54 protein-coding genes and 3 pseudogenes (1 of these 57 running past the window's edge) are annotated in these 57,671 nt (G+C 38.8%); 38 read left to right on the forward strand and 19 right to left on the reverse strand.

Features of this window, described 5'->3' with window-relative positions; translation table 11 throughout:
• On the reverse strand, positions 1-143 hold a 143-nt coding region (locus tag C509_RS25680), incomplete at its 3' end, for a helix-turn-helix domain-containing protein (RefSeq protein ID WP_342664526.1).
• Positions 144-294: 151 nt separating this feature from the next.
• Here C509_RS25680 and C509_RS24140 point away from each other — a divergent pair.
• From C509_RS24140 to C509_RS0116750, 5 genes and pseudogenes are all read left to right on the forward strand, one after another.
• Positions 295-570 (forward strand): annotated as a pseudogene (locus tag C509_RS24140) (IS110 family transposase); the annotation flags it as partial.
• A gap of 68 nt (positions 571-638) precedes the next feature.
• Entirely contained in the window at positions 639-1,676 is a 1,038-nt protein-coding gene (locus C509_RS0116735) for a DUF1835 domain-containing protein (protein ID WP_018708086.1), read from the forward strand.
• 640 nt (positions 1,677-2,316) lie between these two features.
• On the forward strand, positions 2,317-2,634 hold the full coding sequence (locus C509_RS0116740) for a hypothetical protein (RefSeq protein WP_018708087.1): 318 nt from the start codon (positions 2,317-2,319) through the stop codon (positions 2,632-2,634).
• A gap of 629 nt (positions 2,635-3,263) precedes the next feature.
• Positions 3,264-3,431 (forward strand): hypothetical protein, encoded by a 168-nt coding sequence (locus tag C509_RS26210; protein WP_018708088.1) that lies wholly within the window; start codon positions 3,264-3,266, stop codon positions 3,429-3,431.
• A gap of 202 nt (positions 3,432-3,633) precedes the next feature.
• Positions 3,634-3,936 carry a metal-sensing transcriptional repressor gene (locus C509_RS0116750; protein WP_010096262.1) on the forward strand — a complete coding sequence of 101 codons (303 nt, stop codon included), beginning with the start codon at positions 3,634-3,636 and terminating at the stop codon, positions 3,934-3,936.
• A 150-nt stretch (positions 3,937-4,086) separates the two neighbouring features.
• Here the strand turns inward: C509_RS0116750 and C509_RS0116755 are convergent, their stop codons facing one another.
• A complete protein-coding gene (locus C509_RS0116755) occupies positions 4,087-5,433 on the reverse strand; it encodes an APC family permease (protein WP_018708090.1) in 1,347 nt (448 codons plus the stop codon).
• A gap of 34 nt (positions 5,434-5,467) precedes the next feature.
• Positions 5,468-5,857, reverse strand: a complete 390-nt coding sequence (locus tag C509_RS26565; protein ID WP_211214286.1) for a hypothetical protein — start codon at positions 5,855-5,857, stop codon at positions 5,468-5,470.
• On the opposite strand from C509_RS26565, the gene C509_RS0116760 reads away from it, so the two are divergent.
• The 12 genes and pseudogenes from C509_RS0116760 to wrbA all read left to right on the forward strand — a co-directional run bounded on the left by C509_RS0116760 (position 5,829) and on the right by wrbA (position 16,563).
• Positions 5,829-6,125 carry a UbiD family decarboxylase domain-containing protein gene (locus C509_RS0116760; RefSeq protein WP_018708091.1) on the forward strand — a complete coding sequence of 99 codons (297 nt, stop codon included), beginning with the start codon at positions 5,829-5,831 and terminating at the stop codon, positions 6,123-6,125. The genes C509_RS26565 and C509_RS0116760 overlap by 29 nt on opposite strands.
• A 131-nt stretch (positions 6,126-6,256) precedes the next feature.
• On the forward strand, positions 6,257-6,523 hold the full coding sequence (locus tag C509_RS0116765; protein ID WP_018708092.1) for a hypothetical protein: 267 nt from the start codon (positions 6,257-6,259) through the stop codon (positions 6,521-6,523).
• 53 nt (positions 6,524-6,576) lie between these two features.
• Positions 6,577-7,146 carry a UbiX family flavin prenyltransferase gene (locus tag C509_RS0116770; RefSeq protein WP_018708093.1) on the forward strand — a complete coding sequence of 190 codons (570 nt, stop codon included), beginning with the start codon at positions 6,577-6,579 and terminating at the stop codon, positions 7,144-7,146.
• A gap of 253 nt (positions 7,147-7,399) precedes the next feature.
• On the forward strand, positions 7,400-8,707 hold the full coding sequence (locus C509_RS0116775; protein ID WP_018708094.1) for an acetamidase/formamidase family protein: 1,308 nt from the start codon (positions 7,400-7,402) through the stop codon (positions 8,705-8,707).
• A gap of 796 nt (positions 8,708-9,503) precedes the next feature.
• The gene (locus C509_RS0116780; RefSeq protein WP_018708095.1) at positions 9,504-9,950 is read left to right on the forward strand and encodes a MarR family winged helix-turn-helix transcriptional regulator; all 447 of its coding nucleotides are present in this window, start codon (positions 9,504-9,506) and stop codon (positions 9,948-9,950) included.
• Between the two features lie 391 nt (positions 9,951-10,341).
• A pseudogene (locus C509_RS24875) lies at positions 10,342-11,409 on the forward strand (NAD(P)-dependent alcohol dehydrogenase).
• Between the two features lie 75 nt (positions 11,410-11,484).
• Entirely contained in the window at positions 11,485-12,039 is a 555-nt protein-coding gene (locus C509_RS0116790; protein WP_018708096.1) for an NADPH-dependent FMN reductase, read from the forward strand.
• Positions 12,040-12,322: 283 nt separating this feature from the next.
• Positions 12,323-13,261: a ring-cleaving dioxygenase gene (locus C509_RS0116795; protein ID WP_018708097.1), complete on the forward strand. Its 939-nt coding sequence runs from the start codon at positions 12,323-12,325 to the stop codon at positions 13,259-13,261.
• A gap of 152 nt (positions 13,262-13,413) precedes the next feature.
• The gene (locus C509_RS0116805; protein ID WP_018708099.1) at positions 13,414-14,358 is read left to right on the forward strand and encodes a VOC family protein; all 945 of its coding nucleotides are present in this window, start codon (positions 13,414-13,416) and stop codon (positions 14,356-14,358) included.
• Positions 14,358-14,960, forward strand: a complete 603-nt coding sequence (locus C509_RS0116810; protein ID WP_018708100.1) for an alpha/beta hydrolase — start codon at positions 14,358-14,360, stop codon at positions 14,958-14,960. The genes C509_RS0116805 and C509_RS0116810 overlap by 1 nt, the downstream gene beginning before the upstream one ends.
• A 379-nt stretch (positions 14,961-15,339) precedes the next feature.
• Positions 15,340-15,732: a DoxX family protein gene (locus C509_RS0116815; RefSeq protein ID WP_026319927.1), complete on the forward strand. Its 393-nt coding sequence runs from the start codon at positions 15,340-15,342 to the stop codon at positions 15,730-15,732.
• A 223-nt stretch (positions 15,733-15,955) separates the two neighbouring features.
• Positions 15,956-16,563, forward strand: a pseudogene (wrbA, locus tag C509_RS24880) (NAD(P)H:quinone oxidoreductase).
• A gap of 249 nt (positions 16,564-16,812) precedes the next feature.
• On the opposite strand, the gene C509_RS0116825 reads toward wrbA, so the two are convergent.
• The 5 genes from C509_RS0116825 to C509_RS0116845 form a co-directional block, all read right to left on the reverse strand.
• Positions 16,813-17,148 carry a 2Fe-2S iron-sulfur cluster-binding protein gene (locus tag C509_RS0116825; protein WP_018708103.1) on the reverse strand — a complete coding sequence of 112 codons (336 nt, stop codon included), beginning with the start codon at positions 17,146-17,148 and terminating at the stop codon, positions 16,813-16,815.
• Between the two features lie 376 nt (positions 17,149-17,524).
• Positions 17,525-17,611 (reverse strand): putative holin-like toxin, encoded by an 87-nt coding sequence (locus tag C509_RS27540; protein ID WP_144521866.1) that lies wholly within the window; start codon positions 17,609-17,611, stop codon positions 17,525-17,527.
• Positions 17,612-17,831: 220 nt separating this feature from the next.
• The gene (locus C509_RS0116835; RefSeq protein ID WP_018708104.1) at positions 17,832-18,533 is read right to left on the reverse strand and encodes a DUF421 domain-containing protein; all 702 of its coding nucleotides are present in this window, start codon (positions 18,531-18,533) and stop codon (positions 17,832-17,834) included.
• A 326-nt stretch (positions 18,534-18,859) separates the two neighbouring features.
• Positions 18,860-20,056: a chromate efflux transporter gene (chrA, locus tag C509_RS0116840; RefSeq protein WP_018708105.1), complete on the reverse strand. Its 1,197-nt coding sequence runs from the start codon at positions 20,054-20,056 to the stop codon at positions 18,860-18,862.
• A gap of 381 nt (positions 20,057-20,437) precedes the next feature.
• A complete protein-coding gene (locus C509_RS0116845; protein WP_018708106.1) occupies positions 20,438-21,928 on the reverse strand; it encodes a peptide MFS transporter in 1,491 nt (496 codons plus the stop codon).
• Positions 21,929-23,178: 1,250 nt separating this feature from the next.
• Between C509_RS0116845 and secY the strand changes: the two genes are divergently transcribed.
• The 4 genes from secY (at position 23,179) to nhaC (ending at position 28,803) form a co-directional block, all read left to right on the forward strand.
• Positions 23,179-24,471, forward strand: coding sequence for a preprotein translocase subunit SecY (gene secY, locus C509_RS0116865; RefSeq protein WP_018708110.1), 1,293 nt, complete (start codon positions 23,179-23,181; stop codon positions 24,469-24,471).
• A gap of 509 nt (positions 24,472-24,980) precedes the next feature.
• Complete coding sequence (locus tag C509_RS0116870) at positions 24,981-25,667, forward strand: GntR family transcriptional regulator (protein ID WP_018708111.1); 687 nt, start codon at positions 24,981-24,983, stop codon at positions 25,665-25,667.
• A 77-nt stretch (positions 25,668-25,744) separates the two neighbouring features.
• Positions 25,745-27,313 carry a gamma-glutamyltransferase family protein gene (locus tag C509_RS0116875; RefSeq protein ID WP_051088722.1) on the forward strand — a complete coding sequence of 523 codons (1,569 nt, stop codon included), beginning with the start codon at positions 25,745-25,747 and terminating at the stop codon, positions 27,311-27,313.
• Positions 27,314-27,396: 83 nt separating this feature from the next.
• Entirely contained in the window at positions 27,397-28,803 is a 1,407-nt protein-coding gene (gene nhaC / locus C509_RS0116880) for a Na+/H+ antiporter NhaC (RefSeq protein WP_018708113.1), read from the forward strand.
• Between the two features lie 368 nt (positions 28,804-29,171).
• On the opposite strand, the gene C509_RS0116885 is transcribed toward nhaC, so the two are convergent.
• The 3 genes from C509_RS0116885 to C509_RS0116895 form a co-directional block, all read right to left on the reverse strand.
• Positions 29,172-30,392, reverse strand: coding sequence for an amidohydrolase (locus C509_RS0116885; protein ID WP_026319928.1), 1,221 nt, complete (start codon positions 30,390-30,392; stop codon positions 29,172-29,174).
• A gap of 176 nt (positions 30,393-30,568) precedes the next feature.
• Positions 30,569-31,054, reverse strand: coding sequence for a nucleoside deaminase (locus tag C509_RS0116890; protein WP_018708115.1), 486 nt, complete (start codon positions 31,052-31,054; stop codon positions 30,569-30,571).
• A gap of 255 nt (positions 31,055-31,309) precedes the next feature.
• Positions 31,310-32,017, reverse strand: a complete 708-nt coding sequence (locus C509_RS0116895; protein ID WP_018708116.1) for an ankyrin repeat domain-containing protein — start codon at positions 32,015-32,017, stop codon at positions 31,310-31,312.
• 122 nt (positions 32,018-32,139) lie between these two features.
• On the opposite strand from C509_RS0116895, the gene C509_RS0116900 reads away from it, so the two are divergent.
• The 4 genes from C509_RS0116900 to hutH all read left to right on the forward strand — a co-directional run bounded on the left by C509_RS0116900 (position 32,140) and on the right by hutH (position 35,650).
• Entirely contained in the window at positions 32,140-33,024 is an 885-nt protein-coding gene (locus C509_RS0116900; protein WP_018708117.1) for a LysR family transcriptional regulator, read from the forward strand.
• Positions 33,025-33,292: 268 nt separating this feature from the next.
• A complete protein-coding gene (locus C509_RS26215) occupies positions 33,293-33,433 on the forward strand; it encodes a hypothetical protein (RefSeq protein WP_018708118.1) in 141 nt (46 codons plus the stop codon).
• A 128-nt stretch (positions 33,434-33,561) separates the two neighbouring features.
• On the forward strand, positions 33,562-34,005 hold the full coding sequence (gene hutP / locus C509_RS0116910; RefSeq protein WP_018708119.1) for a histidine utilization transcription antiterminator HutP: 444 nt from the start codon (positions 33,562-33,564) through the stop codon (positions 34,003-34,005).
• A 124-nt stretch (positions 34,006-34,129) separates the two neighbouring features.
• Complete coding sequence (gene hutH / locus C509_RS0116915) at positions 34,130-35,650, forward strand: histidine ammonia-lyase (RefSeq protein ID WP_018708120.1); 1,521 nt, start codon at positions 34,130-34,132, stop codon at positions 35,648-35,650.
• Positions 35,651-36,089: 439 nt separating this feature from the next.
• On the opposite strand, the gene C509_RS0116920 is transcribed toward hutH, so the two are convergent.
• Positions 36,090-36,377, reverse strand: coding sequence for a hypothetical protein (locus C509_RS0116920; protein WP_018708121.1), 288 nt, complete (start codon positions 36,375-36,377; stop codon positions 36,090-36,092).
• An 840-nt stretch (positions 36,378-37,217) separates the two neighbouring features.
• Between C509_RS0116920 and C509_RS0116925 the strand changes: the two genes are divergently transcribed.
• From C509_RS0116925 to C509_RS0116935, 3 genes are all read left to right on the forward strand, one after another.
• The gene (locus tag C509_RS0116925; protein WP_018708122.1) at positions 37,218-37,682 is read left to right on the forward strand and encodes a GNAT family N-acetyltransferase; all 465 of its coding nucleotides are present in this window, start codon (positions 37,218-37,220) and stop codon (positions 37,680-37,682) included.
• 93 nt (positions 37,683-37,775) lie between these two features.
• Entirely contained in the window at positions 37,776-38,228 is a 453-nt protein-coding gene (locus C509_RS0116930) for a DinB family protein (RefSeq protein WP_018708123.1), read from the forward strand.
• A 786-nt stretch (positions 38,229-39,014) separates the two neighbouring features.
• Positions 39,015-41,201 (forward strand): type IA DNA topoisomerase, encoded by a 2,187-nt coding sequence (locus C509_RS0116935; protein ID WP_018708124.1) that lies wholly within the window; start codon positions 39,015-39,017, stop codon positions 41,199-41,201.
• Between the two features lie 302 nt (positions 41,202-41,503).
• Here C509_RS0116935 and C509_RS0116940 read toward each other — a convergent pair whose 3' ends face one another.
• The 4 genes from C509_RS0116940 to C509_RS0116955 form a co-directional block, all read right to left on the reverse strand.
• The gene (locus C509_RS0116940) at positions 41,504-42,190 is read right to left on the reverse strand and encodes a response regulator transcription factor (RefSeq protein ID WP_018708125.1); all 687 of its coding nucleotides are present in this window, start codon (positions 42,188-42,190) and stop codon (positions 41,504-41,506) included.
• 1 nt (position 42,191) lies between these two features.
• Positions 42,192-43,277 (reverse strand): sensor histidine kinase, encoded by a 1,086-nt coding sequence (locus tag C509_RS0116945; protein ID WP_018708126.1) that lies wholly within the window; start codon positions 43,275-43,277, stop codon positions 42,192-42,194.
• A 455-nt stretch (positions 43,278-43,732) separates the two neighbouring features.
• Complete coding sequence (locus C509_RS0116950) at positions 43,733-44,263, reverse strand: hypothetical protein (RefSeq protein ID WP_018708127.1); 531 nt, start codon at positions 44,261-44,263, stop codon at positions 43,733-43,735.
• A gap of 94 nt (positions 44,264-44,357) precedes the next feature.
• Positions 44,358-44,759: a hypothetical protein gene (locus C509_RS0116955; RefSeq protein ID WP_018708128.1), complete on the reverse strand. Its 402-nt coding sequence runs from the start codon at positions 44,757-44,759 to the stop codon at positions 44,358-44,360.
• A gap of 622 nt (positions 44,760-45,381) precedes the next feature.
• On the opposite strand from C509_RS0116955, the gene cypC reads away from it, so the two are divergent.
• The 3 genes from cypC to C509_RS0116970 all read left to right on the forward strand — a co-directional run bounded on the left by cypC (position 45,382) and on the right by C509_RS0116970 (position 48,399).
• Positions 45,382-46,641, forward strand: a complete 1,260-nt coding sequence (cypC, locus tag C509_RS0116960) for a CYP152 family fatty-acid peroxygenase CypC (RefSeq protein WP_018708129.1) — start codon at positions 45,382-45,384, stop codon at positions 46,639-46,641.
• 436 nt (positions 46,642-47,077) lie between these two features.
• Positions 47,078-47,254 carry a hypothetical protein gene (locus C509_RS26575; protein WP_169509234.1) on the forward strand — a complete coding sequence of 59 codons (177 nt, stop codon included), beginning with the start codon at positions 47,078-47,080 and terminating at the stop codon, positions 47,252-47,254.
• A gap of 266 nt (positions 47,255-47,520) precedes the next feature.
• Entirely contained in the window at positions 47,521-48,399 is an 879-nt protein-coding gene (locus tag C509_RS0116970; protein ID WP_018708131.1) for a DUF6612 family protein, read from the forward strand.
• A 78-nt stretch (positions 48,400-48,477) separates the two neighbouring features.
• Here the strand turns inward: C509_RS0116970 and C509_RS0116975 are convergent, their stop codons facing one another.
• The 3 genes from C509_RS0116975 to C509_RS0116985 form a co-directional block, all read right to left on the reverse strand.
• Complete coding sequence (locus C509_RS0116975; RefSeq protein WP_018708132.1) at positions 48,478-49,467, reverse strand: S8 family peptidase; 990 nt, start codon at positions 49,465-49,467, stop codon at positions 48,478-48,480.
• Positions 49,468-49,591: 124 nt separating this feature from the next.
• A complete protein-coding gene (locus C509_RS0116980) occupies positions 49,592-49,852 on the reverse strand; it encodes a hypothetical protein (RefSeq protein ID WP_018708133.1) in 261 nt (86 codons plus the stop codon).
• Positions 49,853-50,422: 570 nt separating this feature from the next.
• On the reverse strand, positions 50,423-51,598 hold the full coding sequence (locus tag C509_RS0116985) for an MFS transporter (protein ID WP_018708134.1): 1,176 nt from the start codon (positions 51,596-51,598) through the stop codon (positions 50,423-50,425).
• Between the two features lie 203 nt (positions 51,599-51,801).
• On the opposite strand from C509_RS0116985, the gene C509_RS0116990 reads away from it, so the two are divergent.
• From C509_RS0116990 to C509_RS0117020, 7 genes are all read left to right on the forward strand, one after another.
• Positions 51,802-52,314, forward strand: coding sequence for a type 1 glutamine amidotransferase domain-containing protein (locus C509_RS0116990; RefSeq protein ID WP_018708135.1), 513 nt, complete (start codon positions 51,802-51,804; stop codon positions 52,312-52,314).
• A gap of 99 nt (positions 52,315-52,413) precedes the next feature.
• The gene (locus C509_RS0116995) at positions 52,414-52,869 is read left to right on the forward strand and encodes a MarR family winged helix-turn-helix transcriptional regulator (RefSeq protein ID WP_018708136.1); all 456 of its coding nucleotides are present in this window, start codon (positions 52,414-52,416) and stop codon (positions 52,867-52,869) included.
• A gap of 10 nt (positions 52,870-52,879) precedes the next feature.
• Positions 52,880-53,698: a glutamate racemase gene (gene racE / locus C509_RS0117000; protein WP_018708137.1), complete on the forward strand. Its 819-nt coding sequence runs from the start codon at positions 52,880-52,882 to the stop codon at positions 53,696-53,698.
• Positions 53,699-53,943: 245 nt separating this feature from the next.
• Positions 53,944-55,017: a GerMN domain-containing protein gene (locus tag C509_RS0117005; protein ID WP_018708138.1), complete on the forward strand. Its 1,074-nt coding sequence runs from the start codon at positions 53,944-53,946 to the stop codon at positions 55,015-55,017.
• Between the two features lie 90 nt (positions 55,018-55,107).
• Positions 55,108-55,878, forward strand: a complete 771-nt coding sequence (gene rph, locus C509_RS0117010; protein ID WP_018708139.1) for a ribonuclease PH — start codon at positions 55,108-55,110, stop codon at positions 55,876-55,878.
• Positions 55,875-56,474, forward strand: a complete 600-nt coding sequence (locus tag C509_RS0117015; RefSeq protein WP_018708140.1) for an XTP/dITP diphosphatase — start codon at positions 55,875-55,877, stop codon at positions 56,472-56,474. Before rph ends, C509_RS0117015 begins: the two co-directional genes overlap by 4 nt.
• Positions 56,475-56,542: 68 nt before the next feature.
• Positions 56,543-57,671 carry the 5' portion of an MDR family MFS transporter gene (locus C509_RS0117020; RefSeq protein ID WP_169509235.1) on the forward strand. The gene runs 338 nt beyond the window's last position, so the window shows 1,129 of its 1,467 coding nt (coding positions 1-1,129); the start codon lies at positions 56,543-56,545; the stop codon falls past the right edge of the window.

The following is a 57,671-nucleotide window of genomic DNA, read 5'->3' on the forward strand; positions in this document are numbered from 1 at the left end:
TGAAGAGAATCAACCCATTCCGCCATCTCCGAAGGAGATCTCTTTAAGTGCCTGTAAACAGTTGTTCGAGAAACCCCTAACTTTTCAGCTATCTTTGTCTGACTAAATCCTTGCTTTAATAATTGCTTTATCTCCATGTACATTTCCCACTTATCCACCTTCGCTAACCTCCACTGCAAGTATGAACTATGATCATTTTACAGTGATAGGTTGATATTTTTTGCTGGTATATTTGGGTAAATAAGCGTTTCATCTTATCAAGCAAAAACTGTACACTTTATTCTAGCAGTCACAGCACGTCGAGTACTTTATCAGATGTCTATGATGATGTTAGCAAATGGGAAACGAAGACCTACTGTCTTTAAAGCTTACTACGATCGTAAAGTGGAAGAAGGAATGATAAAGAAAAAGGCGATTGGTCACCTCTGTGGTAAAATTGCAAATTTAATCTATACAATTTTAAAAAGTGGCCAAAAATACGACCCTAAAATACATGCGGCAGCTTGTGGTATAGAGTGGGATGAAGTATATGAGTTAGAAGAAAAAACAGAGCCCGTGTTATTGAGATAACGGGCGGTTTGGTTGAATATCGACTTGTATTTCTATGTTAGCATTTTATCTAAAGGCGGAGAACTATATTGATTAATGAATTAAAAGAGCTGGTTAAAAATTCAAGTGAAGATGAGGTGAAATCATTATTATTTCAAATTCTACTTAGAATTAATATGGTTAAAGAAACGAAATATTCAGAGGGGAAGTTTACCAATGACCTGAAAAAGATATATACAGATTTTCTAAATTATAAATCCGCGAAAACAATTAATGAGAATGAAAAAGACTATGAGGTTGTCCATATTATATTCGGTGATTCACCCTCGGGTAGTTTAAAAATGGTACTAAGAGATATGGAATTACAAAACAAGGAAAAGGTTATCTCCTTTTCGGATTTGTTTTCTATTGGTCCAGTTTGGAGATTACATGAAGAGATAGGTCTTACCAAAAGGTATGAATGGTTAAAAAATCATATTAATTTTGATGAAGAATTTATGGACAAATACCAAGTTGATTTTAATAATACAACCATAAACATTAACGCTATTCCTCAAAATGTACCAATTATCATTTGGGTAGGCAATAACTCTCATGAACAAACTGCTTTAAGGTATGTTTTATATTTATTGAGAGCAAAAATAAACAATATTATTTTAATAAATACAACTACAAATTATAAAAATCAATTTCATATACCAGAGATTGAATACTTCCCTTTACACACAGGAGAAATTACACCTGAGAAATTAAGATTGATCTATGAAAAAAATAGGACGGCTCAACCTTTGTCTAAAGAGGAACGGAAAAAGTTCGAGGAAGATTGGGAAGCGTTATCTACTAAACAAGAAGTTCTTAGAATATGGGAAAATAAGGAACTATATAGTGTTAATGAAGACTATTACGATGACTACATCATAAATACTACTCGAAACTTACATAATGAGCAAAAGAGTAAAGGATTTATGAAATCGGCACGAGTTATTGGTCAAGTCGTTGGACATTTAAATCAATATATTGGTGACCTATATGTTGAATATAGGGTTAGACATTTAATAATGGATGGAGTTTTTGAAATACAAGGTATTCCAAAAGCAATGAGATTTTACAGCGTGCAACTACGTTAATATTTTTGTACAAACGAAGCTTTTTCTTGAATAAATAACAATGTTTATTCATTTCCCTAAGTTCATTAAAATGCCAATAACCCCTGTTTCTTAATCAAAGTCAGGGGTTATTTCTATTTTTAATGAGTATAGTTTACTTTGAAAACACTACACTACATTTAAAAAGCACACGTTATCGATTAAATTAGTGTGGGCTTCGAAAATCCTTAATAAAAAAGTGAAACAAGACAGAAAAAAGGGTATTGGCTTACATCTAAATTTCTTTGGTATTGGCGTGTTTTGTATTTTATTTGCCTATGATCATGGCAAAAGGGTTTTTAGAAAAACTTTTTAAGAATATAGGGATTCGGAAGTAAACGAATTTGTTGTATCACATCAAACATATCAGAGAAGCTCTGGATCTCCTATAATAAGGTGTTCCGATGGATTATTGTGTGGAATAGTAAGAGGATGTTTAGCACCGCCAGAAATGCTTTCAATTGGAAATATACCTATTGGAAGTGATTCAAATATTACCTAAGCGGTTAACGCATCTATAATATAAACCTGATGATTTTATTGGAGAATTACCTTCGGACTGAAGTCTTACGTAACTACTTTAGAAAATCGTGGTTTTACATATGAGCAAATAGGGGGCCAAATGTCGAATAATCCTTCTTTTGGTTTAGTGGCAAAAGGAGGAAACAAATGGAATGAGGATTTGTTTTCAAAAATAATGGACGAGTTAAGAATAATATTATGTACCGAAGACAGTAAGTATATTGAACTTAGAAATAAACTATCAGACGAAGGTAATATTTCAGCAAAAGCAATAACAGCCGTGATATCAGGGTGGGTTGGAAATATTATAGGTGTAGCAGCAGCTATTTGCGTTCCTTTTGTAATACTTGTAATAGCTTCAATTTTAAACGTAGGGTTATCGGAGTTTTGTGGTGTGGGAAACATCAATCCAGATTAACCACTAATGGGCTCAGTCGGTTTTATTGTAAGAGGCAAGGGAGAAAAAACAAATATTCTTGATATTGGATCGGGCGCGTTGATCTAAGAAGAACAAATAGTTTTAAAAAAATAAGTTGAACTTAATGAACGTTTTGTGAACTTTATTCATATAGTCATAACAACTATCGTTGATACAATATTAGTGTAGGTAGCCCATTCCACACTCTCTAAACTTTGAGGACTTCTTAACAGGAGTCCTTTTTTCTTTATTTCAAAATAGGAAAGGCTGTGGTCTATTATGGAACATTCTATAATTATTGAACAGGTTATATCCTTAAGAGCTCTGCAATTTTGAGAATGAATCAGTTGAAGACTGGGAATGAGGGTGACCAATATGAAATGAGTAAGAGTAACAAAGCGATCCGGTTTGGCAATGGATCAATGTGATGACTTACAAGTGTCGTTTAAATTGCAAAATCAAACGTTGATGGCCGCAGAACAAAGTGTTCCTTTTTCTTCGATTGAAAAGAACATTACTAATGAATTGAAAATCAGTAATGGTGCTCGGTGAAAGGCGAAAGTAAGAACAAAGCCGAAAGATGATGAACAGGATATACAAAGATAATTAGTAAGTGAGGAGAGGTTTTTATGAGGATCACAGTTGAACAAAATGGTCATCAAATGGATGCAGTATTAGGGTTGGTAAAGGAAATACGCGGGGAAACGGCTGTTTTTTTGATTATTGGTGAAGAAGTTGCGGTCAATGCGGCTGGTTCTACTATTAACAACCTAAGAAAAATAATAGAAGAGAAATGAATCAGCTCTCATACCCATCCACTTGAAACAAAGAGTATCCTACTAGAGGCAAAAGTACCGGAAATCCTTTTGGATGAATTGGCAGGAGCCGTTGATGAAAATCAGATTCAAATGTTGGAGGATAGAAAATGAACAAGTTTTCATTGATAAATATACTATATGGGGGTATATTATAAATATAAGAGAAAAGGAAGTGATCCATTTGGATAAATTCTTACATGACCACCCCAGTAAACCAAGAACACAGGATGAAAAGCAAAAAGTCATTAACCGTTTAAAACGTATAGAAGGTCAAGTACGTGGAATACAGAAAATGGTAGAAGAAGATCGATATTGTGTAGATATTTTAGTACAAATTAGTGCAATTCAATCCGCTTTAAAAAATGTAGGTTTCGCTGTCACTGAACGACATATCAACCATTGTGTCAGTGATGCGATTAGACAAGGTGAAGGTAAAGAAACGATTGAGGAATTAATGGAGGTTTTAAAACAATTTTCCAAGTAATGAGGGAGTGTTTATGAACAAAATAAATTATAAAGCAGGTAAAAAAATTGAGTTTCTTTACCTGCATTTTTATACTGTTTCATCTGTATAACTGATAAATAAACATGATTAGAATAGTAACGTGATGCAACTTATACGAATAAGCAAATCCTATGCTGTTTCGTCAGCTTCGGTTCCCAATTTAAGTTCCGGAGGACGCTGTTTAAAACCTTTCGTCAAGAAAAGCAGGTAGACGAGACCAAGGGCAAACCATATACTTCCCAATACTTTTGAGTGGATGTCCAGATTGAGGAGCAGCCAAAAATCGAGTAACGCTCCAATGCCCGGCAGGATTAAGTATAGTATTGTACCTTTGATAGACCGCTGTTTCTGTCGGATGAAATAATAGAAAATTACAGCAATATTCACGCTAATAAAGGCAATAAATGCTCCAAAGTTAATAAATGAAGCGAGAAGCGTTAAGCTCAAAACGAGTGCAAGAAGAGATATCGTACCGATTATTAGGATATTATTGACCGGTGTTTGGAACTTATGATGTAATCTACCAAAAAATTTCGGAAGCTGCCCGTCACGCCCCATGGCAAACAAGACACGAGATGCGCTCGCTTGGGATGACATTGCCGAACCAAAAGCGGTTATGGCGTATACGGCTAAAAACAGTGAAGAAAAAAGTTTTCCGCCGACAAAAGTAATAATCTCATGTGAAGCAGAATCCGGATCAGTAAATGTTGTATAGTCTGGCCATACATTGTGCGCGAAATAAGAAACCGACATAAAAATCGCTCCACCCACAAGCGTAATGATAAAAACAGCCCTTGGAATTGTCTTTTCCGGGTTGATGGTTTCTTCTGCGAAAGCTGTAGCTGAATCAAAACCAAGGAAAGAGAAACATAAAAGAGCGGCGCCGGCTACTAAATACGAAAAGGACTCTTCGGGATTATAAAAAGGCTCAAAGTTAAATATTGTACCTGTACCTGCTCCGCCAGTAATTTCTTTTGCTGATAAACAAATAAAAATGAATATGAACACAAGGGAGAAAATACTAATAAAAGCATTGGCCAATGTAGCTAATCTGATACCTAATACGTTAACGGTTGTGACAACTAGAAGCATTGCCAATATCCAAACATAGCTTGGAACAGAAGGAAAGGCTGCCGAAAAGAAGATTCCAAACAGCAAATAGTTGACCATTGGAATGAATAAATAATCCATTAACACAGCCCACCCAACCATGAATCCAACATAGGGGTTAATTGATTTTTGAGTGTATGCGTAAGCTGATCCCGCAGATGGAACGACTTTTGCCATTTGACCATAACTATATGCGGTAAAAAGCATAACAATCAGGGCCAGTAAATAAGACCCTGAAACCATTCCATGTGATAATTCAGCAGCAATGCCATATGTGCTGAATACGGTTGCAAGGGCCATAAAAGAAAAGCCGAAAAGGACCACAGGAATAAGAGTAAGTGAACGGTTCAATTGGTTTTGTTGCATGTATATCCTCCTTTTTATAGCTAAAAATGTTTGCTTAAACTGTAAACGTTTTCTTTTTGGGAAGCGAGAAGTCCCGCCCTGGCGAAGGTTTCTGCATGTTATTTCTGTTAAACTGTTTTGGTTGTTTTTTCATAGACGATTTGTCCTTCAGCGATGGTAAGTTCGGCTTTTTTTCCAACATTTCTTTTTCTGGTATGTTGAACAAATTTGTGTAGGCAATTTTGCCTTTTTCAATCGTGCCAAATTTATATTTGTGGAAGACGGTATAGGTTGAACCGTAAGTGCAAGCTAGTGCCAGTGGGACATTCTCCTGTTCATGCCACGGATCTATTAAGCATTGAGTTCGCAGCCGATCATTTGAGACTTCCGCCGAAGGACAGGCACGCCATGCTTTAATGGCTCTTTTTGGTCTCGATTCATACATCAAGCTCGCAATAGCCGTAGATGAAGACGTAAATGTTTATAGCGAAGAAGAAGTTCTTTGGGCCATGGCGACGAGATTTCAGGCGGATACGGATTCCTTCATTGTTCCTAAGGTGTTTTGCAATCGTCTTGACCCTTCAGCAGTGGACGGGATGTCGGCTAAATTAGGCATTGATGCCACCGCACCATTAGATTGGGACGTACAGCGAACATCACTCCCAGGAAAAGTAATAGAGGAAGTGAATAGGTTGTTACAAAATAGGATATAGAGAATATTCTTAATTCGTTTAAATTGCTGATGGAGAATACCTGATTATATTCTTCGGCACGCTCGGAAGCTATCGATGAGTTATTTAACATTTGACCGTGAATTGAGGGAAAGCAAGGGGAATGATTGTAAATGGAACATAGGGACCATGTATTTTTATTAAGCTTACCTGATAAAAAAATTGGTATGACTTTTTGTAAATCTAAAGGGTTCGATAAGATGAAGGCACGTAAAGAAACCGAACACGTATTGGATAATGTGAAAGGTTTTGATTCCTATGAATTAAATTATTTAGGGGTTCTGAATTACAAAGATATGGACTTGGGCATAAAGGATCAATTGCATCATTTCGAAAAATATGATCCTGTTTGGCTGCTAGTATACGGGTTAAAAGGCTAAATCCGGGAAATCTGTGCACCTCCCTAGAAGCTGCAATTTAGGAGGGACTAATCGTGAGAATTATCGTTGGAATAACGGGGGCGTCCGGTGCAATATACGGCATTCGAATGTTGGAAGCTCTAAATGATGCAGGTTTTGAGGTACATTTGATTTTAAGTAGTTGGGCTGAGAAAACAATTGCTATCGAAACAGATTATAAAATTGAGGAGATTAGAAGCTTGGCTACACGGGTTTACAGCGCTTCTAACCAAGCTGCTATTATTTCTAGTGGATCATTTAACACAGACGGAATGATTATTGCGCCCTGTAGCATGAAATCATTAGCAGCCATTAGTCAAGGTTATGCAGACAATTTAATATCAAGAGCAGCAGATGTCGTTCTAAAGGAACGCCGTAAACTCGTTCTAATCCCACGCGAAACACCGCTTAACGCTATACATTTGGAGAACATGCTAAGGTTGAGTCAATTAGGTGCAACCATTTTGCCGCCCATTCCCGCTTTTTATAATCATCCCAAGACCGTCACTGATATCGTAAATCATACAGTTTCAAGGACGTTGGATCAGTTCGGGATAGATAATTCGCTAACTAAACGCTGGCTACAAAGGGAAACAGGTGGCTGATACAGATGAAGCATAGGGTGAACAATGTCAAATTGACGTTGTAGTAGAGTAGAAAACTGGAATTAGATATTGCCTTCTTGTCTTCGGGGTTTAGGGTACTCCACCTTACTAGGCCGACAAGGAGGCAAGTCCTTTTATTGCTACTACTCTACTTAAAAATTCCATGAGAGCAGATTCACAAGATGTAAAATTACTCCTGTTTCATAGGTTACCTATAATTGAATTATGGGGAAAATTTTGAGGGGGTTATGTTATGACAGCAAAACAGACTATTTTTGTTAATGAATTTACCAATGGAATTTTGGATCCCGAGCAGGAAATGCTTGGGCCAGTGCAGGACGGCGGCCATATTATCGCCATTACAACTCCTGGTTGCTGGGGGCCGATGATAACGCCTTGTATCCGGGGAGGCCATGAGGTGACAAAACCGGTATATATCGAAGGGGCCGAAGTAGGCGACGCCATTGTCATCCTCATCAAATCTATCCAGGTTACATCCATTGCAACTTCTTCCGGGAATGATAAACCCGTTGACGGTCGGTTCGTCGGGGATCCGTTTGTTTCCGTTAAATGTCCCGGGTGCGGCGAGCTGTATCCGGAAACGAAAATAGAAGGAACTGGTCCCGAATCAATACGTTGTACAAACTGTGGAACGGATGTGTCACCGTTTGTTTTTACCAATGGGTATACAATCGCATTTGACTCAAAAAGAAGTGTTGGAGTTACATTGCCCAAAGAAGCTGCGGAAAAAATCGCGCGAGACGGCCATACTTACATGAAAACTCCTGAAAACTCTGTACAAAACCCCATCGTTACATTTGCACCCCATGATCTCGTTGGCACCGTGGCGCGGTTGAGGCCATTCTTGGGCCAGCTTGGTACAACACCGAGACGCCCAATGCCAGACTCGCATAATGCTGGAGATTTCGGTCAATTCCTGGTTGAGGCTCCCCACGAATACGGAATAACGAAGGAACAGCTCGAAGACCGAACGGATGGACACATGGATATCAACCGTGTACGGGAAGGTGCCGTGTTGATTTGTCCGGTCAAAGTTCCCGGCGGCGGAGTCTATCTTGGAGACATGCACGCCATGCAAGGTGACGGGGAAATAGCTGGGCATACCACGGATGTCGCCGGCCTCGTTACTCTTCAAACGAAAGTCATTAAAGGTTTGTCGATTGACGGCCCTATGCTGCTTCCTGTACCAGAAGACCTTCCCCATTTGGCATTGCCGCCGACAAGACAGGAAAGAGAAGCTGCGAGTGCACTGGCCAAGCAGTGGGGTGTCAAAAGCCTTGAAGAATCCCTTCCGGTTTCATTCATTGGAACAGGATCATCGTTAAATGAAGCCACCGAAAACGGGTTGGAAAGAGCTGCCGGCACGTTTGGTGTATCCATTCCCGAGATCATGAACAGGGCAACGATTACTGGTTCAATTGAAATCGGCCGCTATCCTGGTGTCGTCACCGTGACATTTTTGGCCCCCTTACCATACCTTGATAAGCTCGGTTTGACGGAAATCGTCCGAGATCAATACAGTCCAATATTGAATAACTAACACACATAAAAAGGGGGTGTACAGAAAGTCAGCAAAAACTGATTTTTTGTGACAGCCGCTTATATTTTTAATATTTGATACCTTAATGGATAGATTCCAGTGTTGCGCTTGAATTTCACTAACTAAAATATTAAGCCCCAGGCTATGCCTGGATGATCAAAATAGGAAGTGCCGTGAGGGATGATGCAAAAAGTCTTCCTTTGCTATACTGAGAATTGATTATAAAATCGCCAAATATCCATCGGTGACTACTCCATAGTATGTACAAGCGCTTCATAATCCCAAATGAAGTCAACGATTTGCATTTGATCCATTTCATACCAACAAGCTTAGTGGTTTGATAGTCAATTGCTCCTTCAATGACGATATCCACGAACCGCGTCCAAAGGGTTGAATCTTCGCATGCGGCCTTGGCTAGTCAATTGGTCCATTTAATCTTCTCCAGCGTTCTCAAGCTATCGTTGAATTTGCGCATGGGAAAACTAAAGTTATAATAACAAAACCGGTTTCCGTAAGGGGGCTGGTTTTGTTGTTTATTCCGGCTGGTGGTAATGAGACGAGCTGCATACCCTCGTTGTACTCACGGATTTTCAAATGGATCTAAGGGAGTTCTGCATTATGGGATGATTATGAGGAGATTGTGGATTTGCAGAATAAATCCTTTTGTAAAAAGAAAAGGTAATGGATAATGAAGCATAATTGAATCCAAATGAGATTTATTAAACATCAGTTGACAAAAAAAATGATCAGTTATATAATTATCTCGAATTCGAGATAACAAAAAGGAATGATAACAATGGACAAAATTCAACAAGAAGAAGAATTGTCTTTGAAATTATTTGTTGTTTTGACACGGGCACTAGAATCAATAAAAAAGCGTGTCGAAGAAGATATAAAATGTTTGGGATTAAACCCGACTGAATTTGCTGTTTTGGAGTTGATTTACAGTAAAGGTGATCAGCCAATACAAAAAATTGGTGAAAAAGTATTGATTGCAAGCAGCAGTATAACTTACGTGGTAGATAAATTAGAGAAGAAGAACTTATTAAAAAGAAGGCCTTGTCCTAAAGATAGACGTGTCACGTATGCAGCAATTACATCGGCAGGGACCGAATTAATGGATGATGTGTTTCCTAAACATAAATCAGCTCTTAAGGAAATCTGTGCGGGGTTAGATGTGAATGAAAAGAAGGTTATGATTGAACAGTTGAAAAAGCTAGGGTACTATGCCCAAAATTTATAAGCTTTTTCACAAGTAGATATCTCGAATTGGTAATATATTAAATAGTACTATTTGAAGTTCAAGGAATGGTTGAAGAGATTCTGATGTATTTAGTTAATACAAGGGAGGACAGCCCATTCCTGATAATACTACAAAAGATTTTTCTGCAACAAACGGACTAAAGCAGTCAGCTGATGGACAATATAGAATCGGATTAAACAGGATGCAGTTATGTATATGATCAAAAAAAGTTTTACTTTACCCATCAAGTAGAGAGGATTTCGAGGAGGTGAAGTTATAGCGAAATGGTTTGTGATCATCACTGATTTTTTCAAATTTGATTGCCAAGGAAAAGGTTAGGGTATTTAACCTATAACTGACATCAATGATTAAACGGAGCGGGGAAACATAAATGGAAATAAAAGCTGCAACATTGTATGAAGCGAAAGGAAATTTTGTATTTGAGGAAGTTGAACTTCAAGAACCGAAGTTTTAGTAAGAATTGTGGCTTCTGGTGTCTGCCATACCGATGCTGTAGTTCGTGAACAATTCGTACCTGTACCACTCCCTGTTGTACTTGGCCATGAAGGTTCAGGGATTGTGGAAAGAGTTGGTTCAAATGTATCTACTGTTAAACCTGGAGATCATGTTGCATTATCTTTCTCCTCTTGTGGACATTGTGAAAACTGCCTTTCAGGGCATCCTAGTACTTGTGAGATGTTAAACGATTTAAACTTTGGTGGAGTCATGAATGACGGTACAAAGAGAATTCATAAGAATGATGTAGAGTTCAATCATCTTTTGGAACCTATGCTGTGTCCAACGAAAGAAATGTGGTAAAAGTTGATAAGGACGTTGATCTTCGTTTGTTAGGTCCTTTAGGCTGTGGAAAACAGGCAGCGGAACAGTGTTGAACAAGTTAAAACCTGAATTTGGCTCAACCATCGCTGTTTATGGAGCGGGTGCTGTTGGTTTGAGTACGATCATGGCGGCCAACATCATTGGCTGTTCGAAAATTATTGCTGTTGATGTACACGTTAGTCGCTTGGAGTTGGCAAAAGAGCTTGGCGCAACACATGTGATTAATGGCGCAAAAGCAGATACAGTTGAAGAAATACGAAACATTACAGGTAAAGGAACGAATTATGGAGTAGAGACAACGGGTGTTCCTGCCGTTACCCGTCAGGCCCTAAACGCTTTAAAAAGTATGGGGACATTAGCGGTTGTTGGTGCTACTGGTGACTTAACAATCAACGTACAAACGGAGTTGATGGGGGAAGGAAAATCAATTATTGGTGTTATAGAAGGGGATTCTATTCCTCAGACTTTCATCCCTAAACTGGTTCAGTATTATAAAGAAGGAAAGTTTCCATTTGACAAATTAATTAATTTCTATGATTTCAAAGATCTTGAAAAAGCTTTTGAAGATTCCAAAGCAGGAGTGGCAATCAAACCGATTGTTATTATGCCTGAAGAATAACATACACTAAGGCTAAACAGTTCCGTGTCTCGGATTCAAAATTCTTTAATTAAAAAATGGGATTAGGTGATGATGATGACGAAAATCGCTGTATTGCTTGGTTCTTTAAGAAAAGAATCTTTTTCAAAAAAGATTGCATCTAATGTTGCAGATTTATTTCCTGAAGGTTATGAAATAGAATTTGTTCAAATAGGAAATCTGCCTTTATATAATCAGGATTTTGATGATGAAAACAATGCTCCGGCAGAATATACTACATTCCGCAATACAATGAAGGAATGTGATGCTGTATTATTTGTTACACCCGAATACAATCGTTCTGTACCGGCTGTATTAAAGAATGCTCTGGATGTAGGTTCCCGTCCATATGGTCAAAGCGTTTGGGACGGTAAACCAGCGGCAATTATTAGCCAGTCTCCAGGTAATTTAAGCGGATTTGGTGCAAACCATCATTTACGTCAATCACTTGTTTTCCTAAATATGCCGATTGTTCAACAACCTGAAGCATACATTGGCAATGTTGCAGATTTATTAGATGAAAATGGAAAAATGACTAATGAAGGAACGATTCAATTTCTACAAACCTTTGTTGATGTGTTTGTTGATTTAATTAAGAAAAACCAAAGTTAATTCACTCGATGTTGGCTTGTCAACAAGCCCGAAAACGATTAGACAGGTGAAGAAAGAATATTTTCTTCACCTGCTAATATCCGTTAAAAGTTTATAAGCAACTGTTAGAAGAAATTACCTGGATTTAGTTCAATCATTTATCTCGTTTTCGTAATATATGCAGTCATATGACATGTTCAATTCATATACACGAGATTTTTTATTGGGGTATTCATTTGAAAAATCAAAAATACAATCACTGTTTTCCTTTAAAACAAAGTATTCAACATAGGAGTGAATTAATATGACTAAAAATACAAGTGGAATCCATCATATCACAGCAATAGTCGGACATCCGCAAGAGAATGTAGATTTCTATGCTGGTGTTCTAGGTTTACGTTTAGTGAAGAAAACAGTGAATTTTGATGATCCAGGCACATATCATCTATATTTTGGCGACGAGGGCGGGAAACCGGGAACGATCATTACATTCTTCCCCTGGACAGGAGCTTACCAAGGAGTTATAGGTGATGGTCAAGTAGGCGTTACCTCTTACGTTGTTCCCAAAGGAGCTATGGAATTTTGGGAACGAAGGTTAGAAAAATTTGATGTCCCTTTTACTAAAAAGGAACGTTTTAATGAGCAACATTTACAGTTTGATGATCCTCATGGGTTACACTTGGAAATTGTTGAAAGACAAGAAGGGGAACTTAATACATGGACTTTTGGTGAAATAACTCCGGAAGTAGCAATCAAAGGTTTCGGGGGTGCCACTCTATTTTCTGCTCGGCCAAACAAAACAGCAGAGCTTTTAGAAAAAGTATTGGGACTTGAAGTCATTGGTAAAGAGGGAGACTTTATCCGTTTCCGTTCTTCAGCTGACATTGGAAATATCATTGATCTAAAAGCAATTCCGACTGGCAGAGGCCAGATGGGTGTGGGAACAGTTCATCACATCGCATGGAGAGCGGTAGATGATGAGGATCAATTGGAATGGCAGAAATATGTTGCGGCTAATGGTTATCATGTAACTCCTGTGCAGGATAGAAATTATTTCAATGCCATTTACTTTAGAGAATACGGAGAAATACTTTTTGAAATTGCAACAGATCCTCCTGGATTTGCTCATGATGAATCAATGGAGACAATGGGAGAAAAGTTAATGCTGCCTGAGCAGTATGAACAATATAGGGAGCAGCTTGAACAAGGATTGATACCGGTGAAGGTGCGGGAATTAGATTAATATCATTAAATAACTTTGAGGCAACAGGTTGAATGATTCAGCTTGATATTAAAAAGGAAAGTCCTAAAGGCTGGTTGCTGTTGCTGATTGCAAAAACTTTGAAAAAATGGCCGAACGGTCTCTGTTAGTTACAAAAAAATGGAGAGAATGGCATGCTAAAAACGTCTGGTATACATCATATAACGGCAATGGTTAACGATGCACAAAAGAATATTGATTTTTATGCAGGTGTATTAGGGCTTAGACTTGTTAAAAAGACAATTAATTTTGATCGTCCAGAAGTTTATCATCTATATTTTGGGACTGAAACAGGTGAACCAGGAACGATTATCACTTTCTTTCCTTGGCCGAAGCAACTGAAAGGTAGAATTGGAACAGGTCAGGTAGGCACAACTAGTTATATGATCCCCGTAGGTTCAATAGAATTTTGGGAAAACCGGCTTAGGCATTTTAAGGTGAAATTTTTTACTTCTGTCCGCTTTGGAGAAAGAATCCTCACACTTTACGATCCGGATGGGCTTGAACTGGAATTAGTTGAAAGTGGCGAAGGACCGATTAATCATTGGAATTTCGGAGGCATTAAAGCGGAGCAAGCCATTAAAGGGTTTCTCGGTGCGACTTTCATTTCGGCAAGGCCTCATAAAACGGCAGAGGTTCTTGAGGATGTATTGGGATTGACATGTATTGGTGATGAGGAAGGTTTCCTCAGATTTAAATCGGAAGCACAGCTTGGTAATACAGTTAACATTAAGCTGACTCCTTCTGTTCGGGGGTTAATGGGAGCGGGGACAGTTCACCATATTGCCTGGAGGGCGAAGGATGGAGAGGAACTTTTAGAATGGAGGGAACTTCTGCAATCTAAAGGTTATTATCCGACTGAAGTACGTGATCGGAGCTATTTTAAAGCTGTTTATTTTCATGAAGGAGGAGGCATCCTTTTTGAAATTGCAACGGACCCACCAGGATTTACGGTGGATGAACCACGTAATGAACTAGGAGAAAAACTTTTGTTACCTTCATGGTTAGAGTCAAAACGAGAAGAATTGGAAGAAGCCTTACCTTCTTTGAAGGTTCGGGTTTTGGAAGGAGATCAATAATGAAGCATATTTTTAAAAAAGGACAAGATTCCAATAAACCAACTTTACTGTTACTTCATGGAACCGGGGGAAATGAATTGGATTTATTACCTATTGCAGGAAGAATAGATGATAAAGCCTCTATCTTAAGTGTTCGGGGGAATGTTTTAGAAAATGGAATGCCCCGCTTCTTTAAAAGACTGTCTGAAGGAATCTTTGATGAAGAGGATCTAATATTCCGTACGAAAGAGTTGAATCAGTTCCTTGATGAAGCTGCAGAAGAGCATAAGTTTGAACGCGATAATATTATAGCGATTGGCTATTCAAATGGAGCGAACATCGCTGCAAGTTTATTATTTCATTATCAAGATGCATTAAAGGGAGCAATTCTTCACCACCCTATGGTGCCAAGAAGAGGAATCGAGCTTCCAGATTTGTCCGACAAATCTGTGTTTATTGCGGCTGGGACAAATGATCCGATTTGTCCGCCTTCTGAATCGAAGGAATTGGAGGACTTGCTAAAAAACGCGAATGCGAAAGTTGAAATGTATTGGGAAAATAGAGGACATCAATTAACTGTTGAAGAAGTTGAAGCAGCCAGCAGATGGTATGTAACGCTATAATATTGGTTAAATGACATGTAAGGAGCTGACTTTTTGTCATGCCGATATAGACGAATTCCATTTTTCTATTTAATTTCTTAAAGGAAAAGCCAATTGGCCAAGTTGAGCGTATGCTTTCTGTTTTTCGAGAAGATAAAAAATAAATAATCTGATGCTCTGGGTGATATCCATCTTCGGTTAGCTGTGGTTTTCTAAGAATGCAATGATTTTGCAGACCAAGCATGATATCGTGCAAAAGAAATGATTTAAGTGAAACAAACATTGATCCTTTGGATAGATTGGAAAACATTGGAGACAAAAACTTAACTATTTATATTGAAATCGAGATATACAATTTAGTAATATACTAATTAGAGGTTAAAAATGGAAGTGACATCTTATTTACAGCAGACATGATATTGGAACTTTGTTACTGCGCATTATATTAGGAGTAGTATTTTTGGCAAATGGGGTTTCAAAGTTTCAAGGTGGTATTGATAATACTGTGGGTTGGTTCGAAAGTTTAGGAATTCCAGGAATTCTTGCTTACGCAGTAGGCACTATTGAATTAGCAGGTGGTATCGCACTTATCCTAGGCTTAGGGACTCGGATCGTTTCATTATTATTTGGGATCATCATGATTGGGGCAATATTCAAAGTGAAATTGGCAGATGGATTTCTAAATGGCTATGTATTCGATCTTGTATTACTGATCATTGCTATTCACATGGTCTTAAATGGCAGTAAATTAATCTCACTGGGTCAATTGATAATGAAAGATAGGGAAGCTTAGCAGTTTTTATTCCTAATCACTTCAAATATCTCGAATTCGTGAAAAGTGAATTCGAAGTGTTATAAAACTCCTGCAATGGGGAATATAAAATAGTAAAACATTGAGATCATTTATTTTCAATGGAGGTGGTTCTTATATAAGTTGTTAAATATTAAACAATAGGAAGGTGTAAAATATGGGGTTTTTAGACAAATTATTTGGAAAATCAAAGGAGATGGAAAATATGTCAAACGTTAAACTAGCAGTGATTTTTTACAGCATGGGTGGAACAAACTATTGGCAAAATGGGCTGAACAAGGAGCAAAAGAAGCCGGTGCTGAAGTAAAGGTATTAAAAGTACAGGAATTGGCTCCTGAATCCGTTATTGAGAGAAATGAAGCATGGAAAGCAACGGTGGACGCAACGAAAGACGTTCCGGTTGCAACCTCTGATGACATTGAATGGGCGGATGCTATTATATTTAGTGTTCCAACACGTTTTGGCAATATGCCATCTCAAATGAAACAGTTCCTTGATATACAAGGCGGTCTATGGGCAAGCGGGAAGACAGTTAATAAAGTTGTAAGTGCTATGACTTCTGCCCAAAACCCGCATGGTGGCCAGGAAGCTACACTGTTATCTTTATATACATCTATGATGCACTGGGGAGCTATTATTGCCACTCCCGGTTACACAGATCAAGTTCTATTTGGTGCAGGTGGAAACCCATATGGAACGAGTGTAACAGTAGGACAAGACGGGAAAATGATCGAGGATGTTGAAGGTGCCGTTAAGCATCAAGCTAAACGTACTGTTACAGTTGCAGAATGGGTTAAAAAAGGAAATCAATAATTGAGTTCCACTAAGAGCCAATCGTATTTGATTGGCTCTTTTATCTTGGAAAAAGAACAGTCTTGTCGAAAAAAATTTAAACCCTATAGATAAGAACTCATTTTTTAAAAGCTTTGTCCCGATTGAATGAAGGGATTGTAATTTTGTTTATGTTAAAAGTCACTACCAATTGAATTAAATCAGTGGATCACGAAGTTTCACTTGAAAGGAGTGAGTGGTGAAATAGCTTAGGTGATGCTAACGGCTTATTTAGTCAACGGGTCTTGGGCCAGACTCCTTTCCTGTACTTTCAACTGTCATAATTGGACGGACGGTGATATCTCCATTTACGCGAATCTGACAAGATAAACGCAAACAATCTTCAAGCAAATGCTCATCAATACCTTTATTCGCAAAGGCTTTCTTTTCTTTATTTGTTACCTCAAAAAAATCACCTGCCAATACTTCCACTCTACAGGTGGTACATTTGGCATTTCCACCGCAGCGATGGAGAATATTGACGCCGTTATCCTCAAGAGCCAATACTAATTTTTTCCCCATTTCCACTTCAAAAGTAGCTCCGCCTAATACTGTTACATAAGGCATTTTATACCTCCATAATCATCAATGGTCTTTACTATAGTTATTCTCTTACCTTTCACTCTTTAGACATGAAATGTATCTCATCATAACTTTCAGATGCCAGAAGCCATTAGATCAAACGCCGTTGTAAAAATCACATTTTAATTACCCTGAAATTTTTATTTTATTCGCTCTCATCAAGATCCTCATTTTTAAGTGTTCATTGTAATCGGTGCGAAAATATGTTATAAAAAGGGTAAGAAGTACGTAAGGTAAAAAAAGACCGCAAGTGCTGGTAACACTCACGGTCTTGTACAATAGTCGCCCCTCTAAGAGTGGCTGGCTCGAATAGTCATGTGAAATAGACCAACCCTGGAACTTGTCAGGTCTCAAGGGAGGTCTATTTCTTTTTGTCTTTGGACAGTACAGCAATTAAAGCGCCAAAAGCTATCATCAGTGATAAAGCTTCAAATACTGTCATAAGCATCACCCCCTTTCACCAGGGGATGAGCCAGACCGCCCTTGAGAGAGCCGATTCTATTGTACTAGCAAAAGTATACCATTTTTTAAGGATACAATACGTAAATTTTCATTTTTTTGTGATTTTTCCTTCATTCGTAAAATACTAGTGGATAGGTGTGGCGAATAAGAAATCTTCTCAAAGATAGCTTTTCTCTTTTTGCTTGTAAGGCCTCCGAGTGCCGCATTTAATAAAGCAAAACTTTTATCTGCCCATTCATATCCACTGTTGCCAATAAAATTTCTGATATGTCGACACGATAAGTTGATTTGATTTTATTTCTCAACCATATCTCATCTTTATTTGCTTTCTTCAATTCGTTGATATCAATTTTCCCTTCTTTAATAATAGTCCTGGGCAGGGAAAATTTCTCTCCTTTAATCTGTAAGTCCTTTTTTGTTATGGATTGATATTTCTGTTCAAGAAAAAATGAAATGGTACCATCAGGTTCCCAGAGAGCAAGGGCAATTTTCTGTATATCATCAATTTTTTCTTTTCTTGTTTCGGATAATAAATAATCGAGGGAAATCTTGGCTTTGCCTAAATTCTTATAAATGATTCGCCCGTTTTCTATTAGAGGGAAGGGGGATGGATCAATAAAGGTACGAAGTTTATTGAATTTTAAACTGAGAAATATACTCGTTGCATATAAAACAACGAGTACAATCATTGAGATCATTGATCCCTTCAATCCTAACTTTTCATCGGATAAAGGATGAGCAATGATATTTCCAATAATCAATGCAATGACAAAGTCGAGTAACCTTAGCTGGGAAATGGATCTCTGGCCCATTGCTTTAGCTATGATAAGCATAAAAAAATATGCAAATATAGCTCTTAAAACCCATTGGATTGTCGTTAAAGACTCCTGACTGTTAAAAAAATCCATTTATATTCTCCTTGTATTTCAAAAAAACTTATCTACTCTAATATGCCCGTTCCAGCTTACTCTATATGCAAACGGGAGAAATTTGTATAACCCTTTAAAAAGAAGGAAACTCAATCCTTAATGATTGAGTTCATATTATTGAGCTTTCACCATAATAAATAGTGATACGAATGGAGAAGCTTTTTGGCAGAAATGAAAAGCAATTTGGCATGGATGATCTCGCTATATAAGTGGAATCATTTTGGAAAGATGTAGAGATAAAAGAGGAAGTGAAAAATAATTGAAAATCATAATCAAAAAAGTAAGGGATGCATGCCCTTACTTTTTTAAAGGTTCCCGATAAAGGTTCCGCCTAAAGCTCCAGCTAAAACAATAGTCCAAGGTGGCAGCTTCCAAAAGACGAGCATACCAAATAAAAATGCAGCTAATACAAAATCGGCGGTTGTTAAGATAGAAGTTGTCCAAATCGGATGATATAATGCCGAGAAAAGGATGCCGACTACTGAAGCATTGACTCCCATCAAAGCACTTCTGATATTAGGATTGCTCCGGAGTGAGTCCCAAAAAGGCAAGGTTCCTAAGATGAGAAGGAATGCTGGTAAAAAAATGGCTATAGTCGCTATTATTCCGCCAATCCAGCCATTAGTGACCGCCCCTATATAGGCTGCAAAGGTAAATAATGGACCTGGTACGGCTTGTGTTGCTCCATAACCTGCAAGGAATTGTTCCTCACTTAACCATCCAGTCGGAACAAATTCTTGTTCCAATAAAGGCAGCACAACATGACCGCCACCAAAGACTAAAGATCCTGATCTATAAAAGCTATCAAATAGAGCGACCCAATGTGAGGTAACCGTTTCTCTTAATATTGGGAGCAGTATAAGTAACCCAAAGAATAGGATTAAGCATAGGCAGCCCAAACGTTTTGAAATGTGAAAACGGGAAATAGATATGGATTGGTCAGAAATCACTGTCCTGCGATAAATAAAAAACCCGATAAGAGCTGCCAGTAATATGACAGTAATTTGAGTGTATGTTGAAGGGATCAACAATGTTGTAACTAGAGCTATTAAAGCGATGGTTTTTCTTTGCATATCAGGAGTCAATTGTTTGGCCATCCCAAGAATCGCGTGAGCTACTACCACAACAGCAACAATTTTCAAGCCATGGATCCACCCTGCATTACTTAAATCGAAGGTATGAAGTAATGAGGCAAATAAAATCAATACTAAAACAGACGGCAAGGTAAATCCAATGAATGAAACAATGCCTCCTAATACCCCTCCACGCATAATACCTATACCGATCCCCACTTGACTGCTGGCTGGACCGGGGAGGAACTGGCTAAGAGCTACTAAGTCGGCATAGCTTTCCTCATCGATCCACTTTTTTCTTCGTACGTAGTCCTGATGAAAATAGCCTAGATGTGCAATAGGGCCCCCAAATGAAGTTAGCCCTAGCCTGGTGGAAACAATAAATATTTCTAATAACTTTTTTAATTTTCGTTCACTGGCACTATTCATATATGATCCTCGTCCCCGCACTCATGTGATCCCCATATTCCGAATTTCTCCAAGCATCCATTTATCAGGTCATGGACTTTAAGAAACCTGGAAATAGTTAACTTAATATCTTATCCGCATGAATAGAAGTCTCTTTTTATCAACTTTCAATACTGTGGAAATCGATATCAATGTTACCTAGATCATGAACCTCTTTCAACCATTCCTGAAAAACTTTACAAAAAATTTACATCAAAAGCGGAATTTGAAGGGATCCTGCCGTGATTCGCTTTTGCCTGCTCCTTTTTAAGCGGGACCGGCAGTCCCAAGGATCATTATTTTTTTAATCTCTATTCTGCCTGAGCGGTCCCAATATATCATCAAGTGGAAAAAGCAAAAGTTTTAACGGACACCTTTCATCTGTCTTTGAATCAAAGGGGTAACGAGGAATAGAATAATTCCCAACAGAATGGCACTCACACCGATAATTCCAAAATATAACATTTCCGTTTCGGGTCGATAGAATTTGACAATCTGAGCGTTTAATCCTTGGGCAGCCGCATTGGATAGGAACCATAAGCTCATTGTTTGGGCTGAGAATGCAGCAGGTGCTAATTTCGTAGTTGCAGATAACCCGACAGGTGATAAGCACAGTTCACCAATCACAACGACGAGGTAACTAAGAACGAGCCAGATCGGATGCACCAATGAATTTGTACCGCCCAAATACGCTGGTAATAAAATGATGAGAAAGGAAAGACCGGCAAATAATAATCCCAAAGAAAATTTTTGTGGGATGGAGGGCTGGCGTTTTCCTAATTTCACCCATAACCAAGCAAATACTGGTGCCAAGAGAATGATAAATAATGGATTCAATGATTGGAACCATGCGGGAGATAGATGAATCCCTGCAACGTCCAATTGTGTCCGTTTATCTGCAAAGTTGGCAAGTATGGTTGCCCCTTGTTCCTGAATGGACCAAAACATGACGGAAGCAAGAAATAACGGAATGTAAGCTAGAACGCGGGAACGCTCCACCTCGGTTGTTTTTGGACTCCGATACATAATAAAAAAGTAAATAGTTGGAATGATGAACCCTAAAATTCCCACTATAGCAATAAATAATTCGATCGTAAGCAAACCTGTTGGAATTGTGACGGCTAGAATAATTCCTATAAGAACCGCGGCTCCGGCAATCACCAGATAAACTTTTTTCTTCTCGTCAGGAGATAAAGGGTTGGCAATGTAAGTGCCTGCAAGCCCCAAACTTTTCTTCTTTGTAAAGAGGAAGACTAAAAGCCCAAAGAACATTCCAATAGCAGCGAATCCAAATCCCAAATGGAAACTATAACCCATGACAGCCCCAGTAAGTAAAGGGGAAATGAAACCCCCCAGGTTAATTCCCATGTAAAAAATACTGAACCCTGCATCACGGCGATCATCCTTTTCACTATACATATCGCCAACCATTGAGGATACATTTGGCTTAAGCAAGCCTGTACCGATGACAATAAAGACCATAGAAACAAAGAACATCGTCAAGCTTCCAGGCAAAGCAAGGGCAATATGGCCCAGCATGATTAGTATCCCGCCATAAAAAACGGCTTGGGAAGTACCGAATATCCGGTCAGCTAACCAGCCTCCAATGATCCCCGACATATATACAAGTGCCCCGTAAATGGACATAATCGAAAGAGCAGTTTGTTCATCTATGCCCAAACCACCTTTTGACACTTCATAATACATATAAAAAACGAGGATGGCCCTCATTCCATAATAGGAAAAGCGCTCCCAAAATTCCGTAAAGAAAAGAGTAAAAAGACCCTTAGGGTGCCCAAAAAATCCTTTTTGGGGAACACTAGATACAATTTTCTGTTTATCTACCACAGACATCCTATACCCTCCAAAATTTTATTTAAATAATAATATCTAATAATTTTAGCATATTTTATAGGGTTTTTTAAAAACAAAATTATTCCAGAAAAATAAAAAGTTTGAATCTATATAGAATAATGACAGCATTCCTATCTTTTGTCTGTTACCCCAAAAAATGCATGATCTAACAAAAATGAATGAGATTTTAATGGTAGGGAGGGGAAAAAGCGGCTTTTTAAAACTATCTACTTCGGAAGGCTTTAAACTTGAGGAGCAAACGACTGGATATTTTCCCTGTGATGAAATTGTTTTATTAAAGGAATGGTTTCAGAAACGCCGAAAAGAAAATAGCCAATAGGGGAGAGCAGGGCGTCATGATCAGAAAGCACATTGCTTGGCTCAGTGTGCCTGAAAATGTATAGAAAGTGAATAGTTTTATAAAAATGCTGAATATCACTTTTTGTTACAATTACGACAGAATTGTGGATAAAAGGTGTTTTTTGTTGTTCTATGACAAAAACTTGAAACTTCTGTTTTGTTATAGATTCAACGTACTTTTTATCATTTCAATAAGAGAAAATATTGAATAAGATTAATGGTACGTACAGAAAATGTACAGATTTGCAGTGTAAAATGTCGAATAATGCGAAAACTGTAAATTTTTTCCGTTACTTATAATTTCACATTTATAAGATTTACTTCTTTTTTATCATCCAAATAATTAAAGGGGGTGGCATAAATTAGTATCTTCGGAGATGTCACCAATACAGATTGGCGTACCCCTTCGAAGCGAAAATCAAATTCGGCTAGTCTGGCAAAGGAGGCGAAAATGTTCCCCCGTTGGTGGTGATCATGTCGATGTGTCAAATAAGCCAAAAGAGAAAGTGACCGTCGATCAAAAAAATCCAAAGCTTGAATTTATAGCAATTATAACGAAGCCATCATTCTTTATTTACGCGTACAGAAAATTCTTCCTTATAAGGAAGAAAGTTATGTCATGTTAATGCAACTATATGATTCACTTGAGGACAGTTATTCAGTTCGAGAGCAGTATGACAAGCTAATAACTATGCTAAAAGAGGAATACGAAGCAACACCAGATGAATCTATTCAACAGTGGTATCAGCAATGACATGAGAGGCAGATTAAGCATCATACTGGTCAGTTGGGGCGGAAATTAACACTAATTAAATAGTGATAGTATTTGTAAAATTATTATATAATTGCAGAGAACGAACAAGTATGAAGACTTATAAAGGGGTGATTGAATGTTCCGAACAATCTCTAATCTATTACGTGTGAGAGATATAAGACAAAAGATAATGTTTACCTTATTCATGCTGGTTGTCTTCCGGATAGGGGCTTTTATCCCCGTACCCAATGTAGATGCTGATGTACTTAAATTGCAGGACCAGGCGAGTTTATTTGGCTTTATGAATATTTTTGGTGGAGGTGCCCTCCAAAATTTCTCCATTTTTGCGATGGGGATTATGCCATATATCACTGCGTCCATCATTGTACAGCTTTTGCAAATGGATGTCGTTCCCAAATTCACTGAATGGGCCAAGCAAGGTGAAGCCGGACGTCGTAAACTTGCGCAATTTACCCGCTATTTCACCATTGTATTAGCATTCATTCAAGCAATTGGCATGTCTTTTGGCTTTAACCGAATGACACAGCTTCAACTCATAAAAGATCCTGGTTTAAGTACATATATTACGATTGCCATCGTTCTGACCGCGGGTACAGCATTCCTGATGTGGCTGGGCGAGAAAATAACGGAAAATGGCGTCGGAAACGGAATTTCCATCATTATTTTCGCCGGGATCGTGGCTGGTATCCCCAATGCAGTAAACCAAATCTATGCTACGCAATTTGAAGGTGCAGGCGAACAACTATTTATTCGAATTGTCATCATGCTGCTGGTTTTGCTTGCTATTATTGCCATCATTGTCGGTGTCGTCTTTTTCCAGCAGGCATTGCGAAAAATTCCGGTACAATATGCAAAGCGCATGGATGGACGCAACCCTGTCGGTGGGCAAAATACACATTTGCCGTTAAAGGTTAATGCTGCTGGAGTAATCCCGGTAATCTTTGCAAGCGCGTTTATTGTAACCCCGCAAACAATCGTGACATTTTTTGGCTCAGGTGAGATGGCAAGTACGATCCAATCATTTTTCGATCATACGAAACCTGTTGGAATGTCCATTTTTGTCGCACTGATCATCGCCTTTACTTATTTTTATGCATTTGTTCAGGTAAATCCCGAAAAAGTCGCTGAAAACTTGAAAAAACAAGGCGGCTATATACCTGGTATACGTCCAGGGAAAAATACGCAGGAATACTTAACACGAGTTCTATACAGACTGACGTTTGCTGGGGCGCTGTTCCTTGCTTTTATTTCCATTCTCCCAGTATTTTTCGTAAAGTTTGCCGGGTTGCCTCAGGCTGCCCAAATTGGCGGTACCGGATTGCTCATTGTTGTCGGTGTTGCGCTAGACACGATGAAACAACTGGAAGGGCAACTGATTAAACGTCATTACAAAGGATTTATAAAGTAGTGTAAAGGATCTAGAAATGACTATTATCACAAATTATAAGGAATTAAAGTATAGAACAGTCAAAAGAAAGTACAAACGTTGATGACTTACATAAATATTTAATGTAGGACAAACAAATTTCAAAGTATTTTATGATAGATGTATCATTTGGAAACCCCCAGGATAGGTCATTATGATGACTTTATACCCGGGGGTTTTTATAAGGGACCGTGACGTCTCAAAATTGGTCACTATTTTTTTCAGTGCTTATGATAGCTCACTCAAAAAATACAGTTAAATTCGACAAAAATGACTGGAATCTATGATTATCTACTGTAAATAGTTGTGTAATTTCATATATTTGAAAGCTATGTTCTAAAAAGTCGAGGCAATATTTGTATCGATTTATACCAACAAGAGTTTTAATTTTAGAATAATAAATAATATAAAATTGTTATTGAAATTATAGAAATAATCCTGTATTCTAAACTGTATACAATTCTGCATGCAAAACTAAGGGAGGGAGATCTATGAAAAACGGGTTAGAGAGCAAGATATATAAAATGCTGAAAAGTGCAATTATTAATCGTGATTTAGCGCCCGGAACTAAACTATCAGAAGAAGCGCTAGCAAAATCATTAAACGTTAGTCGAACTCCAGTTCGCTCAGCTTTGCAAAGGCTTTCATATGATATGTATGTGAAAATCATTCCTAGAAAAGGAGCATATGTAAGTCAGCCAACTCCAAAAGAAGTTGAAGATGTATTTGAAATGAGAATATTATTAGAAGATTATGCAGTAATGAAAGCTTGTCAAAACTATGCAAAATTTAAATCGACTTTTCAGAATATAGAAGAAATAATTCGCAATGAAGTTGAAGCCTACAAAAAGAGAAGTTTGGATGAAGTATTGGAGAAAGTATATGACATCCATATCGAAATCGCGAAGTTTTCCAAAAATGAAATGTTGATTAATCAACTTCGTGAATTAATTTCACTTACAAATATCTATTTGACCTTTTATAGTGATATGAAGCTTGATCAACCTACATCCCCGAAAGAACATTTGGAGATTTTGGAAGCGATTAAATTGAATGATGAAGAACTTGCGCGAAAAAGAATGAAGTATCATATTAACGGCATCATTTCCAGACTCAACTTTGATCAGATCGAACGGAGTTACAACGATGTGGAGAAGGTACTATCAAAATATAATTGACATCTAAGAAAGATGAGGGGGTCTATAACTTGAACAACCTTTTTAACCCTTTGCATTATCCATATCCATCACAGCGTATGGTTACATATGCCAAGCATGGTATGGTTGCCACATCACAACCGCTTGCTGCCCAAGCCGGGTTAGATATTTTAAAAAAGGGTGGAAATGCTATCGATGCTGCAATTGCTACGGCAGCTTGTTTAACAGTAGTAGAACCGACTTCAAATGGGATTGGCGGTGATGCTTTTGCCATAGTATGGGTTGATGGAAAACTTCACGGCTTAAATTCTAGTGGACCGGCTCCGAAAATGATTTCAGCAGATGATGTTAAAGCGAATGGTTTTACTAAAATGCCTGAGTATGGTTGGGAGCCTGTAACTGTTCCGGGTGCTCCGGGTGCTTGGGCTGCGTTATCAGAAAGATTCGGCAAGCTTCCTTTTGAAGAAGTTTTGCAACCTGCTATTAAGTACGCAGAAGAAGGGTTTCCCATCTCACCAACAACCGGTTACTTTTGGAATAAGGCCTTCAAAGAGTTTAAAGATAAGCTGACTGACCCTATATATGAACATTGGTTCTCCTTGTTCGCTCCAGAAAACAGGGCTCCACGAATTGGAGAAATGTGGAGATCAACTCCGCATGCAGAGACTCTTCACTCAATCTCAAAAACAAACGCGGAATCTTTTTACCGTGGAGAACTGGCTGCTAGAATTGATGCCTTTTCGATGGCAACCGGGGGATATATACGCAAAGATGACCTAGCTGACTTCTATCCCGAATGGGTCGATCCCATTAGCGTTCACTATAAAGGATACGATATTTGGGAGCTTCCTCCAAATGGACAAGGGTTGATTGCATTATTGGCATTGAACATTTTAAAAGGATTCGACATTAACGAGAGAGAAACTACTGAAACGTATCACAAGCAAATTGAAGCATTAAAGCTGGCCTTTGCTGATGGAAAATCACTGATTAGTGATCCTGCCGAAATGAATGTTGATTTGGAAGAGATATTATCTGATTCTTATGCCAATAGACGTAGAAGCCTGATTGAATCAAAAGCATTGTTGCCGAAAGCAGAAAAACCGGTTGAAAGTGGAACCGTTTACTTGGCAGCAGCGGATCAAGATGGAAATATGATCTCATTTATTCAAAGTAATTATCATGATTTCGGATCAGCCCTTGTAGTACCAGGTACTGGCATCGTATTGCAAAATAGAGGACATAACTTCTCTCTCGACCCAAACCATGTAAATTATTTAAAACCTGGAAAAAGAACATATCACACAATTATTCCTGGATTTATCACGAAGGATGGTGAAGCCTTTAGTGCTTTTGGAGTAATGGGCGGCTTTATGCAGCCACAAGGCCATCTGCAAGTAATATCCAATTTGATTGACTTTAAAATGAATCCTCAAGCAGCTCTCGATGCTCCTCGCTGGTATTGGTCGGGAGAAAAATCGGTTAAGATAGAGCATTCTGTTCCACCTCATATTGCAAAAGACCTGCATGCAAAAGGCCATGAAATATCAGTTGAGCTAGATCCCGAAGATTTCGGCCGGGGACAGATCATTATTAAAGACTCTGCATCATCCGTATTAATTGGCGGAACCGACCATCGAACAGACGGCACAATTGCTGCTTGGTGATAGAGAGAAATAAAGGGAAGACCTATTAAACTAATAAAACCTGGATGTAGAACCAATTCTGCTTCTGTTAGGGAGATGAATGTATGCAACCCGTACTGTCAACCAAGAAAAATATGATACTAATGGTGGTTGCCATTGTTATTGTATTTGGAGGAATTGCTGGAATAAAAGCGCCATCAACTATTGTTTTAATAACTGGCGGAGCTGCTGTAATATTTCTTTCATTAATATGGGGAATCAAGTGGGAAGATATTGAACGGGACATCCTTAAGAGCATAGGACATATGATGATCCCTATCTTAATCTTACTAGCGGTCGGCATGATGATCGGTGTATGGATGTTATCTGGAACCATTCCATTTCTTGTCTATTACGGCCTGATACTCTTGAAACCTTCTATATTCCTTTTCGTTGCATGTCTAGTCTGTGCGATTATGACGCTAATGAACGGAAATTCCTGGGCTACCATAGGAACAGTTGGAGTAGCATTAATGGGGGTTTCAATGGGTTTGGAAATTCCTTTATATTATACAGCCGCTGCTGTTGTGGTCGGAGCGATTTTCGGGGATAAAGTTTCGCCTCTGTCCGATTCCACTATTTTAGCTTCTTCTATTACTGATGTTGATCTGATGGACCACGTTAAGCATCTTTTATACACGACTGTACCGGGTCTGGTGATCTCTTTAATATTATATTTAATCATTGGTTTTCAGTTTAACAATGAAAACGTTGACAGTGAAAATATTTCAGCTATTCTTTCTTCCTTGAATGAAAATTTTAATTTGAATCCATTAGTAATGCTGCCACCTTTAGCCGTATTAATACTTATTAGCAGAAGGGCCCCTGCTATTCCTGTCTACGGAGTTGGAATTTTCTTGGGAGCTGTCATTGCGGCATTCTTCCAAGATAGAAGTATTCTAGAAATTGCAGAAGCTTTAAGCAGCGGATACGGTTATGATAGTGGTTTAGATATTGTCAATCAAATTGTCCAACAAGGCGGATTATCCAGTATGTTAAGCACAGTGGCCATTCTAATAGCGGCCGCAATATTCGGTGCACCATTACAGACCTCAGGTTTGATAGATATTATGCTGAACAAAATCAAACAATTTGCTAAGACAGGACGTTCAATGATGGCAAGCTGCCTTACGTTACATGCCGGTTTTTTTACAATTATCGGGAGCTATTATGTGACATATGCCGTGTTTGGCCCTGTGTTAAAAAATCTGTATGATGACTACGGTTTACATCGGAAAAACTTATCAAGGACTTTCGAAGATACGGGAACTGCACTTGCCCCATTAATACCCTGGAGTGTTACAGGAGCATTTATCGCCAATACATTGCAAGTACCAAACGGACAATTTATTTTATACGCACCAATGATTTATCTTGGAATTGTGTTTGCAGTGATCTATATAATAACTGGCTTTGGAATTGCCAAAAGTGACCAGTCGATATCTAAAAAAGATACAACACAAGCATCATAATAATGGAGTGAGATACTTGAATTTCAGATTTTATTCAGAGGTCGAACACTTTCTAACACAAGTGATAAAAATAAAGAAAAGAAGCTGCGAGAATCATGAATGGTGCTGCCACACCGAATAGATCATGATACACACAACTTCTCCCAAAACAATTTACTCACATTAATCAAATTTAGTCAATCTCATAACCGTTTATAAATATGCCGGCCTAGTATCCGGCATATTCTTTTGAAAAAGTAATGAATATAGAAGAATGTAAAAAAATGGAATTAAATTATGGGAGAACGAAACTAGGTTCTCCCACTGAATTTATTCTTGCAGAAGGATGGAGGCCAGAAGAATCAAAAGCTCGATGTTTTTGAATGGATTTATAATGATCCTGAAACAATCTCTCCTTTGAACATTGTAGCGGCCCGTTGGGATCTTCTTGCTATTGCTTCTGCAGAACAGGAGGCTTCAACAAACACGATGCTTGCCTCATCTCCAACTTTAGGCCAAATTTGTTTTCCTTCATGATCAAGTGGTGTTTTTCCGCCAGTAATAAAGTGGAGCGTTTGTGCTAACGAACGTTCATCTGTCCACTCTAATACTTCTGCCAGACGACTTGCACGTTCTAGAATATCCCCATTGCCAAAAGGTGACCAAACATCGAAAATATTATCACAGCCTACGGCAAAGGATACACCTTGACTATGTAACAGGCTGACAGGTGGAAACTTTTGATCAATAGGCACACTTGAAATAATAGTAATCCCAGCGTCAGACAGTAGTTCTGCCATATCCGCTGCTAAAGCTGAAGGAATTTCACCTAGAGCGTATGCATGGCTGACTGAAACTTTTCCTTGTAGACCTGCTTCTTTTGTTAACTGAGCCAATCTTTTGATTGTAAAGACCCCAAGATGATCATGATCATGTAAATGTAAATCGATTCCCGCATTTCCTTCCACGGCAAGCTGAACCATTTCTTGCAGAGAGGCTTCTATATCGCCATCCACGGTAGCAGGGTCAACACCCCCAACTAAGCTCGCTCCTTGATGAAGTGCCTCACTTACCAATTTTTTTGCCTTCGAACGTAGCAATCCATGTTGTGGGAATGCAACAATTTCATATGATAATTTCCCTTCAAACGTTTGAAGGGCTTCTTTAACTGCTTCTAGATGCTTCAATCCCACTTCAGGATATATATCCACATGCGTCCGTACATGAGTTACACCGGATTTTAAATAAATGTCCAGTAACTTTTCTGCACGTTCTTGTATAGTGGTCTCCAACGAAGAGATGACTCTTTTCTCAATTTCAAGTCTTTCAAGAATACTATTGGCAGGTAGTACGGAACGCCATTGGTCACCAAGCATTGTTTTATCCAAATGGCAATGTTTCTCTATAAAAGAGGGAAGAAGGAGCAGTCGGTTTGCCTCTTTCTTTGGTGAATCATCTGTAATGACTTCGTTGGAAGGGATGATTTTTTCAATTTTTCCGTCTTTAATCAAAAGATGGGAACATTCCGTCTCAGTTCCTATTATGACGCCGCCATCAACCTTAAATCCCTTTTCCAAGAGGGCATTTGTTATCCAAAAAGCAGAGCTCATATATATCAATCCTTCGTTATTAAGTGATACAGACATTTAAAACATCCGTCCCTCTTGTCTTCATTGCATTAGATTTTTACAGGACAAATTGGATGGATATACACTAGGCAAATTTATGATCAATTTATTTCTATCCAACGCAGGTACACTCGTACCCTTCATCAATTAATTCGTGGTCACCGCTTTGATTTGTAAAACTGATGATGGAGTTGACGAACTTGTTCAGCAAGATCGGGGACAGGGCCGTCTATCTCCGTATCACGGATGACATCCTGGATCGGAAGGCTGCGAACACGCGATGTTGCAGTAACCCCCATCTCATTCAACCATTCCCCCAACTGTTGAGAGGAGCTGGCATAAACAATCCGGCCTAAGCCGACCCATCCGTGGGCGGCAGCACACATGGGACAATGTTCGCCGGAAGTATATACTGTTGCCTTGCTTCTTTCTTCAGGTGTCATGTTCTGGGCTGCCCAACGTGCCAACTCAAATTCCGGATGCTGGGTATGGTCGCCGCTGGCAACATGATTGTGGTCCTCTGCAAGTACTTCCCCGTTCGCTGAGACAAGTACGGAACCGAATGGCTCGTCTCCCTTCTTCAAAGCAGTCCTTGCAAGTTCAATACAACGTCGCAGATGTTTCAAATCTGTCTCATTGATCATCATTGAATCCTCCTTGTAAATGTATTGCCAACTCCTCGATGCTGAGGAGCTTTTGCACATCTCCGGTTTAAAGAAGTAGCGGTTCTAACAAAAGGTGCTATAGAAGCTTCTTTTTAGTCTGGTTATGTGAACACTCAAAGCAATTCGTGAGAATCTAAGGCACTAGCTTTCTCGAAAACTATATCGTAATTTTATCAAAAAACTCTGTTTTTGTACCTGTGACGTGTTGTTTTCATGGAGGCAGTATTCGTTATCTTAACTTTTTTCACTTGCCTTTATTAATATGCTTTCAATTTCCTTGTATCCCAGCTTTTTCGCATGCTGCAAGGGAGTGATCCCATCCCTATCTCCAATGTTCACATCTGCACCATGATCGACTAGTAATTGTACGATTTTTTGATGCTTCTCTCCGCCGTTGCCCAAAATGACTGCTTCCAATAATGCGGTCCAATGCAAGTCGTTAATGTGATTGACATCGATGTCTGAATGAGTGAGTAACTCTCGAACAACTTCAACATGTCCTCGTTCTGAGGCAGGGATCAGCGCTGTGCCCCCAAATCTGTTTGTAAGTTTTGTATCGGCCCCGGCTTCAATTGCGAGTCTCAGAATTTCAAGCTGACCTGATGCCCCGGCATGCAAAAGCACGTTGTCTGAGTTGTTGTCGCGGATATTAATGTCGGCGCCTTTTTGTATCAACGCCTTTACTGTATCCACTTCATTGTTATAAGTTGCTGCCATGACGGCTGTTCTTCCGTTTTCATCTGTTGCATCAATATCGGCTCCGTCTTGAAGCAGAGCCAAAACATCATCAGTATTTCCATTTTCCGCTGAAGCAATTAACTGTTGGTCCATCACTTCCACCTTCTTTTCACTGGATTGTGGTTCTAAATCCTGAGAGGAGTTTGGAACATTCTGACATGCGGCAAGAAACGCAATAACAAAGATTATGCAGTAACGAGACATCGTCCACACTCCTTTTTTCACTCTATAAAAATATGGTAACATGAAGATATCCAAACGAAAAATATATATAAAATATGATTTACTTAGGTTTTTCGTATATGAGAAAAGGAGTGCTCTTGAAGGTGGACATTAGGCAACTGCGATATTTTATAGCGATTGTAGAGGAAGGGAGCATTTCAGCTGCTGCAAAGAGACTTCATCTTTCTCAACCTCCGTTAAGCCAACAATTGAAGTCAATGGAAGAGGAACTCGGCTCAACATTAGTAGAGAGAAACCGAAAGCATTTAAAGTTGACGGAGGCGGGAAAAGCCTTATACAAATATGCTTTGCAAATGGATCAGTTAATGGCAGAGGCCAAAAGAGAAGTAATGGAAGTCGGAAGCGGGGTGAAAGGTAGACTAACGATAGGCGTGAATACACTTTCAGTCGCAGAGTTGCCTGAAATCCTTCATAGTTTTCGCAAGCAGTACCCTAAGGTGACATATACGATTCAACAAAATGAATCCTCTCTTCTTTGTGAATTAGTCAAAGACCGGACAATCGAACTTGCTATCATTCGATTGCCGCTGGAGTTAGATGATTTTTCAGTTCTTCACCTTTATGCGGAACCGTTTTATGTGATCACTTCCAATAAAGAGAAGTTATTTAAAGAAGACGTACCGCTTAAGGTTATTCAGGATCTGCCACTCTTATTGCCGAGTACACAGGGGTTAGGTGTCCATTATTTGATTTTGGAAGCTTTTTCCCGTTTTCACCTGCACCCGAATATTATTGGAGAATGTTCAGATATTTCCCTTTTGATGGATTTGACTTCATCTGGTTTTTGTGCATCAATTGTTCCGGAAACACTGCTTAAACGGTATAAAGGGTATGCCATACATGCTCACAAAATATCCAGCACAATGGAAATGGCAGCCCCGGTTGGACTAATATGGTTGAAAAATCATCGCCTATCCAACACAGCCCAAAAATTTATCGAGTTGTTCGAAAGAAAAGGGATTAAATAAAGCGTTATCCGACTCATGAAGTTAGTCTGAGTTTTGGATGATTCCTGGAGAGGTATTTACACTTTTGTATGTTTATTTAGATGTTCCAAAAAGCTGCTTTTTATCTGAAAGTTGATTGTTCAATATGTCCCTCTTTAAAAAAGCCTATACATAAGAAAAGGTTATATTTTCTGGGAGAGCCTAATCGTTGCCTAGTCTCTCAAAAAAACCTTTGAATATGAACGACCCTTTGAGACTCTTGGGAAACTTCTAAGCAGGTTATAAATACTTGAAGCTTATCCGTAAAATAGCTGATTTGACACAGGTGTCTCTTCAAGATGATTTCGAAGATACAGCATTAGAAATTATATTGAATGGAAAAAATTGGTTACGTACGCTGACGGTTTTGTTTGAGAGAACGGCGATGTAATTCCATTCTTGAAGTAGCTCAAGTTTAAAAGGTTTCGTATCTAATCGGGCAAAGTTATTGACAGGAGCCGGAAAAGCGCTTACAATCGAAATGATTAGCTAATAGTGATTAGAAAAAGAGTTGTTTATATGTCTTTGAATAAAGATCGCCGAATTGGCCGTCATGCAGTTCTCCTATTGCTATCCAATAATCCGGTTGAGCAATTGGAGAAGCTAAAGCAGGAGAATTGGATAGGGTGTTTAGGGAAAGTTGGTTCGATGGATGCACATAAAGTGGTCGCTGCAATTGAAACGGCTGCGAAGAAAAACGGGATTGTCCGCTCGGACGTCTATCGTGAAATGCATGCTCTATACCATGCGATTATCGAAGCATTGCAAGGGATTACAAGGGGCCAGGTACAAATAGGCTCTATCCTTAGAACTGTCGGTCTTTCATTTGCTGTTTTACGGGGAAATCCTTATGACAGTGAGCAGGAGGGGGACTGGATTGCAGTATCTTTGTATGGGACGATAGGAGCGCCTGTGAAAGGCTCCGAGCACGAAACAATCGGTTTAGGAATCAATCACATATAATTGCCCATAGTTTATTAGATTAGTCAATAGGGGGCTATATCTTGGAGTCTATTTGAGTCCAAGATATAGTCCCTTTTTTCATTGCTGCTTTACTTGACTAAAGAAATATGAAAGGAGAATACAAATGGTCATACTTAACGGTAATACACTTACTTTTTCCGAGGTGAAAAAAGTTCTTTATCATCAGGAAAAAGTTCATTTCTCAGAAGAAAGCATGAAGAGAGTAAAAGAAAGCAGAAAAGCGGTCGAAAAAATTGTTTCTGAAGAAAGGGTCGTCTATGGAATTACAACAGGCTTTGGAAAATTCAGTGATGTATTTATCGGCAAAGAAGACGTGGGAAAATTACAGTTGAATTTAATTCGCTCCCATGCCTGCGGAGTGGGCGCCCCTTTTCCAGAAATTGTATCACGGGCGATGGTACTGCTCCGTGCCAACGCGTTGCTGAAAGGTTTTTCCGGTGTTCGTCCAGTTGTCATCGAAAGGCTGTTGGATTTGATCAACTCGGACATTCATCCGGTGATCCCACAGCAAGGATCCCTGGGAGCCAGCGGGGATTTGGCTCCACTGTCCCACTTAGCCCTTGTTTTAATTGGAGAAGGAGAAGTCTTTTATAAAGGGAAGAGAACAAGTGCGATGGACGCCTTGATGAATGAAGGGATTTGTCCCATCAACTTGACGGCTAAAGATGGTTTGGGTCTTATTAACGGAACACAGGCAATGACGGCTATGGGAATTGTTGCTTATTTGGAAGCCGAAAAGCTTGCTTATCAGGCAGAACTCATTTCTGCAGTAACAGTTGAAGGGCTGCGCGGTATCATCGATGCATTTGATCAGGATATTCAAGTAGCCCGCGGCTACAGGGAGCAGGTAGAAGTGGCCGAACGGATTCGCGATTTTCTGTCAGACAGTCAATTGACAACTAAACAAGGAGAAATCCGCGTTCAGGATGCTTATTCAATCCGCTGCATTCCTCAAGTTCATGGAGCCTCATGGCAGGCATTGAACTATATAAAAGAGAAACTTGAAATTGAAATGAATGCTGCAACGGATAACCCTTTAGTCTTTCAAAACGAGGAGAAAGTGTTATCGGGCGGGAATTTTCACGGTCAACCAATCGCATTGGCAATGGATTTTCTGGCGATCGCTGTGGCGGAACTTGCCAACATTTCGGAACGCCGGATTGAACGCTTGGTGAATCCACAATTGAATGACCTGCCGCCATTTTTAAGTTCTGAGCCGGGCTTGCAGTCAGGAGCCATGATTATGCAATATGTCGCAGCATCATTGGTATCGGAAAATAAAACATTGGCTCACCCTGCAAGTGTTGATTCCATCCCATCATCTGCGAATCAGGAAGATCATGTAAGCATGGGAACAATTGCATCAAGGCATGCTTATCAGATTATACAAAATGCAAGACGTGTAATAGCCATTGAAGCGATTTGCAGTTTGCAGGCCGCGGAAATACGGGGAAAAAAGAAAATGGCGGCTATCACCAGAGAGTTTTTAGAAGAGGCCAGAGAGGTTGTCCCATTCATTGAACATGACCGGGTATTCTCAAAAGATATTGAGAAGATGTCAGATTGGTTAAAAAGAGAAACCGCGAACTTTGCCAAAATAAAGAGAAGCAAGACTAAATCATGATTTTTTCCTTAACTAACAAGGCTAACTTTTACCAATAGCAAAGCAAGTTAGAACGATAAGCTAAGACGAAGTTACTCATGAATAGCTGGAGCACTTGTGCAAGAAAATTATGTTTTCTTTTTTAGAAGAAAGCTATACTGTAGTTCAAAATGAATATATTTAAGACGTCTGAAGGTGCTGTAACTCCCGCAGTGCTTGTTCAATAGCTTGGTTCCCTGAAAGAGAGGGACAACACGAATAATATAGGAATAAAACCTACCCTAAATGAGCCGGACACTCAATGGTAGGTTTTATTTTTTACTGTCTGACATAATCGCAACTATTAACGCCCTAAATTAACCATCAGCATCGCGCCCTTACGGGAGTGCGCCGTTGAGTCAACCAATTATGCTATTGCTTTATTAGGTGAACCAGTATCATTTAATCAAAAATACTTTTATTAAGGAGTTCCCTCACACGAAAAATACCAGAAATCTTTGGTTTGAATAAATCCACCCCCATTCCACCTATATGTCCATCCATTATCTAACATATTTCCATGTACGAACATATCTTCTCCAGGCAGGTACACATCAATGATCTCTCCACCAGGCCAATCATAAGCTACAGTGTACTCATTAACAAAACCGTGTCCATTACAGGCAGCAGAAGCCTGGTTTGGTGATACTCCTGCTACAAGCAGTAAACCAAGCACCAAAGCCATGGCTAACCCTTTTGCCTTTCCCATTTTCCGACCTCCTTTGGAAGATATTCACAATTGATATATTCCCTTGTCAGAGATAATGAAAACTTGTCAGAGATAATAAAAAGAACCTATTGATCCAATTTCACTCCGCCCTATGGTTGTTTTTTTGCGGCAATTAATCACCTTAGTATCTGGTCAGCTAAATCTGTCTTAATTAATAGTATGTTAAAAGGAGTGAATAATGGTTTAGTCAGCGTTTTCAATGTGAATTTTTTAGATTCCATGTCCTAAATTAGCAAGAATTGTCAATCGATTATGGATTTACCTAAATGGTTTTTCAGCGTTATGATGGTGTTATGAGAAAGTAGTGAACTAGGTTTATCGTCCTTTAGATGTTACAACCCAACTAAACATTAAAGAATCTACATTGAGAAAGTACTTTTTCCAATAAAGAGACGGGGATAAAATTTCAGCGTAACAGTCAAAATCAAAGATGGTATAATGATATTGACGTTATTGTTTTAAGGAAGCTTGTGACGCTGAAGAATAACAGCAAATGACATTGAAATTGACACGATTTTTTATAGTCTAAGAAGGGGGGCATCAGGGGTTTTAACCGATACAGAGCGTTATACCAGCGACATATCGAGACTAAAGAATGAGGTGAATAATCAAAAACGGGTTTTTCGTTAATTCACTTTTATCTGATGATGTCCAGAGTTAATTCTATAAAAATATACATTTCCCAAGCTGCCAATCGAAAAAGAACAATTAAGGAAATAGAGTGATTATTCAATAATTACGAAGGGGGCATTATCAGGAATCTTCTATTAGAATGATTAAATAGAATGATTAAACAAGCAGATATTTAAAGGAGCGTCGATGAAAATAAAAGTTCAATTGAGAATGGCAACTGAGCAGGATTTGGAAAAAATTGTGGAAATGTTGGCTGATGATGATTTGGGAATGAAAAGAGAACGCTACGAACAGCCCTTGCCGGAAAGCTACATAAACGCCTTTAAAGCTATTGCGGCGGATCCTAACATTGAACTTGTTGTGGCATGTCGCGGAAATGAAGTGATTGGCGTCCAACAGATTACCTTTACACCGCATATTACTTATCAAGGTGGGTGGAGGGCAACGATAGAGGGAGTAAGAACCTCTTCTTCGGAACGCGGGAAAGGAGTTGGGAGTAATCTGATCAATTGGGCCATCCAACGAGCCAAAGATCGTGGTTGCCATTTAGTTCAACTTACCACGGATAAGAAGCGTACAGAGACGTTACGATTTTACGAGCATTTGGGATTTAAAGCTACACATGAGGGATTGAAGATGTCTCTTCATTAAGGAAAAAACTTTTAATACAGCCCTATATTTAATAGACTTATAGGCAAAGGAAGAAATGGCAAAGAACTTTATCCACATAAAGGAGGAATTAATTTGGGACAAGCAAAGCAAATGATGAATGAATGGTTGGAACACCGAAAGGTTTTGGAAGAATTACTGGAAACCGTTGATGACAAACATATCAATTTTAAACCCTGGGAAGGGGCCATGACACTTGGTGAACTTGCGTTGCATGTGGCTGGATGGAATGATGTGTTCGTCACAATGGTCAAGACAGAAGAATTTGGTTCGCCCGACATACCTGAATGCCAGACGATGGCTGACGTGCGCAAAGCTGTAAAGCACTTTACGGAAAAAACAAAAGCTACATACGAATCATTTTCTGATGCCGATTTAGAAGCTGAAAATAATTCATCGCATCCAAAACTTAAAGGCCCGAAAAAAAAATACCTTTCCGCCATGTATGATCACGAGGTTCACCATAAAGGCCAACTTTTTGTGTACGCGCGTATGGCAGGCTCAAAAGAAGTTCCATTTTTTCGCTAAATGGTCAAGTCTCCTGGTTCTATTATCAGGTACAAATGTAAAAAGGAAAGTGTTTACTTCAAGTGAGGCAGTGTAACGCTTAGAAAGATTGTGACAGGGGCTTCCTTACAGAATTGCTAAATGGGAACGATTACATAAAGATGACTCATGAAGTGAAACTTTAGGAAAAATGATTTAATTCGCTGCTTCCTTAAATAGGGAGTATCAAATGTGGAGATTAGACTGTTTAATGAAAGAGGAACGATTATATAATAATCTCTAGAACGTGAGTAGCAGCCTCTAACGTTGCAGAAATAGACCATCCCCGAACGTTTGTAGTCCTAAGGGAGGTCTATTTCTTTTTGTTTTTCCAGTATCAAGTATGAAAAATCGATCGAATGAGGATTCCGGGGGAATCACATGATTAAGATGGTTCCGCTCTATTGAAATGTTTGTTCTATATTTGGTATAATTCAATATAGGAACATAGGTTCGATGAGGGAGTATCGAATATAAAATACTGATGTACATGAAAAACACAAGTCATGCTCTTTCAATAAAAGGTCCAGAAAATTGAATACCTCATGAACTGTAATATTCTTTATATTTTACCAGGAAACCATTTTCTAGAACGCTCTATTTGCAGCTGATAGCCATAAATGATAAAAGCAAATACATAATAATATAAAAATGTGAATCCGTTTAAAATTAACTAATTTATAAATGTTTTGTTGGGATGTATTTAATGTCTATCATTAAAAAGTTGAAAATCCTTCCCCCAAAAAAAGGGTAAATGGAGGTATAAAAATGGTTAGTTTAATTATTTCAGAAAAACCATCCGTCGCAAAAAACATTGCAGATGCGTTAAATATAAAAAATAGAAAAGATGGATACTTCGAAGGAAATGACTATATTGTTACTTGGGCTTTTGGACATTTATTACAACTTTATGATGTGAAGGATTACGATGAAGGACTGGCAAAGTGGAGAATGGAAAACTTCCCTTTTATCCCTTCTAAATTTCGATACAAAGTAAAAAGTGACCCTCGTAAAAAAGAAAAAGAAGATCTTGGGGCTAAAAAGCAGTTGAAAATCATCTATCACTTAATCCAGCGAAATGATGTAGATTCTGTGATACAAGCTTGTGATTATGATCGTGAAGGGCAAGTCATTGGAGACACGGTTATTTATAATCTCAAGACAAATAAACAAATTTATCGATTATTATTGAACGAATGGACTCCAGAAGAAGTGTTAAAAGGACTTCAAAACTTAAAGCCTAATACGGAAATGAGGCCTCTTCTAGACGCTGGTACTAGCCGTCAGTGGGCTGATTGGGTAATTGGCATTAATTTAACCTCTGTGGCAACATTGAAGTATCAAAAGGGTTCTGGAAAAGCACTGAACATTGGAAGAGTGCTACTTCCTACGTTAAAAATTATTTATAATCGAGATAAAGAAATTGAAAACTTTGTACCTGAAGATTACTTTAAATTAGCCGCTACATTTAAAACAAAAGATAGTAAAGAGTACGAAGGGATATATGTGGAAGATGAAGAGGATAAATTCAAGGATAAAAAAACCTTGGAATTAATACAACAAGCTCTAAATAATCAATCAGCCACTATCATAGACAAGAAAGTCGAACTAAAAAAAGAATATCCCCCATATTTATTTAACCTTTCGAACTTACAAGGTTTTATAACAAGTAAATATAAAGGCTGGACTTCTGATAAAGTCCTAAAAGTAGCTCAATCCCTTTATGAAAAGAAATATATTACGTATCCACGTACTGCCAGTGTAGTATTGGAAGAAAGTTTAGTAGATAAGGCAGCTAAGGTACTCAATAATCTAAAAAAAGGACTGCCATATGAAAATGAAATTACTTTTGCGAAAAAGAAACGTGTTTTTGATAATTCTAAAGTTGAAAGTCACAGTGCAATAACTCCGACATATTTACTTCCAAAATCCTTAATGAAGGATGAGGAAATTGTGTATAATGCAATCAAAAATCGTTTTATTATGCAGTTTATGCCGATTGCTGAACATGAGGAAACTAAAATAATGACTAAAGTTAATACTGATGAAATTAAAGGTCTGTTTGCATCAAAAGGGAAAGTACAGCTAGTTGAAGGATGGAAAAAAGTTGAGAAAATTGAATCTAAGGATACTATCTTACCTATAGTAAATATAGATGAGATTGTTAGTATTATAGATCATAAATTGACTTCTCATGTGACGAAACCACCAAAGCACCATACAGAAAAAACACTATTAAGAGTAATGGAAACATGCGGCAAGGGTAAAGAGAAAGAGGCTGAAGACAGTGAAGAAATGATGGCTGCTATTTTAAGTGGTTATAGCATTGGTACTCCAGCTACAAGAGCTGAAACAATAAAAAAGTTAAAAGATGTCGGCTATATTACTACACAAAATAAAAATTTAATCTGTACGGAACTGGGAAGAAAGTTAGTTGAAACATTTCCAGTAAAGGAATTATTTGATTTAGAATTCACTGGTAAATTGGAAAAAACATTGGCTGATATTGAAAAGCAAAAGGTTAATAAAGAAAGTTTCTTGAATTTAATTTTTGATTTTACAACAGATGCTGTTAAAACAATTAAAAATGAAAAAGACATCATTATTAATGAAATATCAGATAAAAAGAAGTCCATTGAGGTTCTTGGCAAATGTCCTCTTTGTGGGCATGGAATTATTGAAGGACAGAAAGGCTTTGGATGTAGAAATTGGAAAAATGGCTGTAAATTTGTCATTTGGAAAAATGATAAGTTTTTAGCAGCGATGAAAAAGAAACCTACAAAAACAATGGTAAAAAGCCTTTTGAAAAATGGAATCGTTTTGGCTAAAGGACTAACCAGTAAAAAAGGCAATAAATTTGATGCTTATTTACGATATGAGAAAAATTCTGATAACGAATATTTTAGTTGGAAGATGGAGTTTCTTGAAAAGAAAAAGGTTAAGAGTGAAAACTAAATGTGATAATAAATTAAAAAGAAAGCGAATGTGTTGCTATTTGCTTTCTTCCTTATTAATAAGATGTTTTTCTAATAGATAATTGATTATGAAAAATTCCTTTCTTAATATACCTTTTAAAGGTTTGACCTAAAGTTGGTTCATTTTTAAAAAAATTCCGATAGTTTATAGAGAGGTTTTATCCAATTAAAATTAACGGGGGAGGATTGTGACAATTTCGCAAACGGGCCTTTTGACAAGAAGTTCCCAACTAATGAAATGTGATCACAAAAATTCGGTAAGGCTTGGGAGAAGTTTTTGTATTATTTTTTAAACCGATAACCGACACCCCAAATTGTTTCGATATATTGGGGATTAGAAGGATCCTCCTCAATTTTTTCTCTAATTTTCCTGATATGAACCGTAACTGTCGTATTGTCTCCAATTGAATCATATCCCCAAATGCGTTCAAATAAATGATCCTTACTGAAGACGATGTTTGGGTTTGCTGCTAGAAAATACAGCAAATCAAATTCCTTAGCAGTAAATGTTTTTTCTTCCCCATTAATAAGTACTTGTCTTGAGTCACTATGAATAGCTAGGCTCCTAATTTGAATATCATTTTGTTTGTGTTCACGATTTATTAAACGATTGTATCTTGCAATATGAGCCTTCACACGGGCCACCAACTCATTTGGGTTAAACGGTTTTACAATATAATCATCAGCCCCTCGATCAAAACCTCGGATTTTGTCTATATCTTCTTTTCTAGCTGTTACCATTAATATTGGGATATCCAATATTTTTCGTAACTCCTTGCATAATTCAAACCCATCTACCCCCGGAAGCATTAAGTCCAATATAATAAGATTATAAGCGTTCGCTTTTGCATGTTTTAGTCCTTCCTCGCCAGTAGTTACAATATCACTATCGAACCCATTAACTTCCAAGTAATCCCGTTCTAATTCAGCAATGTGTAGTTCATCTTCAATAATTAATATTCTTGGCACTTTATATCACCTTTTTCAGTTTAAAATAAATACTTGTACCTTTTCCTAATTCACTTTCCGCCCAAACCTTTCCGCCATGTTTTTCAATAATTTTCTTAACAATTGATAATCCAAGCCCACTTCCGCCAGTCTTTGAGTTTCTTGAAGTATCCGTACGATAAAAATCTTCAAAAATATAGGGGATATCTTCCTTTCTTATACCACTACCATTATCCTTCATTTCTACAATGACCTCATCAGGCTTGGATACTAAACGAACCTGGATTTCTTTACGATTGTTATCCATATAATTCAAACTGTTTTGGATAATATTTGTTACAACACGTTTCAATTTCTCTCTATCAGCTTCAACTACATAAGAATCTTCCTTATTTGCCAAAAGTGTTGCAGTACCATGTACTTTTTCTAAATTAAACGCTAATTCATCAACTAAATCAGTAAAAAAGGAGTGTAGATCTACCTTCTCATAATTGAATGGTAGTCTTTGTAAATCCAGCTTAGAATATAAAAATAATTCGTCTATTAAACCGTCCATATCATTTGCAGTTTTATAAATTATGTTCATATAACGATTTAACTTTTCAGGAGTATTTGCCACCCCATCTTGAATTCCCATTACATAGCCTTTTATGGAAGTTAAAGGGGTTTTCAAATCATGAGATATACATGCAATCAACTCTTGGCGGTTTTTTTCATATTGTATTTGTGTTTCCTTTGCCTCTTTAATTTTTAAACGCATATCCTCAAAGGTATTGCTAAGTTCGCCCAATTCATCTCTTTTATTGGATTCAATACTATATTCTAAATCACCATCACTAATTTTTTTTGCCGCAATGGATAGTTTCTTTATTGGGGTTATAATACTTTTAGAAACATAGTATGTTAATAATCCATTTGTTATAATTAATATTAGTACCAATGCGATAAATCGAAAACTGATAAAAAATTTTAATTCATCGCCGTGAGGATCTCCTTTAAATACGATGAATAGTAAATACGCCCCAATAATCTCCACTAAAAATAAACATATAATAGGAATAACAATCATCCCAATGTTTGATAAAAGTAATCGTTTCCTGATTGACAATAGGATCACCTTCTAATGTATTGAACAGTATTGATTCATTATAATAAATACATGGTGAAGAGTTAAGTAAATCTAAGAAAAGGCCTGTCAAGATTGCTTGATAGTCTTTTAAAAATCCCATATTTGTTCAAATAGCTGCCCATCTTCCATGTAAACGACACGATCATATACATTCAGCATTCTTTCATCTTGTACTTTTTAAAAACAGCATACAGTCGTTATTACAGTAATTTATATTGTATTAAATATCATATTGCGGAAAAGGAAAATACTATAAAATTAGGCTGTCGGTCTTTTTGATAGCCTTTGTCAAGTAGTAATATGAAGCACTTTTACATGTTTTTCATTTTGCAAATTGCTTAGAGGTTGTTTTTTAGAAGTGTATATTTGATTAAAGTAGCCGGTTCCCCACTTACTTTGCGTATTTATCCAATAAAAATCGATCTATCACTTTGTTATTGTAGTAGTGAACTTTTTTTCTCACTTGTAATTTTGTAACGGTAAAAATTCATCCACCCAGTAAATGCAAGTAATGCTGTTACAACTGATGTCACTACCCTAACCCAATTTCCCAAGATAAATTCATGGGAAATTTGCTGTAAATAAGCTATGGAATGAACGGCTGCTCCTTCCACAAACAGTATTTGGTTCCTTGGCCAAGCATAAATTACAGAAAAAATAAAGTTTCCCAAAATAAATACTATAACACTACTTAAAATCCAATACCGAATAGATTTCATTCGCCAGGTAAGAATAAAGGTAATGATCCCTACAACTATTACTGACATGCCCAATATAGGGAAATAGCTACCCGGATTTGTCACTTGCAAAAATTCTGAAGTGATTTCTAGTGAGTGTGGGATATCGTGAAATACATTAGGATACAAAAGTATGTTTTCAATTGTAAAGCCCCCTAGAAATATCAACTGTAACCATGTATAAATCAAAACAATTACACCAGTAAAGGTGAAAAGTATTTTTTTCATAAATATCCTCCATCTTTTTCTTTTAATATATTGAAATTCCTTGTTTTGTTCATCCATACATGAGGATTGTCTTTGAAAAAGAGTTACTATATTCTTATTTCGCTTGAACCTTTAGTAGGGAACTAGTAATTAAGCCTGTTATTAAACCCCATATGGCGTTTGTTGCCAAGACACTAATAATTGCAAATGGATTGGTTAAAGGTCCTCGCAAATGCCCCGTTAGAATGGGGGATAAGATTCCACTAATAATAATTGCCAATATTGCGTAACCAATTCCTACAAATACCAATGTGAGTATAGGTTGGGAATCATGTTTAATATACACTGCTGTTATCCAAACGATTGTAATGAGTATTGTTGCGGTTATGCTTGCTGCTGGTTTACCAATGGCGTCCGATATTCCTAAAATGCTCATAAATGGCCTTACAAGTGCAATGATGGAAAGCACCGCGATAAGTTTCCAATTTAATCTTTTATATATGTTACTGTTTTCCATAATTATTTACCTTCTTCCTTGTTTTATTTACTACTCATACGATAGACTCAATATCTTATAAAAATCTAAACCATTTATTAAATAATTATTAAATGACATTATTATTACCATTTTACGGATGTACTGAATATCAAAATGGATGTACTTTCACTTTGCCCAAGATTTTTTCCGGCAAAAAATTAAGTGACGCGATGATCAGAAATCTGGTGGAAGGACCAAATTACTGAAAGGGTTTAAAAGTAAAAGGGCAAGTCATATGAAGTGTGCTTGCTGATTGAGAATGGGAAGTTGAAATTTGAGTTTCCTGTCAGGAAATAGGTCGCCGTAATGTTTCAATCGAAGGAGCAGTCTAACGAAGCAATAGAAAACATAATAAAAATACTAATCATCATGCGATTATTTCATTCTCTGCGGTCATTGGCGCATACAGCCAAAGACCGTTTTTTCAGTAGTGGCGCCCCTCATAGAGCAGAAGCCCGATTTCCGTGTTGCCCCTATTCCGCGGAGACTGGATAACGATTAATCTCCTTTATCATTTCTCCTCTCCCTTTGACTGTTTTTTAACCAACCGATTGGGGAACAATTGTAAAGAGGATAACGTTCGGATAAGGAGATGATACATATGTCTGAAATCAATCAAATGCCCCGTGAGGAAGGGCTGGATCATAGTGCCACTTTAATGAGGGAAGGTTATATGTATATTCCGAACAGGCGTAAAAGCTTTCAATCTGACGTTTTTGAAACGCGTCTGCTCGGACAAAAGGCGATCTGCATGGGTGGAAAGCAAGCCGCAGAGCTTTTTTATGATCGCGATAAATTCAAAAGGAGCGGGGCCGCTCCCAAACGTGTCCGGCAGACATTGTTTGGGGAGAAGGGGGTTCAAACGCTTGACGGTAAAGCTCATTTCCATAGGAAAGAAATGTTCATGTCACTTATGTCCGAAGAGGGAATACAAAGATTTGTTGAAATGAACAGGGATAATTGGCAAAATGCAGTGGATTCATGGATTGATAAAGGTGAAGTCGTTCTTTATGAGGAAGTGAAGAAACTGTTATGTAAATCGGCATGCCGATGGGCAGGTGTTCCATTAAGTGATGAAGAGGTCGATAAAAGAACAGACGAACTAAGCTCGCTTTTCGAGTCACCTGCCGCTATAGGACCTGAGCATTGGGTAGGAAGGCACGGGCGGAATCAGACGGAAAAATGGATCGGAGAACTGATAAAACAAGTTCGGGAAGGAAAGTTACTAACCGAAGAACAGATGGCACTCCATGTGATTTCCCAGCATAAGGATCACGAAGGACAACTATTGGATACAGAAGTAGCGGCTGTTGAAGTTGTTAATATTTTAAGACCGATAGTAGCCATTGCCATCTATATTAATTTTACTGCCTTGGCTTTGCATCAGTTTCCCGAACAAAAAGAGAAGCTGGCGTCCGGAGGTAATGAGTATTTACAAATGTTCGTTCAGGAAGTCCGAAGGTTTTATCCGTTTTTTCCATTTGCTGCCGCCCGAGTGAAAAAGGATTTTACATGGAAAAATTATACTTTTGAAAAGGAAACCTTGACTTTACTGGATTTATACGGGACAAATCATGATCCGGATTTATGGGACAACCCGGATGTATTCAATCCGGAGCGTTTTAAAGAAAAATCCGATTTCCAGAAATACAGCTTGATTCCACAAGGAGGAGGCGGCTATTATGACGGACATCGCTGTCCGGGAGAGTGGATCACAATTGAAGCAATGAAAGTTGGCACCGATTTTTTAAATAACCGTATTGTTTATAATATACCGGATCAGGATTTGAGCTACAGCCTTGTTAAAATGCCCAGCATACCCAAAAGTAAATTTAAGATTAAGCACATCTCTTGGAAATGAATCGTTTTCTTTAGTAATTAGAAAGAATTTTGACTCATGAAGCTGGATTTGTTCAACTTGAGGTATTATTGCGTCGGGGTCACAAGTCAAATTGCTGTGATGGCTGAAAAGCCACTGGAAATTTGTCTTCTTTATGTGAGAGTCTTCCACTTTTTTATCCTCCATAGGTCATTAGGAGGATTTCTTTTTTTATTTATAACCTTTAAGCTTATGAGGTATTGCGTTCTTGCTTGAAGGGAGTTATTTATGGAAGATTATATTGACATGCCAAAAATAAAAAGAATGGTTATGCCGGCAGGTCTTTCTCTTGTTTTCGTCGCGGTGGGGTACGGTTTTTAGTATTATCCTACAATGGAAAAGTTGAAGGCATATTGCCGGCGATGATTGGGGTCCTTGCCACCTGCGGTATTTGGATCTTGCTTGATTTACTTCATCAATGTACTTACCAAACGAGAACCGGCGGTCGTTATTTCTTACGAGGGAAATATGGATCAATCCAGTTATATTGTGGAATGAAATTGAGGCAATTGATTTGATTAATTTTTCAGGGCAGATATACCTCGGTATTTTCACATTTGACCGTGAGTTGATCATCAGTCGGACAGCGGTATGAAAAGGGTTCTAATGTGCTGAACAAAGGTCTTTTGGAATCACAGGTTAATATACCGGTTAAAAATCTTGACTGCACTATTGATGGACTGATGGATGTCATTTGCCAACGTTGGGAATGGGCAATGCTGACCGAATATTGAAACAGGGCTAATTGATTTGGTCCTTTAGAATCATTCTGTAAAATTATGAATCTAATAGGCTAATGATCCGTAAATAATAGAAAGCATCCAGACGCTTTACAAAATTTCAAGGGAGTTGACTTTTTTAATGAGGAAAACAATATCAATCATTTTTGGTGCGATGCTTATGATTTTGCTCGCAGCATGCGGCCAGACTGCGGAGCCGGTGAAGAAAGATTCTGAAGCAAAGCAAGGGGCATCGGAAAAGGATAAAGCCGACAAAGAAAAAGACTTGACGCTGGAAGAAGTCTTTAAGAAAACGGAAGAAGCAAACAAGGATATTAAAAGCTTCAAAAGTAAGATGAGCATGAATCAAACAGTTGAAATAGCTGGAGAAAAGCAGGATATCAATTCCGATATCGATATGGAATTCGTTACTGAGCCAATGGCATTGCATCAAAAAATGACAATGAACATTGGGGAAGAAAAACAGGAAATTGATGCTTATTTAACTAAAGAAGGCTTTTATATGTATGAACCGAATGAAAAAATGTGGATTAAACTTCCAGAAGAACTTTCAGGTCAGATTCTTCAAATGTCTGAAGGCCAGTCAAACCCTTCAGGACAATTGGAGCAGTTGAAAGAATTTGTTGATGAGTTTGATTTTAAACAAGATGACAAAAATTATATATTGACATTAAAAGCTTCAGGTGAAAAATTCGATAAGTTTTTGAAGGATAATGTCAAGGAAACATTGCCGCCTGAAATGCAGGCAGAAGATATGATGGGTGACATGAAGTTCAATAAGGTAGAATATGAATTGTTTATTGATAAAGAAACATTCTACTTAAGCGCATTGAACATGGTGACTGATATGGATACAGAGGTTGAAGGCCAAAAAATGAACATGAATATGGATATGGAATCCACTTACAGCGACTATAACGAAGTGAAAAACATCGAAATTCCGAAAGAAGCATTGGAAAATGCACAGGAGCTCGATATGGATCAGATGGGCGGGCAATGATCGCTTTTCTAATCATGAATACTTTTAAAAGGGAAGCCTGAGCTTCCCTTTTATTTATCTCATTATTTCTCATACCTATCAAACCCTCAAAGGCACATTTCCAGTACAAGCTTTAATTATTGTATCTGCAAACTCCTGATCAAACACTTTCACGAGGTATTCTGGGACTGTTAAATAAACAATTCCATTACCTTCAAGTTTTGGAGAAAAACCGAGTGGAACAGTTCTTTTAATTAACTGAGCATAAAGCTCAGGCTCAGAGAGCTGCCTCCCGAATTGTTTGTTGGCCAAAACCTTGATAAGAGCGAGTGCCCCCGTAACATGGGGAGTAGCCATGGATGTACCACTTAAGATGGCATATCTCCCATTTAAATATGTTGATAAAATTTCTTCCCCTGGCGCTACTAAATCTACTTCATCGTGGGAGCTTGTAAAATCCGAGGACAGACGTTCAGAATTGACTGCTCCAACGCATATGACTTCATTATACCGCCCCGGAAATCCGAATTCATCAGTGCTATCATCGCCATCCCCATCATTTCCGGCAGCACAGACAACCAATATATTTTGTGCGACAGCCTGTTTTATTGCTTGATAAAGCTCTGGGTTGTCATCAGGTCCTCCCAGCGACATGGAAATGATATCTGCATTTTGTTCAATCGCATAATGGATTCCACTGATGATCCAATCATGCTGGCCTGAGCCGTTTCTGTTGAGAACCTTCACGATTAATAAATTCGCTTCGGGAGCTACGCCGACCACTCCAATATTATTTTCAGTGGCTGCAATTGTTCCAGCTACATGGGTACCGTGTCCATTATAATCTTGGAATATTTCGGGATTGCCGCTGTCATCATCAGTGAAATTTTTTCCACCGATAATCCGATCCTTTAAATCGGGGTGGTTTATATCACAGCCAGTATCCAATACTGCAATTTTGACACCTTCTCCTTTTGTTTCCTGCCAAATCTTTGGAGCCTGAATCAATTCAATCCCTTTTGGCACCTCATTTATTTCATTTATCTGTTGAACTACCCGAAACGGAATACCTTGAACAAGTTGTTTCATTTCCTTTCCTCCTCATCGGAAAAATAACGTTCCCTTTTGTAAAAGGGTGAAAATTCTGTCTTATTTTACGAGAATTTGTCGTCTAAGGTTGAAAATACCGTTTTATGAGTCAAGTGCGGGAGTTTTAACAGACTTTATTCTTAGAATGTCTTTTATGGATGCTGTTTCGTTTTTTAAGCCTTTGAATTTCTATCTGAATATAAATTACCCAAAGAACGAATAACACTTCAATCCAATAATCCAGCAAAATTTGTATCGACCTTGTCAGTGTTTGTCCCGTTTTTAATAGTGCGTCAGGAAAAATTAGACCAGAAATGGTAGCAGTTACTCCGACCCATGGCAACCACCAGCTATTCGCATTTGCCCATTCTTTAAACCTTTTCACCGGTATTCCCTCCTTCCCTCATAATTAATGAGCAACTATTAAAACTGACTTTAAACATCCACATCGGTAAGGGAAAACTGCCAGGGACGAAGCTTTTTAAAAACTATGGGCAATCAGGGAAAAAGTGGGAGATTGATCTATATGATTTAACTTGGTGTACACAGGATTAAGATGCTGCTTCTGAATTTCTAAGTTGGCAAGGGCCGCATGCTGGGTATCTTTTATTCAATTTTGCCTAATGAAACGATCAAAAGGGGACGGATTGATTCACCATGGAATCTATATTTAGATTGTTCATATTGTAGTGGAAGGACATCAAGGTTTTATAGCTATTAATCAGTAGGGGATAGACAATCTTGCATTAGTTTTGAAGCGGTTACATTTAATGTCATAAACTTGGTGGATAACATAGTTAGGGCTATACTTCATTTACCCACTAATACAGGTAGTAAACCATTAAATGTAAAAATAGGACTTTTTATCCAGATGCCCATCCAAAAAAGAAAACAAACTTGAGATCGTCAAGTTTGTTTTCTTTTTGATTATATGTAGGGCAGAGGCTTTAGTTTTTTATGGTTGCGAAATAGAATGAACTTTTTTGGATCGGCTTTTGTATAGTTGATACATAAGAAAAGTAAGAATTGAGATGACCAAACCGGAAATATAAGGAAACCCGATTGAAATTGAAAACAGCCAGCCACCAAGGGGAGGACCGATAATTCTTCCCAATGAGTCAAAGGATGACAGTAGACCGGTAGTGCTTCCGTGCCCGGCAGCGGAAGTCTTTGTCAATAAAGCGGAAACACTCGGGCGGATCACACCATTTCCAATTCCGAAAATAGTGAGGAAGACAGCAGCTGTCGTAAAGTTATTAACAAGCAGGATTAACCCGAAACCAATGGCTGAAACTACGATGCCCGCCTGTATGACGGCTCCTTCTCCGTACTTTTTCGTCATCCTTCCAACCAACCCGCCTTGTACAATGGCACCGGCCAATCCCATGATCATAAACAGGTATCCCAACTGGACCGTACCTAATCCAGCTTTTTTGGCAGCGAAATAGGCAAATGTCGCCTCCAGACCGGCCAAAGATAGAGAAGTGAACAATTGTAATGCGTATAAAACAGTGATCGGTCCGCGCAAAACTTTGTGCAGCGGGATTTTTTTCGCTTTTTGTTCTCCACGTTCTTCCGGAGGCAATGACTCCTTTAAGAGGAGAAGAACGAAAATGAAAGTAAGTAAGCTAGAAAAACCGGCCAAATAAAAAGGCATATTTAAACTGGTTTTAGAGAAAATTCCCCCAATGGCAGGTCCAAAGATGAAGCCCATGCCTACCGCTGCCCCGATGATGCCCATTCCCTTGCCTCGATCTTCATCCGAAGTAATGTCAGCAACATATGCCATGACCGTTGGCATGTTGGCTGATGAAAGGAAGCCTCCGATAATTCTTGCCGCAAACAGCATCCATAATGCGGAGGAAAGTGCCATCATGAAAAATGAAATGGCCAATCCGAAAATTCCGATCATCATCACCGGTTTTCGGCCAATCCGATCAGATATCCTGCCCCACATAGGTGCAAAGAGCAATTGCATCAATGAATAGACAGCCATTAACAGACCGAGCTCTGCAGGGGATGCTCCCATTTCTTCAGCGTAAAAGGGCAGGACAGGGATGATGATTCCAAATCCGACCATGACAAAAAACATGACAGCAAATAGTATAGGTAATGCTTTTTTTGTATCCAAACCAAGTCCACTCCAGTCTACAAAGTATCTCCAATAAAAGGGCTGTAGAATAATCACCCAGTACTGCTTTTCAATTCATATTAACATGAAATGGACAGTGTTGTTAGCATAAGGCCTTTAAACATATTTCCGTTTGGAAATTTACGTTTTGTAAAAAAGAAATCGGGAAAACTGACAAGTAGAAGAAGGAAGGAGTGATTGATTTGGGTAAAAACATTGCAACATTGATAACTGATATGTTTGAAGATGTAGAATACTCGGAGCCGGCCAAAGCATTCAAGGAAGCGGGGCATACCGTCACGACCATCGAAAAAGAAGCAGGAAAAATGGTAAAGGGGAAGCAGGGAGAAACGAATGTTATAATTGATAAAAGCATTGATGACGTAAAACCCGAAAAATATGATGCCCTGTTTCTCCCAGGAGGTTTCTCCCCTGATCAACTCCGCGCTGATGAACGTTTTGTCACTTTCACTAAAGCATTCATGGACAAGAAAAAACCTGTTTTTGCCATCTGCCATGGTCCGCAGCTCCTAATAACGGCAAAAGCCCTGGAAGGCAGACAAGCAACCGGTTATAAATCTATCAAAGTCGATATGGAATACGCGGGGGCGAATTTTAAGGATCAGGAAGTGGTTGTCTGTTCGGAGCAGCTCGTGACAAGCAGAAATCCTGATGATATTCCTGCGTTTATAAGAGAGTCCTTAAAATTGTTATAAACAGGTGAACATAAGAGGGAAATCCCTGATTCCCTCTTGTTTTTTTGGCGAAAAAGGGCGACAATGCATATAAAAGGTTACAGGGAGTTGCGCTAAATCATGAATGATGGATCAGGTTTCATGCATAATGAAAAAACGGTCGCTGAGCTTGAAAAAGACTTGAGATACATATCTGCTATAGTGAAGCAAAAAGGGCGCGAATTGCTGGCGGATTATACGATCACACCGCCTCAATTCATAGGTCTTCAATGGCTTTTCGAAGAAGGGGACATGACAATCGGAGAATTGTCTAATAAAATGTTTTTAGCATGCAGCACAACAACGGATTTAATCGACAGAATGGAAAAAAAAGAGCTGGTTGAGCGGGTAAAAGACCCGAAAGACCGGCGTGTTGTTCGCATACACTTATTAAAAAAGGGCGAAATCATCATCAATGAAGTCATTAAGAAAAGACAGGAATATTTACACGCTGTCCTTGGTGATTTTTCGGAACAAGATGTCACAGCTTTAAAAGAAAGCTTGGCTAAACTGCATCAAGAAATGAAAAAAGAATGAGGCGTTTTTATTGAATGAGGCAATAGGAGTAATGGATTCGGGCATCGGCGGCCTGACAGTGGCAAAGGAAATCATGAGACAGCTACCCAATGAAACGATTTATTATGTCGGAGATACGGCCCGTTGTCCTTATGGTCCCAGACCAGAGGAGGAAGTAAAGGAATATACTTGGCAAATGACTTCCTTTTTAAGGAAGTATGATATAAAAATGCTTGTAATCGCATGTAATACGGCAACTGCCGCTGTATTGGATGAGATTCGGTCACTGCTCCCCATACCTGTCATCGGTGTAATTTCACCCGGGGCAAGGGCTGCATTGAAAGTAACGAAAAACAACAGGGTGGGAGTGCTTGGTACAGTTGGAACCGTCAGAAGCGAGGCCTACGTACAGGAACTGACCATGATTAATCATGAGGTCGAAGTGACCCAACTTGTCTGTCCCAAGTTTGTCCCGCTCGTTGAAAGCTTTCAATATAATAGCGAGATTGCCAAAAAAGTAGTCAAAGAGACGTTGGAACCGATAAAAAATAGCGAAATTGATACACTTATTCTCGGCTGCACGCACTATCCGTTGCTTGGTCCCCTGATTGAGAAGGAAATGGGCCCCCAGGTAAAGGTCATCAGCTCCGGTGAGGAAACAGCCAGAGAAGTTAGTGCCATATTACATTATAAAAATATGAGAAATACTGACCAGAAACTGCCTAATCACCGATTTTTTACAACAGGTTCAATTGAGATTTTCAAAAAGATTGCATCGGATTGGCTGAAAGATTCGGATCTTGAGATCCATTCCGCGAAGCTTGGCAAATATTTGACGCAACCAAGCTGAGTTGTGAGCTGCTGTGGGAAACCGCGGCAGCTTTTTTGTGTGGAGTATCGAAGTTTAATATTGTCGTGCGAAAATCCATATAACCGTTCGAACTCCTTTCGGAAAGTTTTTATGTACATTATTTAGCTGTTTCTATGTAGATGCTGAGGGATCATGGAATAATTTTAAAAAGATAAGGCCAAGCGGTCTAAATGAAAAAGACAGCTCGTATACATGAAGTACAAACTGTTCTAGGAGGGGTACAAATGTGTAAACGGGCGAAAATAGCCGCAGTTGCTGTTATTTTGGCAGCAAGTGCGTTCATATCAGGCTGCGGTCTTTTCGGTAAAGGGAAGGAGAAACTGGATCCGCCTCAGGATGTATCGTACTTAAAAGATGGAGAAGCATTGGATAGTGCTTCTGAAAAAGCGGAACCGGACAAAGAGACGGCAGGGGAAGAAAAAGCGGATACCGTCATGCGTGATCTTTACTTGATTGACCGAAATGGTATGGTCGTATCCCAGACACTTCCTCTTCCCAAAACAGAAAGTGCTGCTAAACAGGCCTTGGAGTATCTTGTTGCTGATGGTCCAGTTGCGGAAATTTTACCTAACGGCTTCAGAACCGTCCTTCCGGCAGATACAACGGTCGATGTCGATATAAAAGACGGGAAAGCAGTCGTTGATTTTTCCGAGGAATTTGCGACATATGATGCTAAAGATGAGAAAAAAATATTACAGGCGGTCACCTGGACGTTGACTCAGTTTGAATCCGTGAAGTCTGTGGAGTTGAAAATGAATGGACATCGCTTAAATGAAATGCCGGTAAATGGAACACCGATCAGTGAAGAAGGCCTCTCACGCCAGGATGGAATTAATATCGATGATTCAGAGACAGTTGATATTACGAACACACGCCCAGTGACTGTTTATTATTTAGCGCAGTCAGATGATGAAGTCTACTATGTACCTGTCACTCGCAGGATTTCCAATAAGGAGGAAGACGATGTAGCCGCGGTGATCAAGGAATTGGCAGATGGACCCGGTATGGTAAAGGGTTTGGCCAGCGCGTTGTCCAGTGATGTAAAATTGATGGAAGCCCCTGAATTAGAGGAAGGGGTCGTAACATTAAATTTCAACGAATCGATTTTAGGCAGTGACGAAAAAAGTGTTATTACAGATGCAGCTTTACATTCTCTGGTCCTCTCTTTGACTGAACAGGAAGGTATTACTAGCGTTTCAGTATTAGTAGATGGAAAATCTGAACTGGCAAATGAAAAAGGAGAGCCTTTGACAGCTCCAGTCACCCGTCCTGAAAAAATTAATGCTGTACGTTATTAAATACTGGAGATTTGTTATACTATAGATAAGCTTGAAGAGGCCGGCATAGAGGTCATGCCGGCTCTATTGTTTTTAAGGAGGATTTTATCAGTGCGTGTTGATGGAAGAAAAGCAGATGAACTTAGAAACATACATATTGAAACTGGATATTTGAAGCATCCGGAAGGTTCTGTCTTGATTACGGTGGGAGATACGAAAGTAATATGCAATGCCAGCATTGAAGAAAGGGTGCCGCCTTTTTTAAGAGGAGAAGGAAAAGGATGGATTTCAGCAGAGTATTCCATGCTGCCAAGAGCAACAGAAACCCGGAATATCAGGGAATCTTCCAAGGGAAAAGTCTCAGGCAGAACGATGGAAATTCAGCGCCTCATTGGAAGAGCACTTCGTGCTGTCGTGGATCTTGAAGCTATTGGGGAAAGGACGATCTGGATAGACTGTGATGTCATTCAGGCCGATGGAGGAACAAGGACAGCCTCCATCACAGGGGCATTTGTCGCCTTGTCGTTGGCGGTGTCCAAATTGGTAGAAGAAAAAGAACTGCCTTCTTTTCCGGTGACTGATTTCCTTGCAGCAACAAGTGTTGGCATCATTGAAGACCCAGGTGTTATTTTGGACTTGAATTATATTGAAGACAGCTCAGCTTTGGTCGACATGAATATAGTGATGACAGGTGCCGGGGAGTTTGTCGAACTGCAAGGGACCGGAGAGGAATCAACTTTTACAGCCAGTCAGTTGCAAGATATGCTTGCAGTAGCCTCAAAAGGTATAAAGGAATTATCCGCAATCCAGAAAGAAGCACTTGGAGAAATTGCAGATAAGATTGGCTCTAAGCCCGCTAATGGAAGTGAAAACCAATCATGAAAAGCGTAATTATAGCTACGAAAAATAAAGGTAAAGCGAAAGAATTTGAGCGGTTATTTTCCAAGCATGATATGGAAGTAAAGACATTGATTGATTTTCCGGATGTGCCTGATATAGAAGAGACTGGTGAAACGTTTGAAGAGAATGCCATCATAAAGGCAGAAGCAATTGCAAAACTTTCAAGTTCATACGTTGTGGCTGATGATTCCGGATTGGTCATCGATGCACTTGATGGGAGACCCGGCGTATTTTCTGCCAGATACGCTGGAGCCGAGAAAAATGATGAAGACAACATTGACAAAGTTTTGAGTGAAATGAACGGAGTAACCGAAAAAGACAGGACGGCACGCTTCTACTGCGCCCTTGCAATGGCCGGTCCGGATTTTGAAACATTCACTATTAACGGAGCGTGTGAAGGGTTGATATTGAACGAGCGCCGAGGTTCCGAAGGCTTTGGGTATGATCCCATCTTTTTTGTGCCTTCCGAAGGAAAAACAATGGCAGAAATGAGTCCCGCAAGAAAAAATGAGCTGAGTCACCGCGCGGCTGCCATGAAAAATCTGGAACCTTATATTGAAAAATTACTTGTGAAATGAAGTCTGCAGATGAGAAAAAATAAGAAATGATACACCTTCACTTCATATTCTGTTAAAATACGATTAGCTTGCATCAGAAATCAGGTGAAAAGGTGGCAAATGGAATCAGGGGCAGTGAAAAAGCATTTTGGTCCATTATTACCGCTGTTTTCTTCGGTAACTTTTTGGCGGTTATGAATACCTCAACTGTAAACATAGCAGTACCGGCTATCATGGGAGAGTTTTCAACGGAGCTTCCGACAGCCCAATGGACCGTTACAGGATTCATGCTTGCCGCAGGGGCAGCTGCACCTTCAGCAGGTTGGTTTGGCACGCGTTTTGGCTACAAGAGGCTTTACATTGCTGCTTTATCAGGCTTCTTCCTTTTTTCGGTTATTTGCGTTTTATCGAGTTCGATAGAAATGCTGATCATATCTCGGATGATTCAGGGGATTTTCAGCGGAATCATGATGCCCGTAACCATGACGCTTATATATCAAACGATTGATAAAAGCAGGCAAGCGTACGGAATAAGCCTGTGGAGTCTGTCTTCGGCTTTAGCTCCGGCGGTCGGCCCTGTTCTGGCAGGCTTCCTTATTGATATATTTGACTGGAGGGCCTTGTTTTATTTTAATCTTCCGGTGACAGCGGGGGCCATTGCAGCGGCAGTTAAATTCCTTCCGGATACCGATAAAGGGGGAAAAACACCATTTGATTTCTGGGGGGTGGTGTTTTCTTTCGGAGGAAGCATTCTTTTGTTAACCGCCTTCGCGGAAGCTGGGACATGGGGCTGGACGGATGTCAAAACTTTATCTTTGATAGGAGCAGGGACGTTCTTACTCTTTTTATTTATAAAAAGGGAATTGATGATAGAGTTTCCACTTTTAAATTTTTCTGTGTTTCAACACCGCAGATTTGCGTACGGAATCATATTAAATGCAGTTTTGTCGATTGCATTATATGCCGGTGCCTTTCTTGTTCCGATCTTTTTGCAGACATCGCTGAAGCTGGGAGCACTCCAAACGGGACTTATTATGATGCCGGGAGCTTTTGTCATGGCATTTTTTACGCCAATTACAGGAAGGCTGTATAATAGGACCGGGCCATTGCCGTTAATTATGGCAGGTTTGATTGTTATGAGCATTGGAACGTTCATGATGGGAGAATTAACCATAAAAACAACCGCTATATATGTGATCGTTTGGACATCCATCAGAT

Source organism: Siminovitchia fordii DSM 16014 = CIP 108821 (assembly GCF_000374565.1).
Lineage (GTDB): Bacteria > Bacillota > Bacilli > Bacillales > Bacillaceae_C > Siminovitchia > Siminovitchia fordii.

Excerpts from the sequence above, each read along its gene's own strand:
- C509_RS0116740 (WP_018708087.1), top strand. The coding sequence starts at position 2,317 with ATGTCGAATAATCCTTCTTTTGGTTTAGTGGCAAAAGGAGGAAACAAA.
- C509_RS0116975 (WP_018708132.1), bottom strand. The coding sequence starts at position 49,467 with ATGAAACAACTTGTTCAAGGTATTCCGTTTCGGGTAGTTCAACAGATA.
- C509_RS0116885 (WP_026319928.1), bottom strand. The coding sequence starts at position 30,392 with ATGAGCTCTGCTTTTTGGATAACAAATGCCCTCTTGGAAAAGGGATTT.
- C509_RS0116875 (WP_051088722.1), top strand. The coding sequence starts at position 25,745 with ATGGTTACATATGCCAAGCATGGTATGGTTGCCACATCACAACCGCTT.
- C509_RS0117005 (WP_018708138.1), top strand. The coding sequence starts at position 53,944 with ATGTGTAAACGGGCGAAAATAGCCGCAGTTGCTGTTATTTTGGCAGCA.
- C509_RS26565 (WP_211214286.1), bottom strand. The coding sequence starts at position 5,857 with ATGTATGAATCGAGACCAAAAAGAGCCATTAAAGCATGGCGTGCCTGT.
- C509_RS0116950 (WP_018708127.1), bottom strand. The coding sequence starts at position 44,263 with ATGAAAAAAATACTTTTCACCTTTACTGGTGTAATTGTTTTGATTTAT.
- C509_RS0116765 (WP_018708092.1), top strand. The coding sequence starts at position 6,257 with ATGGAACATAGGGACCATGTATTTTTATTAAGCTTACCTGATAAAAAA.
- C509_RS0116835 (WP_018708104.1), bottom strand. The coding sequence starts at position 18,533 with ATGGATTTTTTTAACAGTCAGGAGTCTTTAACGACAATCCAATGGGTT.
- nhaC (WP_018708113.1), top strand. The coding sequence starts at position 27,397 with ATGCAACCCGTACTGTCAACCAAGAAAAATATGATACTAATGGTGGTT.
- C509_RS27540 (WP_144521866.1), bottom strand. The coding sequence starts at position 17,611 with ATGCTTATGACAGTATTTGAAGCTTTATCACTGATGATAGCTTTTGGC.
- C509_RS0116755 (WP_018708090.1), bottom strand. The coding sequence starts at position 5,433 with ATGCAACAAAACCAATTGAACCGTTCACTTACTCTTATTCCTGTGGTC.
- C509_RS26575 (WP_169509234.1), top strand. The coding sequence starts at position 47,078 with ATGTACTTACCAAACGAGAACCGGCGGTCGTTATTTCTTACGAGGGAA.
- C509_RS0116795 (WP_018708097.1), top strand. The coding sequence starts at position 12,323 with ATGACTAAAAATACAAGTGGAATCCATCATATCACAGCAATAGTCGGA.
- C509_RS0116845 (WP_018708106.1), bottom strand. The coding sequence starts at position 21,928 with ATGTCTGTGGTAGATAAACAGAAAATTGTATCTAGTGTTCCCCAAAAA.
- C509_RS0116810 (WP_018708100.1), top strand. The coding sequence starts at position 14,358 with ATGAAGCATATTTTTAAAAAAGGACAAGATTCCAATAAACCAACTTTA.
- secY (WP_018708110.1), top strand. The coding sequence starts at position 23,179 with ATGTTCCGAACAATCTCTAATCTATTACGTGTGAGAGATATAAGACAA.
- C509_RS0116775 (WP_018708094.1), top strand. The coding sequence starts at position 7,400 with ATGACAGCAAAACAGACTATTTTTGTTAATGAATTTACCAATGGAATT.
- C509_RS0116790 (WP_018708096.1), top strand. The coding sequence starts at position 11,485 with ATGACGAAAATCGCTGTATTGCTTGGTTCTTTAAGAAAAGAATCTTTT.
- C509_RS0116825 (WP_018708103.1), bottom strand. The coding sequence starts at position 17,148 with ATGCCTTATGTAACAGTATTAGGCGGAGCTACTTTTGAAGTGGAAATG.
- C509_RS26210 (WP_018708088.1), top strand. The coding sequence starts at position 3,264 with ATGAGGATCACAGTTGAACAAAATGGTCATCAAATGGATGCAGTATTA.
- cypC (WP_018708129.1), top strand. The coding sequence starts at position 45,382 with ATGTCTGAAATCAATCAAATGCCCCGTGAGGAAGGGCTGGATCATAGT.
- C509_RS0116920 (WP_018708121.1), bottom strand. The coding sequence starts at position 36,377 with ATGGGAAAGGCAAAAGGGTTAGCCATGGCTTTGGTGCTTGGTTTACTG.
- C509_RS0116895 (WP_018708116.1), bottom strand. The coding sequence starts at position 32,017 with ATGTCTCGTTACTGCATAATCTTTGTTATTGCGTTTCTTGCCGCATGT.
- chrA (WP_018708105.1), bottom strand. The coding sequence starts at position 20,056 with ATGAATAGTGCCAGTGAACGAAAATTAAAAAAGTTATTAGAAATATTT.
- C509_RS0117015 (WP_018708140.1), top strand. The coding sequence starts at position 55,875 with ATGAAAAGCGTAATTATAGCTACGAAAAATAAAGGTAAAGCGAAAGAA.
- hutH (WP_018708120.1), top strand. The coding sequence starts at position 34,130 with ATGGTCATACTTAACGGTAATACACTTACTTTTTCCGAGGTGAAAAAA.
- C509_RS0116955 (WP_018708128.1), bottom strand. The coding sequence starts at position 44,759 with ATGGAAAACAGTAACATATATAAAAGATTAAATTGGAAACTTATCGCG.
- C509_RS0116935 (WP_018708124.1), top strand. The coding sequence starts at position 39,015 with ATGGTTAGTTTAATTATTTCAGAAAAACCATCCGTCGCAAAAAACATT.
- C509_RS0116970 (WP_018708131.1), top strand. The coding sequence starts at position 47,521 with ATGAGGAAAACAATATCAATCATTTTTGGTGCGATGCTTATGATTTTG.
- C509_RS0116870 (WP_018708111.1), top strand. The coding sequence starts at position 24,981 with ATGAAAAACGGGTTAGAGAGCAAGATATATAAAATGCTGAAAAGTGCA.
- C509_RS0116805 (WP_018708099.1), top strand. The coding sequence starts at position 13,414 with ATGCTAAAAACGTCTGGTATACATCATATAACGGCAATGGTTAACGAT.
- hutP (WP_018708119.1), top strand. The coding sequence starts at position 33,562 with ATGTCTTTGAATAAAGATCGCCGAATTGGCCGTCATGCAGTTCTCCTA.
- C509_RS0116760 (WP_018708091.1), top strand. The coding sequence starts at position 5,829 with ATGGCTCTTTTTGGTCTCGATTCATACATCAAGCTCGCAATAGCCGTA.
- C509_RS0116995 (WP_018708136.1), top strand. The coding sequence starts at position 52,414 with ATGAATGATGGATCAGGTTTCATGCATAATGAAAAAACGGTCGCTGAG.
- C509_RS0116780 (WP_018708095.1), top strand. The coding sequence starts at position 9,504 with ATGGACAAAATTCAACAAGAAGAAGAATTGTCTTTGAAATTATTTGTT.
- C509_RS0116925 (WP_018708122.1), top strand. The coding sequence starts at position 37,218 with ATGAAAATAAAAGTTCAATTGAGAATGGCAACTGAGCAGGATTTGGAA.
- C509_RS0116890 (WP_018708115.1), bottom strand. The coding sequence starts at position 31,054 with ATGATCAATGAGACAGATTTGAAACATCTGCGACGTTGTATTGAACTT.